The organism is Hymenobacter cyanobacteriorum, assembly GCF_022631375.1.
GTDB lineage: Bacteria > Bacteroidota > Bacteroidia > Cytophagales > Hymenobacteraceae > Hymenobacter > Hymenobacter cyanobacteriorum.
Genome location: NZ_JALBGC010000002.1, coordinates 56,529 through 112,436, shown reverse-complemented (window position 1 = coordinate 112,436; position 55,908 = coordinate 56,529). Strand labels below are relative to the sequence as shown.

The 55,908-nt window shown below is 65.5% G+C and carries 54 protein-coding genes (2 of these 54 running past the window's edge); 22 read left to right on the top strand and 32 right to left on the bottom strand.

All coding sequences use genetic code 11. From position 1 onward, the window contains the following. Positions 1-585, top strand: the 3' portion of a protein-coding gene (locus MON38_RS05760) for an endonuclease (protein WP_241935201.1). 1,755 nt of this gene lie to the left of the window's left edge; the window shows 585 of its 2,340 coding nt (coding positions 1,756-2,340); the start codon falls outside the window, past its left edge; it ends in the stop codon at positions 583-585. 72 nt (positions 586-657) lie between these two features. Here the strand turns inward: MON38_RS05760 and MON38_RS05755 are convergent, their stop codons facing one another. Then, positions 658-933, bottom strand: coding sequence for a GNAT family N-acetyltransferase (locus MON38_RS05755; RefSeq protein WP_241935200.1), 276 nt, complete (start codon positions 931-933; stop codon positions 658-660). Between the two features lie 151 nt (positions 934-1,084). On the opposite strand from MON38_RS05755, the gene MON38_RS05750 reads away from it, so the two are divergent. The 3 genes from MON38_RS05750 (at position 1,085) to MON38_RS05740 (ending at position 6,590) form a co-directional block, all read left to right on the top strand. Continuing rightward, complete coding sequence (locus tag MON38_RS05750; protein ID WP_241935199.1) at positions 1,085-1,471, top strand: hypothetical protein; 387 nt, start codon at positions 1,085-1,087, stop codon at positions 1,469-1,471. A gap of 118 nt (positions 1,472-1,589) precedes the next feature. Continuing rightward, positions 1,590-1,859 (top strand): hypothetical protein, encoded by a 270-nt coding sequence (locus MON38_RS05745; RefSeq protein WP_241935198.1) that lies wholly within the window; start codon positions 1,590-1,592, stop codon positions 1,857-1,859. 315 nt (positions 1,860-2,174) lie between these two features. Further along, entirely contained in the window at positions 2,175-6,590 is a 4,416-nt protein-coding gene (locus MON38_RS05740) for a beta strand repeat-containing protein (RefSeq protein ID WP_241935197.1), read from the top strand. A gap of 223 nt (positions 6,591-6,813) precedes the next feature. On the opposite strand, the gene MON38_RS05735 is transcribed toward MON38_RS05740, so the two are convergent. Next, positions 6,814-8,958, bottom strand: coding sequence for a TonB-dependent receptor family protein (locus MON38_RS05735; protein ID WP_241935196.1), 2,145 nt, complete (start codon positions 8,956-8,958; stop codon positions 6,814-6,816). 75 nt (positions 8,959-9,033) lie between these two features. Between MON38_RS05735 and MON38_RS05730 the strand changes: the two genes are divergently transcribed. Continuing rightward, positions 9,034-9,813, top strand: coding sequence for a DUF2490 domain-containing protein (locus MON38_RS05730; protein WP_241935195.1), 780 nt, complete (start codon positions 9,034-9,036; stop codon positions 9,811-9,813). Positions 9,814-9,923: 110 nt separating this feature from the next. Here MON38_RS05730 and MON38_RS05725 read toward each other — a convergent pair whose 3' ends face one another. Further along, on the bottom strand, positions 9,924-11,420 hold the full coding sequence (locus tag MON38_RS05725; protein WP_241935194.1) for a L,D-transpeptidase family protein: 1,497 nt from the start codon (positions 11,418-11,420) through the stop codon (positions 9,924-9,926). 160 nt (positions 11,421-11,580) lie between these two features. Here MON38_RS05725 and MON38_RS05720 point away from each other — a divergent pair, with 160 nt between their 5' ends. Both MON38_RS05720 and MON38_RS05715 read left to right on the top strand, forming a co-directional pair. Next, positions 11,581-12,132, top strand: a complete 552-nt coding sequence (locus tag MON38_RS05720; protein ID WP_241935193.1) for a hypothetical protein — start codon at positions 11,581-11,583, stop codon at positions 12,130-12,132. A gap of 145 nt (positions 12,133-12,277) precedes the next feature. Then, entirely contained in the window at positions 12,278-12,532 is a 255-nt protein-coding gene (locus tag MON38_RS05715) for a hypothetical protein (RefSeq protein ID WP_241935192.1), read from the top strand. A 112-nt stretch (positions 12,533-12,644) separates the two neighbouring features. On the opposite strand, the gene paaN is transcribed toward MON38_RS05715, so the two are convergent. Then, the gene (gene paaN, locus MON38_RS05710; protein WP_241935191.1) at positions 12,645-14,303 is read right to left on the bottom strand and encodes a phenylacetic acid degradation protein PaaN; all 1,659 of its coding nucleotides are present in this window, start codon (positions 14,301-14,303) and stop codon (positions 12,645-12,647) included. Positions 14,304-14,638: 335 nt separating this feature from the next. Here paaN and MON38_RS05705 point away from each other — a divergent pair, with 335 nt between their 5' ends. Continuing rightward, a complete protein-coding gene (locus MON38_RS05705; RefSeq protein ID WP_241935190.1) occupies positions 14,639-17,473 on the top strand; it encodes a S8 family peptidase in 2,835 nt (944 codons plus the stop codon). Positions 17,474-17,522: 49 nt separating this feature from the next. Here the strand turns inward: MON38_RS05705 and MON38_RS05700 are convergent, their stop codons facing one another. Next, positions 17,523-18,854: a Y-family DNA polymerase gene (locus MON38_RS05700; protein ID WP_241935189.1), complete on the bottom strand. Its 1,332-nt coding sequence runs from the start codon at positions 18,852-18,854 to the stop codon at positions 17,523-17,525. Between the two features lie 146 nt (positions 18,855-19,000). Next, the gene (locus tag MON38_RS05695; RefSeq protein ID WP_241935188.1) at positions 19,001-19,459 is read right to left on the bottom strand and encodes a LexA family protein; all 459 of its coding nucleotides are present in this window, start codon (positions 19,457-19,459) and stop codon (positions 19,001-19,003) included. Between the two features lie 231 nt (positions 19,460-19,690). Between MON38_RS05695 and MON38_RS05690 the strand changes: the two genes are divergently transcribed. Further along, a complete protein-coding gene (locus MON38_RS05690) occupies positions 19,691-19,939 on the top strand; it encodes a hypothetical protein (RefSeq protein WP_241935187.1) in 249 nt (82 codons plus the stop codon). Between the two features lie 130 nt (positions 19,940-20,069). Here MON38_RS05690 and MON38_RS05685 read toward each other — a convergent pair whose 3' ends face one another. From MON38_RS05685 to MON38_RS05675, 3 genes are all read right to left on the bottom strand, one after another. Beyond that, positions 20,070-20,837: a TatD family hydrolase gene (locus MON38_RS05685; protein ID WP_241935186.1), complete on the bottom strand. Its 768-nt coding sequence runs from the start codon at positions 20,835-20,837 to the stop codon at positions 20,070-20,072. An 83-nt stretch (positions 20,838-20,920) separates the two neighbouring features. Then, positions 20,921-21,313 (bottom strand): c-type cytochrome, encoded by a 393-nt coding sequence (locus MON38_RS05680; protein ID WP_241935185.1) that lies wholly within the window; start codon positions 21,311-21,313, stop codon positions 20,921-20,923. An 11-nt stretch (positions 21,314-21,324) separates the two neighbouring features. Then, a complete protein-coding gene (locus MON38_RS05675) occupies positions 21,325-24,189 on the bottom strand; it encodes a TonB-dependent receptor (RefSeq protein WP_241935184.1) in 2,865 nt (954 codons plus the stop codon). A 325-nt stretch (positions 24,190-24,514) separates the two neighbouring features. Between MON38_RS05675 and MON38_RS05670 the strand changes: the two genes are divergently transcribed. Then, positions 24,515-24,955 carry a CHRD domain-containing protein gene (locus tag MON38_RS05670; RefSeq protein WP_241935183.1) on the top strand — a complete coding sequence of 147 codons (441 nt, stop codon included), beginning with the start codon at positions 24,515-24,517 and terminating at the stop codon, positions 24,953-24,955. 141 nt (positions 24,956-25,096) lie between these two features. On the opposite strand, the gene MON38_RS05665 is transcribed toward MON38_RS05670, so the two are convergent. The 3 genes from MON38_RS05665 to MON38_RS05655 are packed head-to-tail and all read right to left on the bottom strand — an operon-like array spanning position 25,097 to position 27,443. Then, positions 25,097-26,212: a glycosyltransferase gene (locus tag MON38_RS05665; protein ID WP_241935182.1), complete on the bottom strand. Its 1,116-nt coding sequence runs from the start codon at positions 26,210-26,212 to the stop codon at positions 25,097-25,099. Beyond that, the gene (locus MON38_RS05660; protein ID WP_241935181.1) at positions 26,209-26,898 is read right to left on the bottom strand and encodes a polysaccharide deacetylase family protein; all 690 of its coding nucleotides are present in this window, start codon (positions 26,896-26,898) and stop codon (positions 26,209-26,211) included. The genes MON38_RS05665 and MON38_RS05660 overlap by 4 nt, the downstream gene beginning before the upstream one ends. Next, on the bottom strand, positions 26,898-27,443 hold the full coding sequence (locus MON38_RS05655) for a hypothetical protein (protein ID WP_241935180.1): 546 nt from the start codon (positions 27,441-27,443) through the stop codon (positions 26,898-26,900). Before MON38_RS05655 ends, MON38_RS05660 begins: the two co-directional genes overlap by 1 nt. 187 nt (positions 27,444-27,630) lie before the next feature. On the opposite strand from MON38_RS05655, the gene MON38_RS05650 reads away from it, so the two are divergent. Continuing rightward, positions 27,631-28,209 carry a hypothetical protein gene (locus MON38_RS05650; protein WP_241935179.1) on the top strand — a complete coding sequence of 193 codons (579 nt, stop codon included), beginning with the start codon at positions 27,631-27,633 and terminating at the stop codon, positions 28,207-28,209. A gap of 54 nt (positions 28,210-28,263) precedes the next feature. On the opposite strand, the gene MON38_RS05645 is transcribed toward MON38_RS05650, so the two are convergent. After that, entirely contained in the window at positions 28,264-29,421 is a 1,158-nt protein-coding gene (locus tag MON38_RS05645) for a glycosyltransferase family 4 protein (RefSeq protein ID WP_241935178.1), read from the bottom strand. A gap of 125 nt (positions 29,422-29,546) precedes the next feature. Further along, positions 29,547-30,953, bottom strand: a complete 1,407-nt coding sequence (locus MON38_RS05640) for an oligosaccharide flippase family protein (RefSeq protein WP_338423761.1) — start codon at positions 30,951-30,953, stop codon at positions 29,547-29,549. A 206-nt stretch (positions 30,954-31,159) separates the two neighbouring features. Between MON38_RS05640 and MON38_RS05635 the strand changes: the two genes are divergently transcribed. Then, entirely contained in the window at positions 31,160-32,242 is a 1,083-nt protein-coding gene (locus MON38_RS05635; protein WP_241935176.1) for a GumC domain-containing protein, read from the top strand. Beyond that, entirely contained in the window at positions 32,239-33,771 is a 1,533-nt protein-coding gene (locus MON38_RS22830) for an O-antigen ligase family protein (protein WP_241935175.1), read from the top strand. Before MON38_RS05635 ends, MON38_RS22830 begins: the two co-directional genes overlap by 4 nt. Here MON38_RS22830 and MON38_RS05625 read toward each other — a convergent pair. The 4 genes from MON38_RS05625 to MON38_RS05610 are packed head-to-tail and all read right to left on the bottom strand — an operon-like array spanning position 33,716 to position 37,067. After that, positions 33,716-34,285, bottom strand: a complete 570-nt coding sequence (locus MON38_RS05625; protein WP_241935174.1) for a hypothetical protein — start codon at positions 34,283-34,285, stop codon at positions 33,716-33,718. The two genes, MON38_RS22830 and MON38_RS05625, sit on opposite strands and share 56 nt — an antisense overlap. Beyond that, positions 34,282-35,583: a PP2C family protein-serine/threonine phosphatase gene (locus MON38_RS05620; RefSeq protein WP_241935173.1), complete on the bottom strand. Its 1,302-nt coding sequence runs from the start codon at positions 35,581-35,583 to the stop codon at positions 34,282-34,284. Before MON38_RS05620 ends, MON38_RS05625 begins: the two co-directional genes overlap by 4 nt. A 51-nt stretch (positions 35,584-35,634) precedes the next feature. Further along, positions 35,635-36,807 carry an ABC transporter permease gene (locus MON38_RS05615; RefSeq protein ID WP_241935172.1) on the bottom strand — a complete coding sequence of 391 codons (1,173 nt, stop codon included), beginning with the start codon at positions 36,805-36,807 and terminating at the stop codon, positions 35,635-35,637. Positions 36,808-36,809: 2 nt separating this feature from the next. Next, positions 36,810-37,067 (bottom strand): hypothetical protein, encoded by a 258-nt coding sequence (locus MON38_RS05610; protein ID WP_241935171.1) that lies wholly within the window; start codon positions 37,065-37,067, stop codon positions 36,810-36,812. 205 nt (positions 37,068-37,272) lie between these two features. Between MON38_RS05610 and MON38_RS05605 the strand changes: the two genes are divergently transcribed. The 3 genes from MON38_RS05605 (at position 37,273) to MON38_RS05595 (ending at position 38,575) form a co-directional block, all read left to right on the top strand. Further along, entirely contained in the window at positions 37,273-37,461 is a 189-nt protein-coding gene (locus tag MON38_RS05605) for a hypothetical protein (RefSeq protein ID WP_241935170.1), read from the top strand. Between the two features lie 6 nt (positions 37,462-37,467). After that, positions 37,468-37,770, top strand: a complete 303-nt coding sequence (locus MON38_RS05600) for a hypothetical protein (protein ID WP_241935169.1) — start codon at positions 37,468-37,470, stop codon at positions 37,768-37,770. 208 nt (positions 37,771-37,978) lie between these two features. Continuing rightward, positions 37,979-38,575 carry a phosphodiester glycosidase family protein gene (locus MON38_RS05595; RefSeq protein ID WP_241935168.1) on the top strand — a complete coding sequence of 199 codons (597 nt, stop codon included), beginning with the start codon at positions 37,979-37,981 and terminating at the stop codon, positions 38,573-38,575. Here MON38_RS05595 and MON38_RS05590 read toward each other — a convergent pair. The 3 genes from MON38_RS05590 to MON38_RS05580 form a co-directional block, all read right to left on the bottom strand. Beyond that, complete coding sequence (locus tag MON38_RS05590) at positions 38,556-39,086, bottom strand: c-type cytochrome (protein ID WP_241935167.1); 531 nt, start codon at positions 39,084-39,086, stop codon at positions 38,556-38,558. The genes MON38_RS05595 and MON38_RS05590 overlap by 20 nt on opposite strands. A 101-nt stretch (positions 39,087-39,187) precedes the next feature. Further along, positions 39,188-40,390 carry a glycosyltransferase gene (locus tag MON38_RS05585; protein WP_241935980.1) on the bottom strand — a complete coding sequence of 401 codons (1,203 nt, stop codon included), beginning with the start codon at positions 40,388-40,390 and terminating at the stop codon, positions 39,188-39,190. A gap of 26 nt (positions 40,391-40,416) precedes the next feature. Next, positions 40,417-41,376 (bottom strand): lysylphosphatidylglycerol synthase domain-containing protein, encoded by a 960-nt coding sequence (locus MON38_RS05580; protein WP_241935166.1) that lies wholly within the window; start codon positions 41,374-41,376, stop codon positions 40,417-40,419. A gap of 165 nt (positions 41,377-41,541) precedes the next feature. Between MON38_RS05580 and ruvC the strand changes: the two genes are divergently transcribed. Next, positions 41,542-42,186: a crossover junction endodeoxyribonuclease RuvC gene (gene ruvC, locus MON38_RS05575; protein ID WP_277881387.1), complete on the top strand. Its 645-nt coding sequence runs from the start codon at positions 41,542-41,544 to the stop codon at positions 42,184-42,186. A 55-nt stretch (positions 42,187-42,241) separates the two neighbouring features. On the opposite strand, the gene MON38_RS05570 is transcribed toward ruvC, so the two are convergent. The 5 genes from MON38_RS05570 to MON38_RS05550 all read right to left on the bottom strand — a co-directional run bounded on the left by MON38_RS05570 (position 42,242) and on the right by MON38_RS05550 (position 45,671). Continuing rightward, the gene (locus tag MON38_RS05570) at positions 42,242-42,745 is read right to left on the bottom strand and encodes a hypothetical protein (protein WP_241935165.1); all 504 of its coding nucleotides are present in this window, start codon (positions 42,743-42,745) and stop codon (positions 42,242-42,244) included. Beyond that, positions 42,735-42,908: a hypothetical protein gene (locus tag MON38_RS05565; RefSeq protein WP_241935164.1), complete on the bottom strand. Its 174-nt coding sequence runs from the start codon at positions 42,906-42,908 to the stop codon at positions 42,735-42,737. The genes MON38_RS05570 and MON38_RS05565 overlap by 11 nt, the downstream gene beginning before the upstream one ends. Before the next feature lie 126 nt (positions 42,909-43,034). Next, complete coding sequence (locus tag MON38_RS05560) at positions 43,035-44,120, bottom strand: tetratricopeptide repeat protein (RefSeq protein WP_241935163.1); 1,086 nt, start codon at positions 44,118-44,120, stop codon at positions 43,035-43,037. Positions 44,121-44,199: 79 nt separating this feature from the next. Continuing rightward, positions 44,200-44,787, bottom strand: a complete 588-nt coding sequence (locus tag MON38_RS05555) for a YdeI/OmpD-associated family protein (RefSeq protein WP_241935162.1) — start codon at positions 44,785-44,787, stop codon at positions 44,200-44,202. Positions 44,788-44,870: 83 nt separating this feature from the next. Next, positions 44,871-45,671: a PhzF family phenazine biosynthesis protein gene (locus tag MON38_RS05550; RefSeq protein WP_241935161.1), complete on the bottom strand. Its 801-nt coding sequence runs from the start codon at positions 45,669-45,671 to the stop codon at positions 44,871-44,873. Positions 45,672-45,874: 203 nt separating this feature from the next. Between MON38_RS05550 and MON38_RS05545 the strand changes: the two genes are divergently transcribed. Continuing rightward, on the top strand, positions 45,875-46,447 hold the full coding sequence (locus MON38_RS05545) for an RNA polymerase sigma factor (protein WP_241935160.1): 573 nt from the start codon (positions 45,875-45,877) through the stop codon (positions 46,445-46,447). 52 nt (positions 46,448-46,499) lie between these two features. Here the strand turns inward: MON38_RS05545 and MON38_RS22625 are convergent, their stop codons facing one another. Then, positions 46,500-46,631, bottom strand: a complete 132-nt coding sequence (locus MON38_RS22625; protein ID WP_277881385.1) for a hypothetical protein — start codon at positions 46,629-46,631, stop codon at positions 46,500-46,502. Positions 46,632-47,514: 883 nt separating this feature from the next. Between MON38_RS22625 and MON38_RS05540 the strand changes: the two genes are divergently transcribed. Next, positions 47,515-48,285, top strand: a complete 771-nt coding sequence (locus MON38_RS05540; RefSeq protein WP_241935159.1) for an outer membrane beta-barrel protein — start codon at positions 47,515-47,517, stop codon at positions 48,283-48,285. Positions 48,286-48,322: 37 nt separating this feature from the next. Here the strand turns inward: MON38_RS05540 and hutI are convergent, their stop codons facing one another. Continuing rightward, entirely contained in the window at positions 48,323-49,594 is a 1,272-nt protein-coding gene (gene hutI, locus MON38_RS05535; RefSeq protein ID WP_241935158.1) for an imidazolonepropionase, read from the bottom strand. 94 nt (positions 49,595-49,688) lie between these two features. Between hutI and MON38_RS05530 the strand changes: the two genes are divergently transcribed. After that, a complete protein-coding gene (locus tag MON38_RS05530; protein ID WP_241935157.1) occupies positions 49,689-50,204 on the top strand; it encodes a 2'-5' RNA ligase family protein in 516 nt (171 codons plus the stop codon). Here MON38_RS05530 and MON38_RS05525 read toward each other — a convergent pair. Beyond that, entirely contained in the window at positions 50,201-50,689 is a 489-nt protein-coding gene (locus MON38_RS05525; RefSeq protein WP_241935156.1) for a BLUF domain-containing protein, read from the bottom strand. The two genes, MON38_RS05530 and MON38_RS05525, sit on opposite strands and share 4 nt — an antisense overlap. A gap of 216 nt (positions 50,690-50,905) precedes the next feature. Next, positions 50,906-52,471, bottom strand: a complete 1,566-nt coding sequence (locus MON38_RS05520; protein WP_241935155.1) for a glycosyltransferase family 39 protein — start codon at positions 52,469-52,471, stop codon at positions 50,906-50,908. Between the two features lie 133 nt (positions 52,472-52,604). On the opposite strand from MON38_RS05520, the gene MON38_RS05515 reads away from it, so the two are divergent. Beyond that, a complete protein-coding gene (locus MON38_RS05515; protein ID WP_241935154.1) occupies positions 52,605-53,222 on the top strand; it encodes a hypothetical protein in 618 nt (205 codons plus the stop codon). Positions 53,223-53,231: 9 nt separating this feature from the next. Here MON38_RS05515 and MON38_RS05510 read toward each other — a convergent pair whose 3' ends face one another. After that, positions 53,232-54,242, bottom strand: coding sequence for an alpha/beta hydrolase family protein (locus MON38_RS05510; protein ID WP_241935153.1), 1,011 nt, complete (start codon positions 54,240-54,242; stop codon positions 53,232-53,234). Positions 54,243-54,290: 48 nt separating this feature from the next. Then, on the bottom strand, positions 54,291-54,536 hold the full coding sequence (locus MON38_RS05505; protein ID WP_241935152.1) for a hypothetical protein: 246 nt from the start codon (positions 54,534-54,536) through the stop codon (positions 54,291-54,293). Between the two features lie 164 nt (positions 54,537-54,700). Between MON38_RS05505 and MON38_RS05500 the strand changes: the two genes are divergently transcribed. Beyond that, on the top strand, positions 54,701-55,908 hold the 5' portion of the coding sequence (locus MON38_RS05500; RefSeq protein ID WP_241935151.1) for a YfcC family protein. 148 nt of this gene lie beyond the right edge of the window; the window shows 1,208 of its 1,356 coding nt (coding positions 1-1,208); its start codon is at positions 54,701-54,703; its stop codon lies off the right edge, out of view.

The following is a 55,908-nucleotide window of genomic DNA, read 5'->3' as shown; positions in this document are numbered from 1 at the left end:
ACCGATGCCGGCGTGAAAGCCCAGACCGACCTGGAAAGCGCCGTGGCCTTCTTCAATGGCGACGACGCCATTGCCCTATTTGATGGCACCGACACGCTCGACGTGATTGGCGTCATCGGCCAGCGCCCCACCGAATGGACGGTGGCCGGCAACGGCTCGACCCTGAACAACACCATGGTGCGCCTGCCCAACACCAGCCAGGGCGGCCGCTGGAACGGCCCCTACGGCGCCGCCACCTGGACCGGCAACGGCGTGGACAACTACGCCGGGGTGGGCAGCTACACCAGCACCGCTTGCGGCCTGGCTACCGCCACCCGCGCGGCCGCCGTGCTGCGCAACACCCTCGAAATTTTCCCCAACCCCGCCACCGAAACCGTGCAGGTGCGCCTGCCCGGCCTAGCCACCGCCCGCGCCACCACCGTGCAGGTGCTCGATATGCTGGGCCGCCCTGTGCGCCAGCGCACCGCCCAGCTCGGCGGCGCAGAAACCGTGGCCGTCGACCTGCGCGGCCTGCCCGCCGGCATCTACGCCGTGCGCGTGCAAACCGCCGAGGCCGACTACACCGGCCGCGTCGTGGTGCGGTAGTACTACCGCCGATGCACACAAAAAAGCCCCCGGCCGATTGGCCGGGGGCTTTTTTGTGTGCTGCTATTTCAGCTACGCCAGTATATCGGCGTATTCGGCGTGGTGGCGCTTCACAAAGCCGGCCATAAAGGTGCAGGTGGTCTTCACCTTGAGCTTTTCATCGCGGGCGTAGGCCAGGGCCGTGCGGGCCAGCTCGTCGGCCACGCCTTGGCCGCGCAGGGCTTCGTCCACAAAAGTGTGGGTGAAGTCGATAACGTCGTCGCTGGGGCGGGCGTAGGCCAGCTCGGCAGCGTAGCCATCGCGGGTGGTGGTGAATTCCTGGTTGGTGGTATCGTGCTGAATGGACATGCGCAGGGAATGAATGCGTTAAAGAAGTAATGGAGGAGAAAAACCGGTGCCCCGGGCTGCTAAGCCCAACGGCCGCCGCTGGTTTGCGTACAGACTGCATAAGACGGGCCCGGCCCGTTTGGTTTTTCACCCTTACCCGCCTCCCTCCCGCATGGATACGCAAAATCCCTCCCCGACGCCCAATTCTGAGAACGAAGCCGCCGCCGGCAGCCCCCACTACGGCGACTTTGGCCACGCTGCTCGCAAAGGCCCCACCAACGAAGCCCCCGGCCGCAGCGGCGCCAACGACAACCCCGACGAGTTCAGCGAATTCTCTGACCGCGAGGAAGAAGCCGAAAACGCCCCCTCTAACCCCGAAGACCAGCCCGGCCACGTGGAGCAGAACCAGAACCCGGCCGCCGTGCGCGAAGCCCAAGGCAAAGACGACGACACCCAGCGCGCCGCCTGGGCCGCCGACGACCCGCGCTACGCCGGCGGCGGCACTCACAACACCCGCGAAGAGCCCGCCGACGCCAACTACCCCACCAAAGACGAATAGCCGTTTGTCATTCCGACGCCGAAGGAACCTGAGTTAGTTGTCCGAACGACAATCATCCGGTTCGTCCTGCGCAGGAATAACGGTTGCCTGCTTTATCATCCCCTATTTCCCCCGCATCATGGCTAATACGCCCAACAATACCTTCGACCAAGAGCCTTCGGAAGACGGTGCTTCGACCCCCATGCTCGACGCCGCCACCCACGGCCAGGTGCTCGACGATAACAACGCTTCGGGCCAGGAAAAGGCCGATGAGATGGACGACTCGCTCCGCACCTTCGAGCAGGACATGGACGCCCGCGCCCAAGCCGGCGGCGACCCCGACGCCCTGCCCAAGGAGCTGACTGACCCCAGTGACCGCGCCTTCACCCTGCCCGAAGAGCAGAGCTAGCTTTCCTCGCTTGCCCTTCCCGAAGCTGCCCCCCGGCGGCCATCCTTGCGATGGCTGCCGGGGGGCAGCTTTTTTTCAGCCATCCGGTTCGGTGCCCGGCTCGCAACTGCTCCTGGTTTCAACCAACGCATAATTGTCAAAATATTTATTGAAAAAAGTAAATATTATGTTTGAACAGCCAAAAAATTTATTATTTTTGTTGATATAATCAATAAAAAACTTACTTAAGTCATTTTCTTGGACATCCACCGAAAGTGTCGCCGCAGGTTTTACTTGGTTAGACTGTTCTTTTTCTCACACACTCTTTTTCTGCAGATGAAAACATTTACTCTCCTCTCGGGCCGGCCCTGTTGGGCCGGTACCCAACGCTCTCTGCTCCGGCGCGGTACCTATGCCCTGCTGCTGAGCTTCGTGCTGTTAGTAGCAGCCATGGGCTCGGCAGCAGCGAAACCGGGCCAACCGGGCCGGGCCTGGGCCAGCGGCATGGAGCCCACCGGGCTGTTCACATACCTGACGGGTGCGCGCTGGTCGCCGGCGGCAGCAATGGTCGTGGTGCTCAGCCACACCGATGCGACCTGCGCCGGCAACGACGGGACTATCACGGCCTCCGTGACCGGCGGCGTGGCCCCCTACTCCTACCTCTGGTCGAACGGGGCTACGACGGCCACCATCACCGGCGTTTCGGCAGGCACTTACAGCGTGACGGTGACCGATGCCACGGGCGCCACTGCCACTTGCAACTGCGGTAGTATTCAGGTGTTCACGCCCATCACGGCCACTCCCACTATTGTGGGCGTGCAGTGCAGCGGCGACGCCACCGGCAGCATTGTTCTATCGGGGCTCACCGGGGGCGTCGCGCCTTACACTTACCTGTGGTCGAACGGCTCCACTGCCCCGGCGCTGAAAGGGCTGACGGCGGGCACCTACACCGTAACCATTACCGACCACAACGGCTGCACGAGCACGCTTTCGGCCACCGTGCCGGCGGCTATCAGCCTGCTGGCCACGGCCACTCGCATCAACGCCACCTGCGCCGGCAGCGCTACCGGCAGCATCATGCTGGCGGTGAGCGGCGGCACGGCGCCGTATAGCTACCGCTGGTCGAACGGTGCGACGACGCAAAACCTAAGCGGCCTGGCCGCCGGTACTTATTCCGTGGCCGTAACTGATGCGGGCGGCTGCACCGGCACGGCCACCGCTACCATTCTGGAGCCGGCCGCCCTGCGCCTGAGCCTGACCAATCCGCGCCCCAGCTGCTTCGGCGGCGCATCGGGCGGCGTGGGCGTGGCCGTGAGCGGCGGCACCGCACCGTATGGCTACCTCTGGTCGAACGGGGCCACCACGGCCACACTGAGCGGCGTGGGCGGCGGCACCTACACCGTGACCGTGACCGACGCCAACGGCTGCACGGCCAACGGCTCGGCCACCATCACCGAATCGACCCAGATTACGGCCCTGGCCAGCAAAACCGACGCCACCTGCTACGATGCCAGCAACGGCACCGTGACGCTGGCCGTGAGCGGCGGCACCGCCCCCCTCGCCTTCCGCTGGTCGAATGGCGCTACCACCCAGAACCTGAGCGGCCTGGCGCCCGGCACCTACAACGTAACCGTGACCGATGCCAATGGCTGCACCGCCACGTGTGGCGCAACCGTGGGCCGGCCCACCCAATTGCTGGCCAGCGCGCTGGCGACTGGCGCGCGCTGCGCCGGTGGCACGGGCAGCGTGGCCCTGACGGCCAGCGGCGGTACGGCCCCGCTGGCTTACCTGTGGTCGAACGGCGCCACCACGCAGAACCTAATGGGCGTCGCGGCCGGGACTTATTCGGTGACCGTGACGGACGCCAACGGCTGCACCGCCACCGCCAGCGCTAGCGTAGGCGAGCCCACTCAACTGCGCGCCACCTCGCGGGTAATGGACGCCACCTGCTACGATGCCAGCAACGGCTCCGTCGACCTGACGGTGAGCGGCGGTACGGCTCCGTATGCTTATCTGTGGTCGAACGGCGCCACTACCCAGGACCTGGTGGCCCTGCTGGCCGGCACCTACACCGTAACCATCACCGATGCCAACGGCTGCACCACCACCAGCGGTGGAACTGTGGGCCGCCCGGCCCAGGTGCTGGCCAGTGCCCTAGCCACCAGCGCACGCTGCGCCGGTGGCACAGGCAGCGTGGCCCTGACGGCCAGCGGCGGCACGGCCCCGTTGGCTTACCTGTGGTCGAACGGCGCCACCACGCAGAACCTGAGCGGCGTTGCGGCCGGCACTTATTCGGTAACGGTGACCGATGCCAACGGCTGCACGGCCACGGCTTCGGCCACGGTGGGCGCACCGGCCCAGCTGCGCGCCACGGCTTCGGCAACCAACGCAACCTGCTACGATGCGGCTAACGGCACCACTACCCTGGCGGTGAGTGGCGGCACGGTCCCGTATTCTTATCTGTGGTCGAATGGCGCTACTACTCAGAATTTGAGTGGCCTGGCATCCGGCACTTACTCGGTGACGGTAACGGATGCTTCGGGCTGCACCGCCAGTTGCTCGGCTACCGTAGGCCGGCCCGTGCAACTGCTGGCCAGCGCGCTGGCGACTGGCGCGCGCTGCGCCGGTGGCACGGGCAGCGTGGCCCTGACGGCCAGCGGCGGCACGGCCCCGTTGGCTTACCTGTGGTCGAACGGTGCCACCACGCAGAACCTGAGCGGGGTAGCCGCCGGGACTTATTCGGTAACGGTGACCGATGCTAACGGCTGCACCGCCACGGCTTCGGCTACGGTGGGCGCACCGGCCCAGCTGCGGGCTACGGCTACGGCCACGGCCGCATCGTGCGCGGGCGGCGCTACGGGCAGCGTGGCCCTGGCCGTGAGCGGCGGCACGGCTCCGTTCAGCTATCTGTGGTCGAACGGCGCGACGACGCAAAACCTAACGGGCGTGGCCCCGGGCACCTATTCAGTAGCCGTAACCGATGCCGGCGGCTGCACCGCCAGCTGCTCGGCCACGGTGGGCGGCAGCACCGCCATGCGGCCCAGCATCATCACGACAGCGGCTACGTGCTGCGCCACCAGCAGCGGCAGCGTCGACCTGACGGTGAGCGGCGGTACCGCGCCGTACTCCTACCTGTGGTCGAATGGCGCCACCACCCAGGATTTGAGCAACGTGGCAGCCGGTACCTATACCGTCACCATCACCGATGCTGCGGGCTGCACGGCCACGGCTTCGGGCACCGTGACGCAGCCGGCTGCGCTGGCCCTGCGCACCACGCTCACCAGCCCCTCGTGCTGCAACGCCAGCACCGGCGGCATCGATTTGGCGGTGAGCGGCGGCACGGCTCCGTATTCCTACCGGTGGTCGAACGGCGCTACGACGCAGGATTTGAGCGGCATTCCGGCCGGCACTTATTCGGTAACCGTGACCGATGCCCGTGGCTGCACGGCCAGCACTTCGGCCACCCTCACGCAGCCCACGGCCCTGCGGGCCAGCACCAGCAGCACCAACGCCTCGTGCGGCAGCTCCGATGGCACGGCTACGGCCACGGCCAGCGGCGGCACGGCTCCCTACTCCTACCGCTGGAGCCCCGGCGGCCAAACCACGGCCACGGCCACCGGCCTGGGTGCCGGCACCTACTCCGTGACGATTACCGATGCCCGCGGCTGCACCGCCACGAGCTCGACCAGCCTGATAGCGGCCAGCTGCCGCACGCAGCATTGCACCCTTACGCAGGGCGGCTACGGCAACAGCAACGGCGTTATTTGCAAAGAGCCTTCGAAGCGCCGACTGGAACTGATTGCGGATATGTTCACGACTTCCAGCCTCGTGCTGGGCGCGCCCGGCCGCAGCCTCACCTACAGCTACACCGGCGGCACCAGCACCGCCGCCGATTTGGCCCGGGAAGCCACGGCTCAGTGCATCATCGACAAGATGCCGGCCGGTGGCTCGGCGGCTGCTTTCCCCAGCACGCTGGGCAATGCCAGCGGCTGCGCCAGCTCGTTCCCCTCGGGCTTCCTGCGCAACGGCCGCTTCAACAACGTGCTGGTGGGCCAGACGCTGGCCCTGGCCCTGAACACGCGGCTGGATAACACCCTGGCCGGCGTGCCCCTGAGCGCCTCCATGACCTCCTACGCCACGGTCAACTGCTCTTCGCCCGACCCGCGCGACTACACCGGGATTTCCCGCTCCATTCCGGCCTCGGTGCTCGGCAACCTCGACTACGGCACGGGCACGCCCACCGTGGGCAGCCTGCTGGCCCTCGCCAATAAGGCCCTGGGCGGTGTGGCCTACGCCAACGGCGGCGGCAACCCCAGCTTCAGCGACATCAGCTGCGCCGTGGCCAGCATCAACGAGCTGTTCGACAACTGCCGCGTCTTCGATGCCACGCCGAATTCGGGCTGCTCGGCTCGCTCGGTTGCTACCGCGGGCCCGACGACGGCAGGGAGCTCGGCTACCGACCTGGGCCTGACCGCCGGCGATGCATCGGCCGAAATCAGCCAGCTGGCCGCCCTGCCCAACCCCTTCACGACCGCCACTACCCTCTCGTTTGCCCTGCCCGAAACGGCGAAGTACACGCTAACGGTGTACGACCTGAAGGGCAGCGAAGTAGCCCGCGTGAGCAACGGCGAGGCCCAGGCCGGCGTGCGCTACAGCTTTGCCGTGGGCGCGGGCCTGCAGGAAGGCGTGTACGTGGCCCGGCTGGTGACCGCCACCGGCACGCAAACCATCCGCCTGAACCTGCTGCACTAACCTGGCAGCGCCCATTTGGGGCAGTGCAAAAGAGCCGGCCGCGCAAGCAGCCGGCTCTTTTTTTTGGTAGACAGACCTGTTGCGCAATCGTCTGTCATCCCAAGCGCAGCGCAGGACCTTCCCATGCTTGAACGGCTCGTTCCGAAGCAAAAAGGTCCTTCGCTGCGCTCAGCATGACAAGGCGCTGTCGGTCTAGTCTATCCATCTGGTCGAATAGCTTAGCTTAGAACCGCCAGCCCAGCTGCGCGCCGCCGTACCAGGCGCGGCCCGGCGCGGGCTGGAAATAGCGCCCGCCAAACGCATTCAGGTCGTTGCCGAGGCTGTAGCGGCGGTCGAGGGCGTTGTCGAGGCCGGCGTAGATGTTGGTTTCGAGGTGGCCCGCCAGTGTGCGCCGCCAGCCGCCCCGCGCGCCAAACACCCAGTAGCTGGCCGCCGCTTCGGTGTTGGCATCGTTGAGGACGACGCGGGCCTGGTGGCCGAGGCTGGGGCTGAGATAAAACCCCAGTCGCTCGCTGAAATCGAGCCCCGCGCTGAGCGTGTGGGGCGTGGTGCCGGTGAGGCGGTTGCCGCTCAGGTCGCCCGCGCCGCTGGGGTAGCTGCCGAAGCGGAAGTCGTTGTAAGCGTAGCTGGCCCAGGCGCGCAGGCCCACTTGTTGCATGGGTAACGTGCCCGTGAACTGCGAGCAATAGCCCTCCCAGCGGCGGCCATTCGTTGGCACCCACCGCCGCCACAGCCAGCCGCTCAGCGCCGCTTCGAGGCCGCGCTGATGGGTGCGGCCGGTGTTGCGAAACACCACAACGCCCTGCGCCGTGGTGCTGCTGACGATGGTTTCGCGCAGCTCCAAATCGAACACGCTCACGTCGTAGCCCAGCCGGCTGCCTAGTAGCTGGCCGCGCGCGCCCACCTCGTAGCTGGTGCCGCGCTCGGCCTGCAGCTCGGCGTTCAGACTACCATCGGAAGGGCGAATTTCCTCGACCGTGGGCGGCGCAAAGCCGGTGCTCACGCTGGCGTAGGCGGCCAGGGCGGGCGCAAATTCCTTCAATAGCGCCACGCGGGGCGAGAGCACCGAGCGGAAATCGCGGGCAAATTGGTAGCCCGTGGGGTTGGTAGCGGCCGCGCTGCTGCGCACAATGCCGTAGCGCAGGCGGTTGTAGCTGGCGGCGGCCGTGAGCAGCAGGCCGGCCGGCAGCTCATAATCGGCCTGCGCGAACACGAAGCCGGTGGTGGTCGTGATGTCGTCGTCGTAGCGTAGCGCGCCGGGCTGTCCGCCCACGTTCAGGTAGCTGCGCCCGTTGGCCAGGCTGCCCTGAAACTCGCCGCCGCCCTGCAGCCGCAGCGTGCGGCCGGCCAGCGCCGTGCGCCAGCGCAGCGCCGTGCGCCCGCCCCCGCCCACGGCCGTACCCAGCTGGTAATCGACCAGATACGGCGTGCGCAGCACCGAGCCGCTGCCGTACAGCGTGGTCTGCAAATCAAGCTTTTCGCTGAAACGGTACTCGTGCGTGAGCCCCAGCAGGCCGGTGCGCGAGGCGTAGTACGCCTGCTGGGCCACGGTGCCGGGCGCGGCAGGCGTGCCCGGGCGCGCCTGCCGCGGGTCGGCTGCGAACTGTGCCCGCGTGAGGCCGCCGGGCAGCTGATAGCTGATGTCGGCATAGAGGAAATGCGCGGCCAGCGTGGTGTTGGGCGTGGCCGTGGTGTGCACGTCGAGCGCGAATACGTCGCGTTGCAGGGCGCTTTGCTGGCGGTAGCCGTCGAGGCTTTGGTGGGCATACTGGGCGCGCACGCTGGTGGTGGCGCTGCCCGTTTCGGCCGCGATGGTGCTGCGGCGCAGGCCGTAACTGCCCACCGTGGCCCCCACCGCCACCCGGCTGGTGCCGGCGGCTACGGCCGGCGTTTCGAACCGGGCCACGCCGCCGGTGCCCGCGCCGTACACGCTGCCGGCCGGCCCCTTCAGCACTTCGAGCCGGCCGATGAGGGCGGGGTCGAGCAGGTTGAGCGGCGTGCTGCCGCCGGCTTCGGTGAAGGGCAGGCCGTTGTAGTACACCTTCACGTTGCGCACCCCGAACGGCGAGCGCAGCGTGCTGCCCCGGATGCTGAGCCGGTAGCTGGCCGTGGCGCGCTCCTCCAGCCGCACACCGGGCAGCGTGTTCACGGCCTGGGTGAGGGCGGCGGGGCTGAACTGCTCCACCGTGCGGGCATCGAGCACGCCCACGGCGGCGGCGGTGCGGCGCAGCGGCAGCTGCTGGCCGTAGCCCGTGACGGTGGCGGCGGGCAGGGCCACGGCGCGGGTGGTGTCGGCGGCGGCAGGCGTTTGGGCGAAACCGGACAGCGGCAGCAACGACAGCAGCAGAAAGTAAAAAGAGGTATGCAAAAGGAAGTCAGGAAATAGAAGTGCGGCTGGTTATTCGGGCACGGCCGGTCGGGCGGCCCCACGGTATCTTGCCGCATGAATTACCGCCTACCCGTTTTCGGGGCCCTTGGTTTTCTGCTGGCCGCGCCGGCCGCCGCCCAGGTCAACCGCATCGATGACTTCAACCGCATTGGCTGGTACGTGTTCGAGGGCGACCACCAATTGGGGCCGCGCCTCACGGTGCGCACCGAATGCCAGGTCCGCCGCACCGATTTCCTTCCCGACTGGCAGCAACTGCTGCTGCGGGCCGGCCTGGGCTACCAGGTGCGCCCCCGCCTGAAAGTGGGGGGCGGCTACACCTACCTGCGCACCTACCCCTACGGCGCCCACCCCACCGCCGACGCCGGCACCTTCCCCGAGCAGCGCTTCTACGAAGACGTGACGCTGAGCGACTCGGTGGGCCGCGTCGGGCTGGAGCACCGGCTGCGCCTCGAGCAGCGCTGGATTGGCGTGCCCGGCGCCAGCGGGCCCCTTGGCAACACGGCCGTGTGGCAGCGCCAGAACCGCATTCGCTACCAGCTTTCAGTGGAAGTTCCCCTGCAGGGCCCCGCCCTCGACGACGGCGAGTGGTACCTGACGGCTTTCGACGAAATCTTCCTCAACTTCGGCCGCGAAATCACCACCAACGTTTTCAACCAGAACCGCATCGCCGGCGGCCTCGGCTACCGGTTTCAGGACAATTTTCGCGTCGAGCTGCAGTTTCTCAACCAGATTACCCAGCACTACGACCCCGACCCCGCCACCCGGTTTCCGGTGTTCGAGTTCAACAACGGCTTCCGCCTGGGCGTGACGTATAACCTGACGCTGCTAAAATAACTCCTTGGCTAGCAACGTTGAGCAGTAGCGCGAACTTTGTAGTTCGCGTCCTCGAACGGCAATCGTTGAAGAGGCAAGAGGCGCAGGTACACGAACTACAAAGTCCGCTATTACGGGCAGTACAGCGCCTCCCGTAGCGCCTGGTCCTGCCCGTAGATATCCTGGTAGAAGCGTAGGCGGCCATTTTCGGCCGTGCAGGTAGCGTAGCGGATAAAGATGGGCAGGGGCCGGCGCAGCAGCACGTCCTGCGGCGGGCACTGCCGGGCCTGGGCGGGCGTAAGCAGCGGCGTGGGGTTGCCCTCGCGGCGTAGCAGCCAGGCGGCCAGTTCGCGCGGGCGTTCCACCCGGATGCAGCCGTGGCTGAGGGCGCGGTCGGGGCGCGCAAAAAGCTGGCGCTCGGGCGTGTCGTGCAGGTACACGAGGTAGGGGTTTGGGAAGTGAAAGACGAAGTTGCCCAGCACGTTGCGCGGCCCGGCCTCCTGCTGAACGGTGTACTTGAAGTTCTGCTCCGTCACTTCGCCCCAATCAATGCGCCAGGGGTTGCGGCGGCGGCCCCGGCCGTCGTACACGGCCAGGTTGCTTTCGGCCAAGAAGCTGGGGTCGTCCTGCAGCCGGGGCAGCATTTCCTGGCTGGCAATGGAGTACGGCACGTTCCAGACCGGGGCCAGCGTGAAGTACCGGATGCGGCTGCGCAACGTGGGCGTGGGCGTGGCGGGCTTGCCCACAATCACGCGGGCGCGGCGCAGCACGGTATCGTGGCCCAGCACCAGCAGCTCGAAGGCGGGGATGTTCACCAGCAGGTACTCCGCCTCCTCAATGGGTTCGGCGCGCCAGCGCTCCAGGTTCAGGGCCACGCGCTCGAAGCGGCTGCGGTGCCGCGCCACCACCGAATCGGGTGGGCCGGGCGGCTGAGCCAGCCACTGCGCCAGCGCCTGTTGCAACTGGCGGTACTCGCGGCTGGCGGGCTGAACGGCCAGCAGCGCGGCTGGCCACTCGCCGGCCGCCAGCGCGGCGCGGAGCCAGGCGGCGGCTTCGGCCGGCTGCCGCGCCCGGTGCCGCCGCCCGTGCTGCAGGTCGTGCGCGAAGGCCAGCACGGCAGTGGTCAGGCATACGTCGAAACGGGCCAGCTGCGCCGGGCGCGGGCCAACCGGGCCGGCGGGCAAAGCAGGGGCGGCCAGCGAATCGCGCAGGGCCAGCAGGGCGGGCAGGCCGTAGTCGGCGGGTTGCAGGCCGTAGGCGTAGGCCCGGGCCAGCAGCGCCAGCGCGTCGTGCGCGGGGCGGCCGAGGGTGTCGGCGGGCGGGGCGGCCGTCCAGGCCGGGCCGCCGGGCTGCTGGTAGAAAGCGCGCACGACCGGGGCAGCGCGCTGGCTGCCCGGCGGCATCGGGCGTAGGGTGTCGAGCCAGGCCCGAATCAGCAGCGCCACGGTGGGTAGCGGCAGCCTCTTCGGCGGCAGAGTAACTTTTGGGGGCTGCACCACGGCGGGCAGCTCTGCCGCTCTTGGCTTCGGCTGAGCCGGGCCGCCCACGGTACGGCAGCCGGTGACCACGCCCAGGCTTAGCCCCAGGCAACTCGCGAGCAGGTTGCGACGAAGGCAGCGGGACAGCATGGCGGAGGCCTGAAAAGCGTGAGTGACTTGTCCTAAATATAAGAAAATAAACGCTCATATGTTTAGCTACCTCGCGCAGGCAAAACCGGGCCAGCCCCTACCTTCGAAGACAAACCGCGCGGACCGGTTCCAACCCCGCCACCCGCTCTGCTCCCCTGCCATGCCCGCTCTCCCGCCCGACCTGCGCCGCGCCCTGCTCGACCTGCCGCCGAAAGAAAAAGACCAGCTCCTCGCTCGCCTCGTGGCCCAGGATGCCGTTCTCACCGAACAGCTCGCCTTCCGCCTGCTCGAAGGCCCCGAGGCGCTCGAAACGCGCCGCGCCGCCCTGCGCACCCAGGTCGACGACCCGGTGCGGGGCTTCCACCCCACCCCCAACGACCTGCTCGTGATTCTGCGGCAGCTACAGGCCCGGCTGGCCTACCACGCCAAAATTACGGGCGACACGTTTGGCGAAATCGAGCTGAGCTGGCGGCTGCTGCACAACGTGTTTCAGCACCAGGCCGCTACCACGGCCCGGCTGCATGGCCCCACCCAGCCCCTGCTCCAGCACCTGGCCAAGCGCGCCCACGAAGCCCTGAAACAAACCGCCAAGCTACACGAAGACTACCACCTCGAACTGGCCGCTACCGCCAACGCCGTGCTGGCCGCCCTGTGGCAGTCGGGGGCCGCGCCGCTGGCCCGCGAGCTGGGCCTGCCCCGGACGTTGGCCTGAAACCAGCCTGTGGCAACAGTACCGCAGCAGGTTGGTTTTCCGGCCCGGGCCAGCATCCTTTCCGGCACAATTGCGGTATAAGGACCTAGCAGCCAGCCAATGGCAGCCCCCTTATTCTTTCTTCTCCCTACAGCCTCCATTTGTCATGAATAAGCTTTTCCTCCTGCTGCTCTTCGTTTTCAGCCTGAGCACCGCCGGCCTGGCCACTGCCCAGAACCGCCCCAAAGGCAGCCTCAAACGCGCCTTCAATCACAGTTCAGAAGCCGGAAAAGGCAAAAACAACAAAGCCCAGTTCCGGCGCGACAACATCCGCCCGGTCATCGACCTGAACCCCCACACACCAGAAAAATTCAAAACTGCCAAAGCCAACCACCACTACAAATTTGCCAAAGGCCGCTAAAAAAAAGTCCGCCGCTTCGAGAGAAGCGGCGGACTTTTTTTAGTTAAAAGTGAAGAGTTAAAAGTTGGTTTCAGGAAAACTCTTAACTCTTCACTTTTACCTTTTAACTCCCCTACGCTACCGGCTCGCGGAAGCCCACCCAGGTGAAACGCTTGATGACGAACTCGGGGTTGGTGAAGCTGGCGTTGCCGGCCGGGTTGCCGCCCGTGACGTGGAAGTCGGAGAAGCCGGCATTCTGGTTCACGTAGATGCCACCAGTGAGGTTGAAGCTGACGGGCGTGCCGGCCAGGCTCATCTCGTCCATAATCTGCTCCTTGATGGCGTTGTCCGTGGTGTAGGCACCGCACGAGATGGCGCCGTGCTCGCGGGCCAGCTGTGCCGCAAGGTGGATGCTCTCCTGCGTGTCCTTGGTTTTGATAACCAGCATGATGGGACCAAACAGCTCCTGACTGAACTGCTCCACGTTGTCGGAGCCAATTTCGTGAATGCTCGGCGAGCAGGTGCGCGCGTTCTGAAACACGGGGTTGTCGACGGTGCCGTGGGCCAGGATGCTGCGGCCGCCGTCGAAGGCCAGCTGCTTCACCCGGTCGTGCGTGATTTCGCTCTGGATGGCGCCGAACACGTGCGGGCCGGCCTTGGGGTTGGTGGCCAGGCCGGTTACGGCGGCCGAGAGCTTCTGCACCACGTCTTCGTAGGGCACCAGCTCGCCGCCCACTTTCACGCCAGCGGCCGGAATGAAGAAGTTTTGCGGGGCCGTGCACATCTGGCCCGAATACAGGCTCACGGAGAAGGCCAGGTTCTGGGCCACTTTGTCGAGGTCGTCGCAGCTGTCGAGGATGATGCTGTTGACGCCGGTTTTCTCGGTGAAGACCGTCTTGCCTTTCAGGCCCTCGATGTACTCGCCGAAGGCCGAGCCGCCGGTGTAGTCGATGAGCTTGATGGCGGAGTTTTCGGCCAGCTCCTTGGTGATGAGGTGGTCGTCGGCGTCCACGGCCAGCTGGCAGATGTTGGGGTTCAGCCCGTTTTCTTTCAGCACTTTCTGCACCTCGGCCACTACAATGGCAATGGGCAGCACGGCCTTGGGGTGCGGCTTGATGATGGTGGGGTTGCCGGTTACGAGGCTGGCGAACATGCCCGGCACCGTGTTCCAGGTCGGGAACGTGGAGCAGCCGATGACCAGGGCCAGGCCCTTGGGCACGGCGCGCCAGGTTTTGTTCAGGGTGATGCTGTACTTGCCCATGGGCTTCTCCCAGCGGGTTTCTTCGGGGAAGCGGGTTTGCTCCTCGTAGCCGGCCGCGATGGCCTCCAGGGCCCGGTCGGCGGCGTGCGGGCCGCTGGCCTGGAAGGACATCATGTAGGCCTGGCCCGTGGTATGCATGGTGGCGTAGGCAATTTCGAAGAAGCGGTTTTTCATGCCTTCCAGTGCCTCCGTCAGCAGCGCGGCGCGCAGGGCCGGCTTCAGCTTGCGCCACTCGCCAAAGGCGGCCTGTGCGTTGGCAATCAGCGTTTCGGGCTGATAAAAAGGGTATTTGATGCCGAGCGACTGCTGCTCGTAGGGCGACTCTTCCTGGCCGGCCCAACCCTGGGGCTCGCCCTGCTGCAGCTCGGTGAAGTGCTGGCCGCGCATGGCGGCGAATTTGGCGCGGCCCTGGGCATCGGCATCGGCCCCGTAGATGTCGGGCGAGGGGTTTTCGGGAAAGGCGGCGTAGAACGTGCGCCCGTGCAGGGCCTGCACAGCGGCGTCGAGGGTAGCCTGGTGCTTGTTAATCATCGGGGGTGGGTCGGGTTGATTTTAAGAAGACGTGGTGCGGCCGCCGGGCCGCCGCGCAAGTTACGGCGAGCGGCCAGATGCGGGCGCGGGGCGGGCGGTTATGGGCAGCTTGCTGAATGTGGAGTGAATGGTAAAAACGAAAGGTCATGCTGAGTTTGTCGAAGCATCTCTACCGTGCAACGCAATTCAGTTACCGCTGCGGTAGAGATGCTTCGACAAGCTCAGCATGACCGTTCTGCTATTTTTCTTTCCTCGCCATCATCCCAAAGTCCGAACCCTCCTGCCCTTCGTAGTGTAGTATCTTTACTCACCCCTCCCACCGGTTCTACTGCCTGATGAAAAACACGTTACGCGCATTCCTATACCTGTTTTTAATTGGACTAAGCGGCCCGCTGTGCGCCCAATCCACGCCGCCCACCATCGCCGGCCAGCTGGTGCTGAAGCTGCGGCCCGGCCAGTCGCCGGCGCGGCTCGAAGCGGCGCTGCAGGCGCTGGCGGCGGGTACGCTCACGCAGAAATTCCCACACGCGCTGCCGCCCAGCGCCGAGCGGCCCGGCAGCGTGGAACTGCGCGGCATCTACCAGTTTCGAACGGCCGCTGACTTACAGAAAGCCCGGGCCGTGCTGCTGGCCACCGGCGCGGTCGAGTACGTCGAGCCGCTCTACATCCGTCGGCCGCAGTACCAGCCCAACGACCCGTTCGCCGATTCTACGCTCACCAGCCTCACGGCCAGCCAGTACTACCTGAAGCAGATTAAGGCCTACCGCGCCTGGGACATTACGCGCGGAGACAGCAGCATCGTCATCGGCATCACCGACGGCGGCGTGCGCCTGACGCACACCGAGCTGGCCCCCCAAATCAAGCACAACTATGCCGACCCCATCAACGGCCTCGACGACGACCACGACGGCTACGTCGACAATTTCACGGGCTGGGACCTGGCCAACAACGACAACGACCCGGGCTACGACATCAACATCGTGCACGGCACGCTGGTGAGTGGTGTGGCATCGGCCCGCGCCGACAACGGCCAGGGCCTGGCCGGCGTGGGCAACAAGTGCCGGTTTCTGCCGCTGAACATTTACCCCAACACGCCCACCGGCACCTTCGCCGGCATCGAGGCCGTGGTGTACGCGGCCGACCACGGCTGCCAGGTCATCAACATGAGCTGGGGCGCGCCGGGCGGCTATTCGCAGTTCGAGCAGGACGCCATGACCTACGCCGCCGTGAACCGCAACGCCGTGCTGATTGGCGCCGCCGGCAACACCAACGCCGACCTCGACTTTTACCCTGCCAGCTACCAGCACGTGGTATCGGTGTCGGGCGTCGATAATACCGATACCAAGGTGGGCAGCGCCACTTTCAGCCACCGCGTCGACCTTACGGCCCCGGGCATCAGCATTCTCACCTGCTACGGCTACCACGCCGGCCCGCAGGTCGACAACGACTACACGGCCGTGGGCGGCACCTCGTTTGCCGCGCCCATGGTGGCGGCGGCCGCGGCGCTGGTGCGCTGGCAGTTTCCCACCTACACCGCCGACCAGGTGGCGGCCCGCCTGCGCCAAACCACCGACAACATCGCCGCGCTGCCCGGCAATGCTGCCTGGGTGGGCCGCCTGGGCACCGGCCGCCTCAACATGGTGGCCGCCCTCACCCGCCCGAACCTCACCGAGGCGCGGGTGGTGAACAGCACGTTTGCGCCGGCCCGCGCCGCCTACGTGCCGGGCGAAACCATCCGCCTCACGGCCAGCGTGCAGAATTTGCTGGCTCCGGTGGCGGGTCTCACCGTCACGCTTACTTCGCTCTCGCCCTACCTCACGGTGGCGGCGGGCAGCTTCGCGGCGGGCAGCCTGGGCACGCTTGGTCGGACCGATAACGCGGCCGCCCCCTTCCAGCTAACCGTGGCCGCCAGCGGCATTCCGCTCAATACCCGGGCCACGCTGCGCTACCACCTCACGGCGGCGGGCGGCTTCCAGCTCGACCAGTACGTGGACCTGCTGCTGAACCCGGACTACGTGGTGCTTGACGCCAACGACCTGCGCCTGACCCTGACCAGCCGCGGCAATCTGAGCTACGACAACCCCTCGGGTACCGTGGGCGCGGGCCTGACGTACCGCGGCAGCGGCAACCTGCTCAGCGAAGGCGGTCTGATGCTTGCCACCTCGCCCAGCCGCGTGTCGGACCGCCTGCGCAGCGGCCGGGGGCAGCAGCGGCAGTCGTTTTTCAGCCAGCGCCAGGCCACCCGCCAGCAGCCCGGCCCCCGCGCCGACCAGGAGGCCCGCCTAGCCTTTCAGGACTCGATTCCGGCCCCCGGGGCCGCCGCGCGCAGCGTGGGCGTGGCCGTGCGCCAGCGCGCCTACGCCTGGGCCACGCCCAGCCGCCGCGATTTCGTGGTGCTGGAGTATTCACTAAAAAACATCACCACCGATACCCTCAAGCCGCTTTATGCCGGCCTGTTTGCCGACTGGGACCTGCCCACGCCCGACGGCGCCGCCCACAACGCGGCGACCTACGACAGCGTCCGCACGCTGGCCTACTCCTACGCACTGGGCCAACTGCCGCCCCCGGCCACGCCCGCGCCGGGCGCCTATGCGGGCCTGCGGCTGCTGCGCGGCGGCGCCCCGGCCGTGTACTCGATTGATGGGGCCGCGCCCGCCGGCAGCCCCGTGCGCCTGGCCGACGGCTTCTCGCCCGCCGAAAAATTCCTCACCCTGAGCAGCGGCACCGCCCGCGCCCAGCGCACCGCCGGCCTGCTCAACGGCGCCGACGTGATGCAGGTGCTCGGCACCCGCCTGGCCCGCCTCGCCCCCGGCGACTCGGCCACGGTGGCTTTCGCCATATTAGCCGCCCCCAATCTGGCCCAGCTACAAGCCTCGGCCGATGCGGCAGCGCAGCTCTATGCCACGGCGCTGCCCACGCGGGCGGCGGCGGTAGCGGCCGGGTTCAGCGTTTATCCCAACCCCACTACCGGCCGGCTGCGGGTAGAAGTGTCGGCCGATTTTGGCCTGCGGGAAATTGAGGTGCGCAACGCGCTGGGGCAGCTGGTGCGGCGGCAGGCGGCCAGCGGCGCGGCGGCTTCGCTCAATCTGACGGGCTTGGCGCCAGGGCTGTACGTGGTGCGGGCGCAGGGTGCGAGTTTAGTAGTGAGCAAAGCGGTGGAAGTGCGCTAACAGCAGCGTCGTACAGGGTGCTGCGTGGTGATACCGACGCTACTGGCAATTAGCTTAATTGCCACAAACCGTCCCAACTGGTGGTATAAAGCGGCGAGCGGTGCGACGCGCGGCCAGCCCAGGCGGGCGCACTCCTACCAGCGGGCCGGGCCACTCCAGCCGCCGCCAGTTGCACCACTGCCCGGCCAAAGCGGCCGTTCAGTCGGTCGAGCGTGGCCATAAGCTGTGCCCGTTGGGGCGGGGCCGGCGCGGCGGCCGGCTCGAACAGGTTGAGCTGCGCCGCGCCGGGCCGCTCCAGCCCGCTTAGCAGCACGCCGACGCGGTGGTAGGCGGTGCCCGGCTGTCGCAGCCGCTCCAGCCCTTGCAGTGCGGCCCGCGTGAGGTGGCTGGTGTCGGCCGTGGCGGTGGGCAGGCTCACGCAGGCGGTGTGGGTGCTGGGGCCGCCGGTGGGCGCGTACTTATCGGTGCCGAGAATGACGGTGACCAAGTGCGCGCCCAGGCCGTGGCAGCGCAGCTTCTCGGCGGCCTTGGCGGCGAAGGTGGCCACGGCTTCGGCCAGCGCGGCGGGCGCGTGCTGCGGCCGGCCGAACGAGCGGGTGCACGTCACGCTGTGGCGGGCGGCTCCGCTGGTGGGCCGGGGCTCGCCGTCGTCGTCGCACTCGGCGGGGTTCCAGTCGAGGCAGGGCTGGCCGTGCAGCTCGCGCCACAGGCGCTGGCCCACCACGCCGCCCAGGTGGCGGCGCAGCCAGGCCTCGGGCAGGGCGGCCAGCTCCGCCCCGGTTGTAATGTTCATATCCAGCAGCTTGCGGGCGTAGCGCCGGCCCACGCCCCAGATGCTGTCAACCGGAGCTTCGGCCAAAGCGGCCTGCCAGCGGGCGGGGGTATCGAGTAGCAGCACGCCGCTGGTGCGGTGCTTGCGGGCCAGGCGGTTGGCCAGCTTGGCCAGGGTTTTGGTGGGCGCGATGCCCACGCAGGTTGGGATGCCGGTGTGCTGCCGCACCCGCCCCTTTACCTCGGCCCCGTAGGCCAGCAGGTCGGGCGCGAGCAGGTGCATGCCGCCGAAATCCAGAAAAGCCTCGTCGATGGAATACACCTCCACGCCGGCCGCAAAGCTGCCCAGCACTTGCACCACGCGCCGGCTCATGTCGCCATATAAGCCGTAGTTGGAAGAAAACACCTGCACGTCGTGCTCGGCCAGCCGGGGCCGGGCCAGGTGGTAGGGCTCGCCCATGGCAAAGCCCAGCGCCTTGGCTTCGTCGGAGCGCGAAATCAGGCAGCCGTCGTTGTTGCTGAGCACCACCACGGGCCGGCCTTCGAGGCGCGGGGCGAAAACCCGCTCGCAGGAAACGTAAAAATTATTGCAGTCGACGAGGGCGTACATCGGAACAAGGGAGCAGAAAGTTCGGGCTGGTCGAGGCCCGGCGGAAGTTCATCGATTGTGGCGGCAACCGCCGGCGGCCAACCAGCATCTTTAGGCGCGCATGTAGGTTAGCGAAATCGGGCTGAATGGCCGGTTCAGCAAATAGCTCACTTCATGCCAAATACCGGCGTACCACCCAGCGAATGAATCACATGCGTAACGACGCCCCACACCAGCAGCCCGGCTTCGGCACTCACCGGCAACGGCGGGTAGCGGCTATTTTCGGCCACCAGCCAGGGCTGGCCGGCCCGCAGCTGCAGGCGCTTGATGGTGTGCTCGCCCTCCACCACGGCCACCACGATGCTGCCATGCCCGGGTTGCAGCGCCCGGTCCACGGCCACCAAATCGCCGGGGTGGATGCCCGCCCCAGTCATCGAATCGCCGCTGACGCGGGCCAGAAACGTGGAGGCCGGGTTGCGAAACAGAAAGCGCGTGAGGTCGAATGCCGGGTCGAGGTGGTCGTCGGCCGGCGAAGGGAAGCCCGCCGGGATGAGGCAACCAAACAGCGGCACCTCGCGAGTGGGCAGGCAGGACGCCGAAATAAAATCATGAAGGGATGCAAGCATTGGACAGGCCGCGCGTCTATCAGCAGAAAGCGGGCTGCTATTTACTAACTAATTTAGTTAATTGTTTCTCTGCGGCTTGCTCAATCCGCCGGCACTGCCTTTGCGTACGTCAGCTATATTCACGGAATATTCCCGCGCTTCGGGTCGTATTACGCCACTATTCTTTGTAAATGCCTAAAAAATATTTCTACCAAAATTTTTAGTTTTACCACTCACAAAGTATCTTTGGGTATGTCAAACGTCAAGCTCCCTACGCCGCTGCCGTTGCAGCAATTTGCCCGTTGCGTGAACGACGCGCAACGTCCGGCCGACTACATTGGCGACTGGCCCGAAGCAGGCCGCGTGTACCCGGTGCGCGTGCTGCCGCACGTGCGCACCGGCCAGCCGCAGGTGCACGTGCTGGGCTTTTATGCCGAGCGGCCCTACGGCGCTTTCGCCGTCCATCGTTTCGAGTCCGTGGCCGACGTGTGGTTGAATTAACTCCTTATCTTTCAAATTAAAGCGGGCACTACCGCGTTGCTGCGCCCCACGATGCGGCAAAGAACAGCCCGGCCGGGTCGCCTTCGATAAACGGAGGCGGCCCGGCCGGGCTGTTTATTGTTTCGCCGACTTATAAATTGAACAGCGCCGCCGCGTTGCGGGTGGTGGCTTCAGCCACTTCGGCTTCGGGCCGGCCCAGCAGCGCGGCCACGCGGCGCAGCACCAGCGGCAGGTAGGCGGGCTCGTTGCGCTTGCCGCGGTGCGGCACGGGCGCGAGGTAGGGGCAGTCGGTTTCGAGCAGCAAGTGCTCCAGCCCGATGTCGGGCAGCACCTGGTCGGCTCCGCCATTTTTGAACGTAGCCACGCCGCCAATGCCCAGCATAAAGCCCAGCTTGATGACCTGTGCGGCCTCTTCGGGCGTGCCCGAAAAGCAGTGAAACACGCCGCGCAGCGTACCATCCTGGGCAGCTTCGACCAGGGCCAGGGTTTCGGCGAAGGCCTCGCGGGTGTGCAGCACAATGGGCAGGTTGTGCTTCTTGGCCAGGTTAAGCTGGATTGTGAGGGCCTCTTGCTGCTCGGCTAGCAGGGTTTTATCCCAGTGCAAATCGAGGCCGGCCTCGCCCACGGCGGCAAAGGGCCGGCGGTCGAGCCAGGTTTCGACTTCGTACAGCTGCTGCTCGAAGCCGCGCGTGACCGAACACGGGTGCAGGCCCATCATGGCGAAGCAGGTTTCGGGGGCTTCGGCTTCGAGTTCCAGCATGGCGTCGATGCTGCTGTGGTCGATGTTGGGCATCACGATGGTGCGCACGCCGGCTTCCTGGGCGCGGCGCAGGGCTTCGAGGCGGTCGGGCCGGAACTGTTCGGAATAAAGGTGGGCGTGCGAGTCGGTAATATGCATGGCGGGGTCGGGCGCAAAAGAAAGCGCCGCCAAAGGTCGGACGTATCCGGCATTTGGCGGCGCTTTCGGTGGGGGCGCGGGGGTTAGTTGTTGGGCCGGCCGGCATCTACCCAGGCCTGCAGGCGGGCAATGTCGCAGTCCGAGAGCTTGGCGCGGCCCTTGGGCATGGCATCGGCGCCGGGGTCGTGGCGCACGCTGCTCATCAGGTAAGCGGCCGATAAGCGCGTGAAGCTTTGGTAGGTGCTGTAATCGTTGCCGCCGCCCAGGGTTTGGTACACGCTGCTGCCGTGGCAGTCGAGGCAGTTTTTGGCCACGATGGGCGCAACCACGGCCGCGTAGGTGCTGGGCGTGGGGTCGTTGCAGGGGTTGGCCGGGGCGGGGGCCGCTTTTTTGCTGCATCCCAGGCCGGCCAGCCCGGCCGCCAGAAGCCCCACTCCTGCCGCACAGCGGGCGTTTTTTCGGAAGATTTTACCCATGAGCTGGCCGGCTACACGCCAAAATTGTACACGGCCTTCAGGTACAGAAACGCCCCATTGTAGCCCATTTGCACCGGCGCGTACGGGTACACGTCGCGGTTCGAGGGAAAGGGCGAGGCGTAGCCGAAGCGGTTCTGGAAGTATTGCTCAAACAGCGCCCGGCTGGCAAAGCCGCCCGGGGCCTGGCCGTTGGTGGCGGCTTCGTCGAGGGTGTTGGGCTTCACGTTGAGCAGGTTCTGGGCACCCAGCGTCAGGCCCAGGGCCTTGGTGGCTTGGAAGCTGACGAGCAAATCCGTCACCACGCGCGGCTTGAACACCAGCAGGTAGCCGCCGAAATCGTACACCGTGGGGTCGGGGGCCGCGTCGTAGTAGCTCACCTCGCCAAAGTAGGTGTTGCGCAGCCCCACGCCCAGCTTGCCCTGCGTGTAGTTCAGATTGAGCAGGATTTTGCTGGCCGGAATGCCGGTTTCGATGAGCGACAGCTGGCGCGGGTCGATGTAGTTGGTGGTGGGGTTGTCGTCTTCCTGCAGGTTGCGGAAGATGGTGGGCACGTTCTGGCGCCGCGTAATGGTGCGGGTGAGGTTGGCAGCAGCGCTGGCCGTGAACTGGCCGCGGCCCAGCGCGTGGCGGTAGCTGGCCACCACGTCGAGGCCGGTGGTGCGGGTGTCGAGGTCATTGGTGAAGAAGCGGGCCTGGCTCACGCGGTTGTTGGCCAGCGTTTGGGCAAACGCCGGGCTGATGCCCGAACCCGGCCGCAGCAGGCCCGAGAGCGTGATGCGGTTATCGATGTCAATCAAATAGCCGTCGACGGTGAGCGAGAAAGCCGGCGCGGGCGTCAGCACGAGGCCGGCGCTGTAGCTGCGCGAGGTTTCGGGCGTGAGGGCGGGCACCTGGGCCGCCTTGGTCAGCTCGTCCTGGTTGTTGAAAATGCCGGAGTATACCACCCCGCTCGCGCCCGGCGTCTGGGTAATCTGGCGATAGAGCACCTGCTGCAGCGACGGCGCCCGGAAGCCCGTGTTGAAAGCCCCGCGCAGGGCCAGAAACTTGGTGGCCTGCACGCGGGTCGTGGCCTTGTATATAAAGGCCGAGCCGAAGGTGGAGTAGTTCTCATAGCGCAGCGCACCGCTCACGCTCCAGCGCTTGGTCACGTCGGCTTCCACGTCGAGAAAAGCGCCCACGTTGGTGCGGCTGCCCACCACGGCCGAGGCGGCCCCGAAGCCGCTGAAGCCCTGCGCGCCCTGCTGCGCGCCCGGCTTGCCCTCGTCATACTCGCCCTCGGCCCGCTCGTCGCCGCGCATAATCTGGTAGCGGTCGGCCCGGAACTCGCCGCCGAAGGCCACGTTGGTACCCGCCAGCACTTTATCGAAGAAGCGGTTGACGGTGGCGTTGCTCACATTCTGCAAAAACGAGAACCCGCCCGCATTATCAAACACCGTGGGCGACGACGCCCCCAGCGAGGAATTCACGGTGTTGTTCAGGTCGTAGGTCATCCGGTTGTAGCCGGTGGTGTTGCTCAAGTCCAGCGTCCAGTGGTTGGGGCCGCTGCGGCCCAGCACCGCGCCCACCGTGGCCGCGCCGTCGTTGATGCGCGTGTTGACCTCGGGCTGGTAGCCGTACGGAAACAGGTTGTCGACGATGTCGGCCGCCTGCCGGGCGGGCAGCACCCACGCGGTCGAGGCCTGGCCCCGCCGGAAAGCGTAGCTGCCGAAAGCGTAGAACGCCAGCGCGTCCGTCGCCTCCACGCGGGCATTCAGCAGGCCGCGCACGTTGCGCACGCGGGCGTCGCCGTTGTGCTGCTCGTAGTCGGCGTAGGTGCGGCCGGCGGCCGTCAGGGCGGCCTGCTCGCGGGCGGGGTCGTTGGCCACGAATACCGGCGTCACGAGCGGGTTGCGGGCGTAGCCGCGGGTGGTGCGGCCGCGGTAGTCGGCGTCGGCCGTCAGGTTCAGGAAGCCCTTCTGGCCCAGCCGGAAGCCTTTGTTCACGCCCAGCAGGGTGGCCAGGCCGTCGCCCTCGCTGGTCAGGCCCGTGTTCAGCAGCACGCTGCCGGCGCGGTTGTCGCTTTTCAGGCGAATGTTCATCACGCCCGCAATAGCATCGGAGCCGTACTGGGCCGCCGCGCCGTCGCGCAGCACTTCCACCCGCTCCACGCCCAGGCTCGAGAGCGTGTTCAAATCGGTGCCCACGCTGCCCAGACCGATGTTGCTCAGCAGGTTCACCAGAGCCGTGGTGTGGCGGCGCTTGCCGTTCACAAGCACCAGCAGCTGGTCGGTGCCCAGGCCGCGCAAGCTGGCCGGGTCCACATGGTCGGAGCCGCCTGCGCCGCTCTGCCGCGTCGAGTTGAAGGCCGGCACCGTGTATTGCAGCAGCTGCGTAAGGTCGGTTTGGGGCGCGCGCGGCAGTAGCGTGGCCACGTCCACTACGTCTACCGGTACCGCCGATTCGAGGGCCGTGCGGTCGTCGCGGCGCGTACCTACTTCTACCGTGGCCTGGTTTAGCACCAGCGCCAGGTCGGTAGGCTCGTCGGCCTTCAGGTATACGTTGGTGATGTTCTGGGGCCGGAAACCCGGCTGCTGCACCTGCACAATGTAGGGGCCGCCCGCCACCAGCCCGGTAAACACGAACCGGCCGTTGGCATCCGTGGTGGCGGTGCGGCGCGTGCCCGTGGGCAGGTAGTAAACCGTGGCGATGGCACCAACCTGCGCCACGCCTGGCCCGCCGCTATTGGCCGAGGTTATCTGGCCGGTCAGCGTCACGGGGGCCGCGGTCCCGGCGGGTGCCGCAGTGGTTTCGGTGGTTTGGGCACTGGCCCTCCCTGGCAGCAGAGCACCGCCCAGAGCAGTCACAAAAAAGGGGAAATACCAAGTAAAATACCGCATAGAAGAAACAAGGGTGGAATGATTTGAGACAGGCTTAAGTAAAAGCTGTAAAAAAGGTTTCGCTAAAAAAACCAGATTTCTGACTACAGGTATAATACAAGTTCTGAATGTGTTAATTTTATTAGCATTGATATAATTTTTTCCTTTTATTGGAAATTTTTGCCCCAACGCTATTTAAATAATCGTGCTGATTATTAACGATTATAGAAAAATACCCTAAATATTTATCCCAATTTTGGAATAAAAAATTTAAATTCTCCTGTCAACTTTTTTCTCTACAATCAGTTTACAGCCCCACAATCAATCTTTTTTTATTCCATTTTTCATGAACAAGTCCTACGCATTCCTGGCCCTGCTTTCGTTCACTACCGTTCTGGGTTCGTGCAGCAAAGACGACAGTACCCCCACTGCTACCGCCACCGTTACCAACCTTACGGCCACCGTGAACGGCGCGCAGCAGGTACCAGCCAACAATTCGGCAGCTACGGGCACCTTCACCGGCACCTACGACAGCAACAACAAGCAACTCGCCTACACCGTCACCTTTCAGGGCATGACGGCTACCAGCGCCCACATTCACACCGGCGCGCCCGGGGTTTCCGGGGCGGTAGCCATTCCGTTTGCCAGTGTCACCTCGCCCATCACGGGCACGGTTACGCTCACCGCCGACCAGGCTACCCAACTGCTTAATAACGGGATGTATGTTAACATCCACTCGAATACTTATGCCAACGGCGAAATCCGCGGCGACATTAAAAAGAAGTAGCCCGGATTAGGCCGGCAGTTTTGCTGGTTCTCAACCCCACCCCTTTCGGAAAAGCCCCGCCTCGCTTGTAGTAGTGCCGGCAGCTTTTGCGGAAGGGGTTTTTCGGCTACTTACATAGCCGAGTAGCCGCACCAACGCCGGTTATTCGTAGCGCCGCCCCTTCCACACCACCGCCCCGCCGAATAGCTGAAAAAAGCCGATAGCTGCCGTGAGCGCCAGCGTGTAGCCCTCGAACAGCGGCAGCAGGGCCCAGCGCAGCCGCAGCCCGGCCCGGCGGTGCGCGAAATGGGCCAGCAGGCCCTGCACCAGCATTTTTGCGGCCCACACACCCAGCGCCAGCCCCGCGCCGCCCGCCCAGGCCACGCCCGCCAGCGCCGGCCAGAAACCACTAAAAAACAGCAGCTCCAGCCGCAGGCGTAGCGGTAGCCCGGCCACCCCGCGCAGCCAGCGCTGCCGCTGCCGCAGCAGCGCTGCCCAGCTGGGCATGGGCAGCGAGTCGGCCCGAATTTCAGCCTGAAATACTTGCCGGAAGCCAAACCCCGCCGCCAGCACGGCCTGAAACAGGGCAAAATCCTCGGTCACGGAAAAGGTCAGCGCTTCGTATCCTCCCGTGGCTTTGTAGGCGGCGCGGGTTACGAGCATGTTGTTGCCCATGGCCGTCACGGGTCGGCCCAGGTCGCTCACCACCTGCACCAGGCTGAGCGATAAAAGCCAGTCGAGGCCCTGCAACTGATGAAACAGCCGCGGCCCGCGCACCGCCGTAATGCCCGTGACCGTGCCCACGCCCGGCCCGGCGTGCGCCAACAAACCTGTTATCCAGGAAGTTGGCAGGCTGATGTCGGCATCGGTGATAAAGAAATAATCGGTGGTTGCGCACCGCGTGAGGTGGGCCAGTACGTTGGCCTTGCCCCGCGCCTGCCCCAACGTATCGAGAATGGGAATAACCCGAAAATAGCCCGCAAAACCCTGCATCGCGGCTTCAGCAGCAGCAGCAGTGCCATCGGTGCTGCCGTCGTCGCCCACCAGAATTTCCAGCAATTCGGCGGGATAATCGAGGGCGCGCAGGCTGGCCAGGCAGCGCGGCAGCGCAGCAGCTTCGTCGCGGGCCGCGATAAGGATGCTTACGCAGGGAAGCGGTGCGGGCAACGAGCCGGGCGCGGCAGCCCCGCGCCTAGCCGCGAAGCGCCAGGCCGTGAATGCCATGCCCAGCAGCCACAGCGCCAGATACCCCAACAAAATATTCAGCAGCCAGCTCATAGCGTGGCGAAGGCAAAGCCCTGCGCCGCCAGGTGCGCCAGCAGGCGCGGCAGCACGTAGCGCAGCCGCGGGCCGGCCTTGCGGCTGTCGTGAAACACCACCACGTCGCCGGCCCGCACGGCTTCCAGCGCAAAGCGCAGGCAGTCTTCGGGACGCAGGGCGGGGTCGTAGTCGCGCGTGAGCACCGACCACATCACCACCCGGAAATCCGTTTGCAGTGCTGGTAGCAGCGGCCACGTAAGGCGGCCGTAGGGCGGGCGGAACAGGGGAAGCAAAGCGCGGGAAGCAGGCTCCGGCGTGGTCTTCAACAGTTCCTGAACATGCGTCTGGCATTCGGCCGCATCTTCCAGATAAGTGGCGCGGGGCGTGGCCCAGGCACTGCGGTGCCGGTGCGTATGGTTGCCGAGGCGGTGGCCGGCGGCCAGGGCGGCGCGGGCAATTTCGGGGTAGCGGGCCAGGTTTTCGCCCACGCAGAAGAAGGTGGCCTTGGCCTGAAATTCGGCTAGCTGCGCCAGCACCCAGGGCGTTTCGTCGGGCACGGGACCGTCATCGAAGGTGAGGTACACCACGGGCTGGCCGGCGGGCGTGGCGGCGGGGCCGGTCCACTCGCAGCCGGGCAGCAGGGCGTGCAGCAGGCGGGGCGGGCGGGTGAGCAGGGCCGCATCGAGCCGGGCACGCATGGGCATCAGGAGCGCACTATGCGCATAACGGGCACCTGGGTATTGGGGCGCGGACCCAGCACGGCGGCCAGCGCTTCGAGAAAAGCCTCGGCGGTGCCGGGGCGGCCGCCGGCGGGGCCGCGTCCAAGCTGGCGGTGCGTGTCGCCGGACCATTCGGCTACCACGGTGGGCGTACCGGCGGGGCCGCTTAGGCCCAGCGCGGCTTCCAGCGTGAAGTAGCGGGGGCGCGTTTCTTCGGCTTCGTTTTCGGCCGGCTCCTCGTCTTCTTCATACACCAGGGCCGAAAAATGGACTTCCATCGTGGCCTGCGGGGCCGGTAATTGCAGCAGGGCGGTGGTGCGGCCGGCTACTTCGTGCCAGGTCAGGCGCAGGCCCTTGGAAGGCACGCGGTCGACGGGGGCCACGTTTTCGGCGGCTTTGTCCCACACGTACAGCAGCAGCTCGCGGGCCAGGTAGGGGTCGGCCAGCTCGCGGCGCACCGCCACCGGGCGGCGCCAGGCCAGCTGCGGCAGCAGCACATGGGCAAAGTTGTAGGGGTGCTGACGGGCCATGCCGCAAAAGTACGGCCGGAGCGGGGGAATCGAGGGCTAAAAAGAGAAACGAAATTGATGAAATCAACAGCGTATGCTTCGCCACCGGCACCGTAAATTGTCTTGGTCAGAACCGACGAGCAACCGCAGACCGGCGCTTAACTTGCTGTCGGCAGCGTCTCAACTTCCTCGCTCCAGTAGTTTATTCATGCCTAAAATCCTTGTCGTTGCAGTGCTTTTGTTTGGTAGCTCGTCGGCAATGGCACAATCTGTGGCGCGGCCGGGCAGCGAGACGCTACGAGCCGAAAACCGGTATTACACTCAGTCAATTCTCCCGCAGATGCGGGCCACTCGCCGCCAGTTGGAGCCGTACTTATCGGCCGCTGATAAGCAGCAGCTGACCAATTATTGGGCGCAAATGCGCCGCATTGCCACGATTTCCCGGCCGCAGTATCGTCCCCTCGTCCCTACTCCTGGGTCGGGCCTGATTCAGGAACGGGAACAGCGGCTGCGCGAGGGGGCATTGCTAACCAAGCAACTAGAACCACTATTGGTCCGATACGACCAGCCCATTCAGCAGCTTCTTCGGGAGTTGCAGCCGCAGCGGCGACGCTGGGAAGTCGCGCTGCGCGCGCTGCATCAGCCAGCCACGCAGGCCCCGACCCGCAGCCCCGTCCTGAATGCTGACGGCACGCTGCTACTCGAACAGCTGCTGTCGCCTTTTGGCTTGCTGACGCTGAATCCGGACGAACCGGCCAGCGGCGCAAGCGGCTCCAAGCACAACTAGTGTAGCGGCTGCTCACTAGGGCAAGCACTTTTTTGTGTTTTCCAACGGCAGGAATCAGCGTTGGTTCATTGCCTTTTCCAGCGCCTCCCACAACACCTCGGCACTGCGCGCCCACGAAAAGCGGCTCAGGTTCTCGTAGCCCTGGGCCACCAGCTGTTGCCGGAGCGCAGGCTCGTGCCAGAGGCGGGTGAGGCCGGCCGCGATGCTGCCCACGTCAAGCGGGTCGGCCAGGAGCGCGCCGCCGGGGCCGGCCACTTCGGGCATCGAGCTGACGTTGCTGGTGAGCACCGGGCAGCCGCTGGCTTGCGCTTCCACGATGGGAATGCCAAAGCCTTCGAAATAAGGCACGTATACCGTAGCCAGCGCAGCCGTATAGAGGCCAGCCAGCTCGTCGTCGGCTACGCGGCCAGTGAAGTGCACAGCGCTTTGGTGGCGCATCTGCTGGTAGGCGTCGAGGATGGGGCCGGCTTTCCAGGCCTTGCGGCCCACGATGAGCAGCTGGGCCTCGGCCGCGCCGGCGGTGGCTTTGAACTGGTCGAAGGCCCGCAGCAGATGCGCCAGATTCTTGCGCGGCTGCAGGGCCCCTACGAACAGAAAATACGGCTGGCCTTGGCTGAACCGCTGGTGGATTTCGGCCTGCGCCGCCTCGGGCAGGGGCCGGAACCAGTCGGCCGGCGCGTTGTAAGCCACGCTGATTTTGGTGGGTGCGATGCCGTAAGTCTGCACGATATCGGCCCTGGTGGCTTCCGACACGGCCACGAGCTGCGCCGAAGCGCGGGCAAAGCGCGGTGTGAAAAACTGGTAGTACCGGCGGGTCAGCAGGTCCACATCGAGCGGAAAATGCTCGAAGGCTAGGTCGTGCAGCACCGTCACGCGGGGCACGCGGGTGTTCAGGGTCGTAAAGCCGTCGGGGCTGAGGAAGGCGGCCGGCCGGTGCCGGGCCAGCCACAGCGCCACCGCCCCCTCAAACCAGGCCACGTACAGCAGCGGGTGCCGCGCCGGGGGGCTCAGCACGTGCGGCACCACATTGGGGCCCAGCAGGTAGCGCGCATCATACGCCCGGTCGAACAGAAAATGGAACGTCACCGCCGGGTGCTGGGCTACCAAATGGCGCAGCGTTTCGAAGGTGAAGCGGCCAATGCCTTCGAGGTGCCCGCCTGGCAGCAGGAAACGGGTGTTGACGGCGACGTGTAGGGGGAGTGACTGGGGCATCATTGAACGTCATGCTGAGCGCAGCGAAGCATCTCGCGTGCTTCCACTAACTTTAATCGATTGAGTTACTACTGCACGCGAGATGCTTCGGCTGCGCTCAGCATGACGCTCTTTCCTGCTTTTGTTTACCCCCTCCCCGGCCGTAGCTGCGCAATTTCGCTGCGCCGCACCAGGCCCGTGCCCAGCACAATCAGCCCAAACACCACGGCCATCAGGCCGCCTTCCAACCACCAGCTCAGGCGCAGGCCGTACTGCAGCATGAACCACGCCCCGCACAGCAGCCCAAACGCCAGCAGCAGCCGGGCTAGCAGGCGGCCCGGCACGCCCACGCCGGTGCGCCGCGCCACCAGCACCAGGTAGCCCACCGACACGGCCGCCGCGCACACCAGCGTATCGACCGAAGCCGCCACCGCTCCGAATTTCGGGAGAAAAATCAGGTTCAGGCCAATGTTGAGGGCAATGCTGAGGGCCACCAGCCAGCTTACGGCGCGCTCGTGGGTGGTGCTGGTGAGCAGCGTGCTGTAGATGGCGAAAAAGGCGTGCACCAGCACGTTCACGAACAATATCTTCAAACACAGCGTCATGCGGGCCACCTCGGCCGGGCTGCTGTGCTTGAACTGCCAGAACACGACCTCGCCCCGAAACAGAACGAAGGCCACCACGAACAGCAGCGGCAGCGTGACGATGCGCTGCCCAAACCGCAGCAGCTCGCGCTGGGCCCCGGCATCCTTCGGCACGCTGGCAAACTTGGCGAAGAACAGCGGCAGCACCGTCCAGGCGTACATCATCACGGCATCGACCCAGCGGTAGGCCCCGGCGTAATAGCCGGCCTCGGTGGGCGAGGCCAGGCGTTCCAGCATCACCATGTCGATGCGTTCGTTCACGCCATAGAGCAGTGTCATCAGCGCAAACGGCAGGCTGGCGCGCAGGGCGGTGCGGGCCACCGGCCCGCGCCAGCGGTAGCGAATGCGGCCAAAAAACCGCGTCATCAGCCCGTAGGTGAGCACCGTGGTAAAGGCCGCCGCGCCCAGCCGCGCGCCCACGTAGTTGGGCAGCGTGAGGCCCAGCGGCAGCAGCACCAGCACGGCCCCAAGCAGCACAAATTTCTCGACCACCGAGAGCACGGCGTCGGTGTTGAATTTCTGGTGGGCCTGCAAGGTGCCGCGCAGAAACTGCCCGTACTGGGCAAGCAGCAGGGCCGCACCCACCGCGCCCAGCAGCAACAGCTCGGGGCCGCGGTAGCCCAGCCCCCACCCCACCAGCAGCATGGCGGCCAGGGCCACAAAGTTGAGGGCCCCGCGCAGGGGCAGCAGCGTGGGAAAGGTTTCGGCCAGAAAGCTGGGCTCGGCGGCCACGCGCTGCACAGCGTAGGGCGTGAGGCCGAGGTCGGACAACGCGGCCACCACCAGCGTGAGCGCCGACAGGGCCGTGACCAGCCCAAACGTGGCGTGCCCGAGCCGGTCCTGCACCAGGTTTTCGACCACCACCCAGCCGGGTTTCACCAGCAGGTTGAGCAGGACGACGAAGCTGATATTGCCGAAAAAGCGTTTGATGGGAGCGGAAAAGCTAAATCTGAACAGAAAGGACCGCGCCGGAGGCGGGCCGCAAAGCTACGCACGGTACCGAAGCTGCCGTGTGGCGCATCGAACCGGGCGTTTTGCCGACTATCTTTGCTTGCCGCTGCCCCGCGCCGGGCCCACCCAATTTGGCCGGCGGGGCGGCGGCTTCCTTCTTCAATATGTCTGCACCTTCTTTCTCGCTGGTGGGCCTCGGGCCCATTATCAACCGCTGGAAATATTTCGTGGCCGGGGCCGTGGCGCTGGCCGCCATCGTGAGCGTAGTGGTTTCGCTGCTGCTGCCCAACGTCTACCGCTCCACGGCCATCTTCATCCCGACCAACCCGCAAACGGCCGACCCCGACCGCTTGCTGGAGGAAAACACCCAAATGCGCGGGCAGCTCGAGCTCAGCAGCCGGGCCGAAGACCTGGACCGGGCCATCACCATCGGCGAGTCGTTGCCGGTGGCTGAGCTTATCATTAAAAAATTTAAGCTCTACGAACACTACAAGGCCGGTACGCCCGGCGACGATAATGCCGATAACTACGTGTTGAGCGAGTTCGGCAGCAACCTGAGCCTGGTGCACAACGAGCACGACGCCATCGAGCTCAGCTTTGCCGACCGCGACAAAAAGCTGGCCGCCGATGTGGCCAACGCCATGGTGCACGTTATCGACTCGGTGAACCAGCAGCTCACGTTCGAGAACCGCCGCACCGTGCTCGACCTCTACCGCCGCCGCTACGAATACCTGAGCATCAGCTTCGAGCGCAGCAGGCGCGAGCTGGTGGGGGCGCGCCGCCGCTACGGCATTTTCGGGCTCGAAATGCAGGGCCGCTACTTGGCCAAGGCGCTTATCGAAACCGAAACGGCCTTGCGCAAGGCGGAGGCCAGCGGCGGCGACGTGACCGGCTTGCGCAGGGCCGTCCGCGGCCTCACCAAAGCCGATGGTGGCAACCAGATTAACCTCGAATCCTACGTGAGCGGCACCGACTCGCTCACTATGTTTGTAGCCCGCGTAGCCGACCTGCAAAACCGGCTCGTGGCGGCCCGCTCGGCCTACGAGTCGGCCGACCTCAGCCTGAAAGGCCGCATTTCGAGCCTCTACCAGGTGCAGAAGGCCTACCCGGCCACCCGCAAATTCAAGCCGGTGCGCTCGCTCATCGTGCTGGGCTCGGTGCTGGCCATGTTTGCCTTGTCGGTCGTTTTCATCGCCCTGCTGGAACTCTACCGCTACCACCGGCCCACAGCCACCCCTTCGGCGTGAACCCGTCGTTGAGCACCTGGTTGCTGCGCCTGCGCCATCGCCTCGAGGGGCCGCAGTGGCTGTTTGTGGCTTTTGTGGGGCTGCTGCTGCTGGGCGGCGCAGCGGCGGCCTTGGCGCGGCAGCCGGCGCTGTTGCTGCCGGCCTTGCTGGCCGTGGGGCTGCTGCTGGCGCTGGTGGAGTGGCGCTGGGTGTATTATGGCCTGTTTGCGGTGCTGCCATTCTCGCAGGAAATTGGCCTGTTTGGCGGCCTGAGCATGGACGTGCCCTCCGAACCGCTGATGCTGGTGCTCACGGCCTGCGTGGGGCTGGCGTTGTTGCTGCGGCAGGGCACGCTGCCGCGCCGCGAGTGGGCGCACCCGCTGCTACTCATCATGGCCCTGATGCTGGCCTGGACGGCCGTGGACGCGGCTTTTTCGGTCGACCACACGAAATCCATTAAATACCTGCTGGCTAAAGTGTGGTACCTGGTGCCCTTCGTGCTGGGCACGCTGCTGGTGGTGCGCCGCCCGGCCGAGGCCTGGCGCTTTGCGGCCGTGTACGCGGCCAGCGCCAGCCTGAGTGTGCTGTACGTGGCCAGCCGGCACGCCACGCGCGGCTTCAGCTTCGGCGACATTAACTGGGCGTTGCACCCGTTTTTCCGCAACCACGTTATTTATGCCACCATGCTGGCGCTGCTGCTGCCGTTTGGCTGGTTTGCACTACGGGCGGCGCGCAACGGCGGGGCGCGGCTGGCGTGGCGGGTGGTGCTGGGCGTGCTGCTGTTTGGGTTGCTCACGTCTTACACGCGGGCGTCCATCGTGTCGGTGCCGCTGGCGGCGCTGTATTTTCTGGTGTTGCGGCTGCGCCTCACGCGGCTGCTGTTGCTGGTTGTGGCCGTGGGCACTTCGCTCACCGTGAGCTACTTCGTGATTGGCGACCGGTACATGGAGTACGCCCCCGACTACGAGCACACGGTGTTCAACGGTCGCAACTTCGAGCGGCACCTCGAAGCCACTTATAAGTTTCAGGATGTTTCGGGCATGGAGCGGGTGTACCGCTGGGTAGCGGCAGCACGCATGATTGGCGAAAAGCCCCTGACGGGCAGCGGCGCAGCCACTTTCTACCCCGAATACAAGCGCTACACGGTGAAGAGCTTCCGCACCTACGTAAGCGCCAACCCCGAAAAATCGACTACCCACAACTACTTCCTGCTCCAGCTGGCCGAACAGGGCATTCCCGGCTTCTTACTGTTTATCAGCCTGATTGCGACGGCGCTTTTGTATGCCGAAAGCCTCTACCACCGCGCCCAGGCCCGGCCCGAGGTACGCCGCGTGGTACTGGCAGCCACGCTCTCGTTTGTCATCATCGTGTTCCACCTCACGCTGAATGAGCTGGTGGAAGTGGACAAGATTGGGCCGGTGTTCTTCATTTGCCTGGCGCTGCTGGTGCGCTGCGGCACTTGGCTGGAGGAACCAGAAACAGAAAATCAGGCCGTTAGCGCGGAAACTGCGGGGGCAGTCCCAACGAATCCGGTTGCCAGCCCAGCGTAGCCCGTGCCTGTTGGCGCACAGCCGTTTCGGTTACCTGCTCGTTAAGCATGGCTAGGCTGGCAATGTGCAGTACCCAACCTTTGGAAGCCGGATAAACAGGCTCGAATAGCACGTAGGTACGCGCGCCAAGCCAGTACGCACTGCCGGCCACGGCCGGGTCTGGTTGCGGCGGGCCGTACTGCTGATGCAAATAATTCTGGACGCGGCCGCCTTCCGCCTTCGGCAGGTCGATGTTAACCCCAACAAACCGGTGATTACGGAACCAATACATGGGATGTACCGACTGGCCGGCCAGCGTTAACGTATCGGCCGGCCGCCGAAACAGCTTGGTGGTGCGCCAGCGCTTACCGATGCCACTGGCCTCACGCACAAGGCCGGGCACCTGCGTGTCGAGGCGGCCAAAAGGAATGCCTCCAAAACCATTGGCTTGGTCGAGTGCTCCCAACCCTGGTGCCGGCGCTGTTTGGGTCGCCAGCAGTCCCGGCATCAGAAGCAACACGGCCCGCTTTTTCATTTAAACCGGCAGCTGAGCATGGTCACGTCGTCGGCGAAGTGCGAGCCGCGCGAGCTGTAGGCGTCGATGGTGCGCAGCATTTCCTGGTGCAGCTTGGGCAGCGGCAGGTAGCGGTTGCGGTGCAGCACGGCCAGCACGCCCTCTTCGCCAAACTCGTTGCCGTCGGCATCGAACACCTCGGTGAGACCGTCGGTGTAAAGCAGCAGCAGCGAATGGCGCGGAATGGCCACCTGCCCCACCCGCAGCATGGGCAACTCTTCCATGATACCGAGCATCACGGTACCGGTTTTAAGGGTGGTGACGTGGCCGTTGTCGGCCAGCAGCAGCGGGTCGTTGTGGCCGGCGTTCACGTATTCGAGCTGGCGGGTGCGGCGGTCGTAAATGCCAAGGAAGGCCGTAATGAACTTCTCACCGCCCGAGTTGCGAAACAGCAAATGGTTGAGCTCGGGCACCACCGTAGCCAGCGGCACGCCCTGGCGCAGCAGCGTGCGCAGCCCGGCCTGGAAATTCGACATCAACAGCGAGGCGGGTACGCCCTTGCCGCTCACGTCGGCCACGCACAGCAGCAGGCGGTCGGCGTCGATTTCGACCACGTCGTAGTAGTCGCCGCCGATTTCGGTGTGCGGCACGTAGCTGCGTTCGATAGCTAAGTCATTATCATTTGGCAGCTTGCGCGGAAAAAGAAGGGCCTGCACCTCCTGAGCAATTTCGATTTCCTTGCGCACGGCCGCATCGGCCACGCGCTGGGCCTGCAGGCGACGGTTTTCCACGGCCCCCATCAGCGTGTTGGCCAGCGAGGTGAGGAAGGGCATGAGCTGGGCGCGGTCGTAATCGGACCGGAAACCGCCCACGAACACGTAGGCCACTACCTGTCGCTGCCGCAGAATGGGCAGAATCAGCTCGTACCGCTCCCAGGCCGGGCCCAGGTTGAGGTCTTCCACCGCCTGAGGGTCGCGGATTTCGCCATGAAGCAGCTCGCTGGAAAGGTGTAGCTTTTCGGCGGTGGCCAGGTCGCAGCCCAGCACGAGGCGGGGCCGGAACTGGTCGTCTTCGCGGGCAAAAAGTACCAGCTGCACCACGTTGCGCTGGCCCTGCAGCGTGAGGCGCAGCATGTGGTACAGCTCATCGACGGAGTGGTCGCGGGCCGTCATGTCGTGGGCCACGCCCAGCACCGTATCGAGCTCGAACTGCTTGATTTGCAGCTGGCGGCGCAGCTGCTTCAGCTGTTCGTCGCGCTGGGCGAGCAAGTCGGTATCAATAGGATTTTGGGCTGGAGAATTAGGAGCAGCGGCGGCCATACGCGGCAAGGTACACTATTGCGCCGGGAAAGCCGGCGCGAGGCCACAAATTTACACCGCCACGGGCGTTTTGGGGTCGTAGGCATCGCGCAGGCCGTTGCCGAGCAGGTTGAAGCTGAGCACCAGCAGCGAAATGGCCGTGCCCGGCAGCAGCGTGAGCCACAGCCCGGCCTGGGTGCCCAGCAAGTCGTAGCCTTCTTTCACCATCAAACCCCAACTCGGCGCCGGCGGCTGCACGCCCAATCCGAGAAAGCTCAGGCCCGCTTCGAGCAGAATTGCCGACGCAAAATTACTGGTGGCCAGCACGATGAGCGGCCCGCGCATATTGGGCAGCAGGTGCCGCGCAATGAGGCGCGCCGTGGGCAGCCCCAGCACCCGGCCGGCCTCCACGAAGGTGGCCGAGCGCAAACTCAGCATCTGGCCGCGCACCACGCGGGCCACGTCCACCCACATGGTCAGGCCCACGGCTACGAAGCTCACCCACACGCCTTTGCTGTCGAGCGCCAGCGAAATGGCAATGACCAGCATGATGCCGGGAATACTCCATACCACGGTCATCACTCCTAATAGCAGCGAATCGACCCAGCCGCCGAAGTAGCCGGCCACCGCGCCCACGGCCATGCCCAGCACCAGCGAAATCAGCACCGCCACCAGCCCGATGCCCAGCGAGATGCGCGTGCCCAGCAGCAGCCGGCTCAGCTCGTCGCGGCCGGCTTTGTCGGTACCCAGCGCGTAGGTGCGGTAATGCGTCTGGGTATCGAACAGCTGCTTTATAGGTGTGTGCATTGCCACCTGCTGCCACGGCGCAGGGGCAGCACCTTCAGGTGTCCAGGGACGAACAGCTACCGTAGCACCATCCACCCGGCGATAAGCAGCAATGGGCATTTCTTCGGCTTGCACCTCACGGCCATGCAGCCAAATATGAAAGATATTATTGTCAGCGGCGGGCTCGGCAAGAACGGAATTGGGTAGTGGCAACCGCAAAAACCTAACTCGCAGGCCGGGGCCTTCCTTCTGAATCTGGACGAAGCCGTGGTTGGCGTTGGGCGAGTTGTCGGGTAGCACCCAATAGCCCAGCAGCGCCACCAGCGTGCACAGAGCGATAAAGGCCAGGCCGGCTACAGCGGGCCGGTTTTGCCACAGGCGCTGGCGCACGTAGTAGCCCGGCGGCCGGGCGGCGGCCGTGGTTGTGGCGGTGGGCGCTGCGGAAACTGCCGAGGCCACGCTTAGCGGGTGTTGTGTTGCAGCAGGCCTTCCTTCGAAGCCAGGTAGGCGGCATCGCGGGCAATGGCGCCGAACGACGTGGTTTCGTAGGCCAGTTCGGTGTCGGGGTCGGGCCAGTAGCTGCGGATAAGGCCCTGCTCCAACAGGCTGCGGAGCTGGTTTTCGAGCTCCTGGGGCGGCAAGCCGGTTTTCTGGAGCAGCGTGCGAAAGGGGGTGACGAAGTACAGCTCGTCGAGCAGGTCGAATTCGGGGTCAGTCACGGGAGGAAATCAGGCGGGCTGGGATTGGGGCAAATGTAAGCCAGGCACCGGCTCTGGCCCCAACCCGGGCAAAATGTGCCGGGGCCGGAGCCACATTCTGCAACCAATCCGCGAATCGAAACGACCGGGCTACATTTGGCCCACTCATTACCCCGAAGCCCGGTACCGGGTAACCACCTGTCATTCCCCTCCTACGCGGCCTTCTATGCAGCATTATCAGGTAAAATCGGTCGATACGAAACACTTCCGGCTGACGCAGGCCGACACCGAAATCGGCGAACTGGAATACGACAGCTGGTTTTCCTTCACGGCCGAAATCATGCTGGCCGACCGCACCCGCTACGCGATTCAGCCCAAGGGATTCTGGGGCACTACCATCGAAATCAAGGACTAGGAGCAGGTGCTGCTTGACTTTAAGATGAACTGGAAGGGGCAAATTCTGATTCGTACCCTTTTCGGCGGCCCGGAGGCTTACTACATCTTCAAGCAGCCAAGCCTGCTGAAAAACACGTTCGTCCTCGTGCATGAGGACGAAACGGAACTGCTCAGCATTGAGCCCGACTTTAAATGGACCAAGCTGAATAGTGATTACCGGCTAGCGGCTTCGGATGCGTTTGAGCAGTTGGTCCGCAAAGAGCTGCTGCTGCTGACGGCCATTCATTGCGCCAATTACTACCTTACGATGATGGCTGCCGCCGCTTAGCCCCCGCAGCGCTTCCCCCTTATGCTCAAGCGCCTACTTCTGCTGGTACTGGTACTGGTACTGGTACTGGTACTGGTACTGGTACTGGCGACTGGTACTGGCGACTGGCTGGTTTGGCGCCATCTGGCTTCGAAAACCTCCCCGGCCCGTTGCCGCGTCGTCTCCGTTCGTAAGCTATTGCCTCGACCCGCGCCGCACGCCGCTACGGATGTACTGGCGCGACGAGCAGCAACGCCGCTTCGGGAGCCTGGGCCGCCTGCGCGGCTGGCTGGCGGCGCGGCACGAGCGCCTGCTCTTCGCCATGAACGGGGGCATGTTCACCCCTTTATTTGAACCGCAGGGGCTTTATATCGAGAACGGACAGCCGGTAATGCCACTGGACACTGCTGCCGGCACAGGCAACTTCTACCTGCGGCCCAACGGCGTGTTTTACCTCGACACCGACCGCAGCGCGCACCTTGTGCCCACAGCCGCTTTCCACAACAACGGCCGCGTGGCCTACGCCACCCAATCGGGGCCCATGCTGGTGCTTGATGGTCGCATTCACCCCGCCTTCCGCCCGGGCTCGGCCAACGTGCAGGTGCGCAACGGCGTGGGCCTGCTGCCCGATGGCCGCGTGCTGCTAGCTATGTCGAAAAGCAAAGTCAACTTCTACGATTTCGCCGAATACTTTCAAAAAGCAGGCTGCCGACAGGCGCTCTACCTCGATGGCTTCGTGTCGCGCACCTACGCGCCGGCCGCCGGCTGGACGCAACTGGACGGAGACTTCGGCGTCATCATTGGTGCTACCGAACCGCAACCGTAGCAGCCGTGGCAACGGGTGCTCCTTCTTCCAAGTTGATGTAGGCCACAATCGAAGCAATTTCTTTGTCCGAAAGCGCGAAGGAAGGCATCTGTTGCTTGTTGAATTTATTGAACAGCGCCACGGCGTAGTCATCGCCACTGGCCACTACTTTGCTCGAATTCTTCACCCAGGGCAATATCCAGCTAATGGGCCGACGCTTCGTAATTCCTGCGAGGGCTGGGCCCACCACCTGCTCGTTCACAGCGTGACATTGAGCGCAGTTGCCTTTGAAAAGAGCATTCCCGGCGGCGACTTCCGCAGCTTGGGCGGCAGTAAGCTGCGGCATTGGCGCAGCCACAGGCCGCGCGGAAAGCTGCGGGCCCTCTGGCTCGCCAGGGTCGCGCCGTTCGGCCAGCGCATCGTCGGCCGCGAAGCCTGCCAGGCCGGCAGCGCTTAGGAGGGTAAAACCAAAGAGCACGACTATCAACGCCATGCCCACCGTCAGGGCGAAACTCACCGGATTGCGACGCATAACACGTTGGGCTTAGGTGGAATATATATGCGGCAAATTTACCATCCAAGCCCCGCGAGGTGTTTTTTTGCCGACCTATTTTAGCCAATTATGGCCCCACTCTACCGCACCGCTCGCCCCTTCCACTCGTAGCCGCCGCGCAACCCCGCCAGCCCCACGGCCAGCGCGTACGGCGCGTACAGCAACTGTAGCGGCAGCAGGCCAGCCAGCCAGCGCCGCCGCCCCAGCAGCCCCAGCACCGGCCCCAGAAACCAGGCATCGCCGCCCAGCTTGAGGGCCGCCGCGCCCGCCACCCACGGCCAGAGCCCGGGCCACACCAGCGCGCCCCCCACGCCGGCGGCCAGCGCCACGTTGGCCCCCAGCACCAGCAGCGCCAGCCGCTGCGGCGCGGCGCTGCGATAGTGCGCCCACTTGCTGGCCCAGCGCACCCGCTGCCGCAGCAGCGCCCGCAGCGTGGGCGGCGCGGCCGTGCGCACAATGGCATCGGCCGCAAACAGAAAACGCGCCGTGCCCGGAAACCGCGCGTGGATGGCGTGGAGAAGGAATTCATCGTCGCCGCTGGCTAAATGAGAATGCTCGGCGAAGCCCCCCACCGCCTCGAACGCCGTGCGGCGGTAAGCCAGGTTGGCCCCGTTGCACATGGTGGGTGCTTGCCGGGCCAGGCAGGCGGCCCCCACTCCTACCAGCCCTGCAAATTCCAGCCCCATGAGCGTGGTGAACAGATTCTCCGGCCCCGTCAGCAGCACCGGGCCGCTGATGAAATTGGTGTCGGGCTGCCGGGCCAGCAGCGCCGTGTAGGCTGCCAGCCAGCCGGGGGCAAGGCGGCAGTCGGCATCGGTGCACACCAGCCAGGGCGCGCGGGCCGCCTGCTGGGCGGCGAGCAGGGCAGCCTTTTTGCCGGTGGCCGCAGCGGGCAATTCGATGAGGCGAAGGGTGAAACTGGTTTCTTTCGCGGCTGCTGCTATGATGGCAGCCGTGGCATCGGTCGAGTGGTCGTCGGCGATGAGAACTTCGAATTGGCCCGCCGGGAAAGATTGGGCGGCGAGGTCGCGCAGGATTTGCGGTAAGTTCTCGGCCTCGTTGCGGGCGGCAATGAGGATGGAGAAATCCGGCGGCGTTGAAGTTAAAAGTTGAGAGTTAAAAGTTAAAAACGCAATGTCTATTCCCGTTGCTTCGACGTCTCCGCTTAGGCTTTTATGGTTTCCAACGCCAATATTTTTAACTTTTAACTTTTCACTTTTAACTCCCGCCTGCCAGCCGCCGCGCAGCCAGCCCATCAGCCCCGCGTACAGTGCCGGCAACACGAGCAAGCCTACACCCGCCGCAATCATTATTTCGTGGCGCGTTTTTCGCGCAGCACGCGCAAGCCGGGCACCAGCAGCAGGCCGGCCGCGCTGGGCAGCGCAATATTGATAACCCACAGGCTGAGGCTGGCCGAGAGCACCGGCAGCGCCGGCTGCCCCAGCAGCCCAAACAGGTGCGTGGCCGACAACTCGCGCACGCCCACATCTGCCAGTGCATTGAGCGAAGGCACCAACGATTTCAGAAAAAACGTGCCCGCTACGGCGGCCAAACCCGGCCCCAGCGGCCCGCCCACGCCATACGCCGCCAGCAGCAGCATAAACTGCGCGCAGAATACCGCGTAACGCAGCCCCGAAATGGCCAGCACCGTGTGCAGCGCCCGCGCCGGATACGTGGGCATAATGGCCAGCGCCGGCCGAAACTGCCGCAGCGGCCGCCACAGCCCCAGCGCCGCCAGCAGCAGCTGCGAGCGGTACAGCGGCACCAGCACCAGCCCGCTCAGCAGCGCCGCCGAGGCTACCACGCCCAGCCCGGCCGCCGGGTAGCCGTTCAAATAAAACTTCAGCACGAAGTAGAGCAGGCCCGCCACGCCGGCCAGCACCGTGGCCACCAGCTGGCAGTAGCGCCCCAGAAAAACCGCACCCAGCGCACTCACGCGGCGGCTTTTCAGCTCGATGATGCGGCCGGCGTAGTCGCCCACGCGGTTGGGGGTGGCGAAGCCCAGCGTGAGGCCCACCAGCACCGCCCGGAAGCTGCGCCCGAACGTGACCGGCTCGAGGTGCCGGGCCAGGCGGTACCATTTCCAGGCCTCCAGGCCCCAGTTGGCGGGCACCAGGGCCAGGGCCAGCAGGACAGGACCGCGCCCGGCCCCGCCAAGCGTGGTGGCCAGCAACTGCCGCCAAGCCGCCGCCGTATCGGGCGTGGCGAAAATGGAATTGTAGAGCAGCCCGAGCGTGAGCAGCGTGATGCCGATTTTGCTCCAGAACACGACGCGCTTCCACTGCCGGGCGCGGCGGGCGTCGGGCTCGGTGGGGCCGTTGCCGCGGTTGACTGGCGTGCCCGAAGGTGCAGCGGCTCCTGCTGCGCCGGTTGTTTCGGAAGAAACCGGGTTGGCCGACTGCCCGGCCTTACCTGGGGCGTAACTTTGTAGGAGATGCCCGCCCCTACCCGTCCCCGCCCCGCGCCCGCCGCCGATTTGCTGCCCAAAATCATCATGGGTGTCGACCCCGGCACCCAGATTATGGGCTACGCCCTGATTGAGGTGCGCGGCCAGCGCGTGGACGTGCTGTGCTACGACGTTATCAATATGAAGGCCCTGGGCTCGAATCACGCCGTAAAGCTAAAGCGGATTTTCGACCGCATGCTGGAACTCATCGACGAGTACCTGCCCGACGAGCTGGCCATCGAAGCCCCGTTTTTCGGCGTCAACGTGCAAAGCATGCTCAAGCTGGGCCGGGCGCAGGGCGTGGCCATCGCGGCCGCCCTCTCCCGCCAGATTCCCTACGTGGAGTACGCCCCCACCAAGGTGAAGCAGTCCGTGACGGGCTCGGGCAATTCCACCAAGGAGCAGGTGGCCCACATGCTGCGCCAGACGCTGAAGCTGCCGCCCATTGCCGAGGCCAGCACCTTTCTGGATGCGACCGACGCGCTGGCCGTGGCCCTCTGCCACCATTATATGAAAGGCAACAACGTCACGGCCAGCGGCGGCAAAAGCTGGGGCAAGTTCTTGGCCGAAAACCCCGAGCGACTGGGGGCGAGTACGGGCGCGGTGAAAAAGAAAGCGCCTACAAAATCGTAGGCGCGGGACAGGAAACTCATTAATTCAGGGCGAACAGAACAGGTCATAGCTGGCATTATTGCTCAGCTTGTCGACGGTTTTTCAGTTGTTCGATGTCTGTTATATCCTTTGCTCGGGCATTGGTTGCTTTGTCATGCAATAAATCGTCGTAGCCGATAAATGGAATAGTCACCTCTGCAAAAACAACATGCTCTTTTTTCGCAAAAGCGGCATTGAATGGCATCGCTGATTTTAATGCGGGCAGCAAGTCAAGGGTAAACGACTCAAATTCATACTTAAAGAAGGACGTTTTGGGAATTGGAGCTTGTTCATTTTTAAATTTCGTCACATTTTGGCCGAGCTCAGCCAGCGCGTCAAGCAATTTGAAGTAATTGCCATACGTGGGGTTATACCACACGTCCACATCCGGTTTATCAGCGGCGACACCGGCCGAATTAACGGAGTACCTGAAATAGCCGTGCAAGGCTACTGCCGTGCCTCCTACCAACAGGTAATCGACGGAGTGCTTGTTGAGGACACTGCACACCCGAAGGATGCTTTCAGTCAGGTCATTTTCCATGCGCGCCTGTTGCTTTCTTCTGGTGCGTAAAATCCTTTCGCAGCCGGGCCAGCAACTCTTCAAATTGCGACTGGTGCGTACGCTGGGCCGTTGGAGCTATTTCGCCCGGTACGTTTTCCGCTTTCAATTCTTCAAAACTGGCATATCGGGTTAGCTTAGCCATAGTATGAGCGTTATCGCCGTTTTGCATGAGATTAATGGCACTATCAGCGAGAGTAGTAGGTGACTTGTGGCTTTAACGCAAGATAAGTCCGCTACAATTCACTCGCTTGTTCAAAGGTGCTCTCCGCTACTTCAGCGGCTTGGGCCACACGTAGTTTTTCGACCACTCCTGGAACACGGCCACCTCGTTGGGGTGCGCCGCCAGCCACTGCTGCACCTCGGGCACCTGGGTTTGGGAGGCGTGGGCGAGGTAGGCGAAGGCCGGCACAAAGCCCTTCTTCTGCATTTCGACGAAGTAGGGCACGTAATAATTCCAGGTGAAGCCTTTTTGGTTTTCGCCCAGCTCGCCCAGGCCCTCGCAGAGCGAATCGAACTGCCGGACGAACCGCTCGATGGGCGTGGCCGGCGGCGGCACGTCTTTGTTCAGCGATTTATCCAGCATAGTTGCGCTCGAAATAGAGAGCAGCATTTCGGCGGGGCCGAAATTATCGGGGCCGCTTTCTTTGCCGTTGCTACCGGCCAGCGCCGCACTGGAAACATTGATGGTAATGGCGTTTTCGCCGGTGCGGGCCACGCCCAACTCCATGGCCTTGTCGAGCATGGGCAGGCGCTGCACCGACCGCGCGCTCCGCGGCTCCAGAATCAGAAAGCGGCTCAGCGAGAGCAGGCCGGGAATGCGGTGCTGGCTGGCGGTCTGCATCACGCCCAGGCTCATGTGCGAGCTGGCGTGGTTGGGGTTCAGGGTGATGGCCTGCTGGAAGCTGCCGATGCTGGCTGGCAGCTGCCCGTTGCGGGCCTGCGCCACGCCGGCGTTGAAATAGAGCGAGTACGAGTCGGGGAAGTACTTGAGGCCCTGCTCGTAGATGCGCACGGCCTCCTTGGGCTTTTTCAGGCCGTCGAGGCTATTGCCGTAGGTTACGTACACGCTCGGGTCCACGCGCGGGTTGGCCTTGATGAGTTTTTCGCAAATGGCGGCGGCTTCGGCGTTGCGGTCGAGAGCGTTGTAAGTAAGAGCCAGTTCGCTGAGGGCGGTAGTATTGGCAGGCTCGGCGGCCAATACCTGCTGGTAGCGGGCCAGGGCCTCATCGTACTTACCGGCATCGTAGAGGCGAATGCCTTCGTCGATAAGCTCACGGGCGGGGCGCGGGGCGGTTTGGGCGAAGGCGGCGGACGTCAGGCTCAGGCCCAGCAATAAGAGTAAAGCGTTTTTCATGGGAAAGGGGAAAGGATTGAACCGGTACAACGATGCTGCAGCCGCAAAACGTATGGGCCACCCGGCAGCGGGTGGGTGGCTAGTCCTGCAGGCCTTTGCCCTGCAAAATGGCCGACCGGTACTTAGCAATGCGGGCCTCGCGGGTTTTGGCTTGCTTGGGGGCGGCAAAATAGAGCAGGTAGCCCCGTTGCCGGCCGGGTGTTAGGGCGCGGAAGGCGGCCTGCAGGGCGGGGTCGGCGGCCAGCTGCTGCTGGAGCTCGGCGGGCACGGCAAATTCGGCCGTGGCTTTACGGCGCACCTGGGTGCCTGCTTTTTCCAACTCGATGGCTGCCTGCACGTAGGCCCGTAGTGCAGGTGCCCGTTGGGCCACGTCGGCCGCGCTGGCAAAGCGCAATTGCCGGGCGGCCTGCGTGTTGGCCGTTTGGGCCACGAGCAGGCGCCTGGGGTCGGGCAGCAGCGCCCCCTTCATAAACAGCACCGCGCAGTAGTCGCGGAAGGCGTGCAACAGCAGCACGTTGCGGCCCAGGGCCGTGTAGCAGGGCACTCCCCACTTCAGTTCTTCGGAGAGGCCGCTGCCGAGCACCACCGCGCGCAGGGCGGCCAGCTCATCGCGCCATTTTTCGGCCCGCTGAAAATAAAAATCGACCCGGGGATTGTCGTTGGACATAATAGCAGCAAGGTCACGTGACGGGCCTCAACCGGCAACTTCGGCACTGGCCGCGACATTTCCCAACCGGCCGGTTACGCCGGCTACGGTGCCACATGCAGCTCGCCCGCCGCGTACGTCACGGCGTAGCCGCCAATGTCGACCCGGTCGCCGCGCAGGCGGCACCAGAGGTCGCCGCCGCGGGGCGAAATCTGGCGGGCGCGCAGCTCGGTTTTGCCCAGCTTGTCGGCCCAGAACGGGATGAGCGAGTTGTGGGCCGAACCCGTGACGGGGTCCTCCGGCACGCCCACGCGGGGGGCAAAAAAGCGCGACACGAAATCAATGCCCCCGGAGCCGGGCGCGGTGGCGATGATGCCCACGTAGTCGAACGCGGCAATGGCGGCCATATCGGGTTGCAGCGCGGCCACTTCGGCTTCGGAGGCGAATACGGCCACGAGGTCGCGGGCGGCCAGCGCGGCTTGGGGCTTGCCGCCGAGAGCCGCGGCCAGGCCGGCGGGCAGCTCGGCCAGCGGCTGGGGCGGGCGCGAAGGAAAATCGAGCACGAGGCGGCCGCTGGCTTCGCGGGCTACCCGCAGCGGGCCACTCTGGCTGTGAAACACCACCTGCGCGCCGGCAAAGCCGAGGTGCGTGAACAGCACGTGCGCCGCCGCCAGCGTGGCGTGCCCACAGAGGTCGATTTCGACGGCCGGCGTGAACCAGCGCAGGTCGAATTCATTGGTAGTACCGGCGCGGGGCACGAAAAAGGCGGTTTCGGCCAGGCTGTTTTCGGCGGCAATCTGCTGCATGAGGGCGGCGGGCAGCGGGGCATCGAGGGGGCACACGCCGGCAGGGTTGCCGGCGAAGGGCATTTGGGCGAAGGCGTCGACGTGGAAGTAGCGGAGCATAGTGGCGGCAGTAGCGGGCGGGTGAGATGAATTGCCTGGGCAAGAATACGGCGGCGCAAATAGATGCGCGGCCAAGAGCCGGGCTGGCCGTGGCGCGGCTTATTTTCGAAATACTTTTAGCCCCACGCAACCCGGGCGGCGCCACGCCGGTCAGGGGTGCGAGGCGGGCTGGTACCGTTCGCCTTTTTTTCCTTTCCTGCTGCATGCCGCCTTCCGTGACCACGGTGGACGACGCCCTGTTGGCCGCGTGCCGGCGGGGCGAGTCGGCCGCGCAACACCAGCTTTACCGCCTGCTGGCCTACCGGCTGATGGGGGTGTGCCTCCGCTATTGCCCCAACCGTACCGAAGCCGAAGACGCCCTGCAGAACACATTCGTTAAAATTTTCACCCGCCTCGACCAGTACCGCGGCCAGGGACCGTTCGAAGCCTGGGCCCGCCGCATTGCCGTCACGACCTCGCTGCATGCCCTAGAGCAGCACCGCCTGCGCCACCCCGGTCCGGCCGGCGACACCCTCGACGAGCTGGCCGCCGACCTGCCCACCGCCGAGCCCTCGGCCCTCGACCACCTGGCCACTGCCGACCTGCTGGCCCTGCTCGATACGCTGCCGCCGGGTTACCGCGCGGTGCTCAATCTGTATGCCGTGGAGGGCTACTCGCACCAGGAAATCGGCGAGCTGCTGGGCATTGCCGAGGGCACCTCGAAATCGCAGCTGGCCCGGGCCCGCCGGCTGCTCGAAACCCGCCTGGTGGCCCACCACTCACCCCAATTGCCATGACCGACCGCCAACCCGACGACCTATATGATGCCCTGCGCGAGCGCCTGGCCGACTACGGCCAGGAGCCGCCCGCGCCGCTGTGGGCCAGCATCCGGGCGCAGCTGCCGCCACCGGTGGCGGCTCCGCAGCGGCGGCGGCGTGTTGCCTGGGTGGGCACGCTGCTGGTGCTACTTAGCACCGGCATGCTGGGCTGGTGGTGGCAGGCCGGGCGTGGCCCGCTGCGGCCCGGCAAAAGGCTGGCCAGTCAGGCCGCACCAGTCCCGCCCCTGAGCCAGTCACCAAATGCTGACTCAGGGGCAGGAAACCGGGCCAAACAGGTTACTCCGCTTCGCTCAGGTGCCGCGGGCACCGGAATTGCTTCGGTAGAGGGAGTTGATGCGGGCGCCGGCACCTTACCAACCAAACCAGTTGCAGCAGAAGCTATTAGCCGTTTAGCAAACAACACATCGGCTGCTGCTTCGAGCTCTCCCGCCCTGGTGCCGTTGGCGGGCGCTGGCACCCGACGGGCCAGGCCGGCGGGCGCAGAACGGCTGCTGGCGGCCCGGGCAGGAAGCCGCCGGACAATTTCCTTGGCCAACACCCGGGTGGCGAGCGAGTCGGCCTCAGGCCGGGGCCGAAGTGGGGTTGCGCCATCGCATGCGCTTGCCGCTGTTAGCGAAATCGCAGCCCTTGTTCCCGGGGCGGCTGCTCCGGCCCAACCTATTCGGCCTGAGCCTGGTACCGCGACGAGGCAGACCGCCACAGCTGCTGGCGCCGCCAAAGCAACTGCTCAGGCGTTGGTAATTCCATTCGGAGTTGGTGCACGCGCCGCCGCTGCTCGCACTACATCTCCGCAGGAAACCTCGCAGCCTGCCGGTGCCAGCACCGTAGCCGCAAGTGCGGAGCCTATTACCGGAGTAGCCTCAACTGCGTCGGCATTGGCTACGAGCGAACCGCAGCTGGTCGAAACAACGGCCACAGCGACCAGAGCAAAAACAGCCGCTGCCCTCACCAGCCGGGCAGCCGGGCAGCCAATTGGGCTGCGCCCGACAGCACTGGCACTGGCACCTTTCCCCATTCCTGCGCCATTGGCCCGGGCCGATACCCTGCCACCATTGCCAACGGCACCGGTTCGGCGGTGGGCAGTGCAGGCACTGGCAGGCCCGGCGCTGACTTCGCGCACGCTGGCTTCCAGGCAGCTGGCCAGTGCTGCTCCTTCGGCTGCTTCGTCGGCTTCCCCGACCAGTAATCTGAATACCCGGGATATCAAGAGCACCGGGGTGCCCGAAAACGAGCAGGCAGCTGCCGGCTTCGGGGCCGAAGTGCAGCTGCGCCGGCAGCTGAACGGGCGCTGGAGCCTGGGCACCGGCCTGGGCTACCACGCTTTCGCTACCAACCAGACCGTGAACGTGCGCGTGGTGTATCGCGGCACAAGCTCGGCTAACGCCTCTTTCAAGCCCGATTCGGTGAGCATGCTGGCCGCCCGCAACACATACCACTTCCTAACCCTGCCGCTGCGCTTGAGCTACCAGTTGGGAGCCGGGCACCGGCGCCTGCGCTACGGCCTGCAAGCGGGGGCCGACGTAGCGCTTTACCTAGGTGGCCGCAGCACCGAGGGCAGCAGTACCGGAGCCACCAGCCGCGGCTGGGGGGCCAGCGGCAGCCCCTACCGCCCGCTCAGCCTGGCCCTGAGCCTGGGGGCGGAGGTGCGCTACCGGCTGGCCCCGGGTTGGGAGCTGCTGGCCCAGCCCACGCTCACGCATTTTGCCACGTCGGTGGCGCGGCCCTCATCGGGCTTCGTGCCGCGCTACCCGCTGGCTGCTACCGCGCTGGTGGGCGTGGCGTGGTGGCTACGGTAGCCGGGCCGGTTAGCCGTTGCGCGTCCTACCGCCCTGGCTACTGCACCGCGCCGCCAATTACCACGGCGCGCACGGGGTTTTCGCCCAGCCAGTACGGGATTTCGGCCACGCTGGCTAGGTCCAGCACCAGCACGTCGGCGCGCTTGCCGGGTTCGAGGCTGCCGCAGTCGGCGGCCAGACCAATGGCCCAGGCAGCGTTGAGGGTGGCGGCGGCCACGGCCTCCTTGGGCGTGAGGCCCATGTTGAGGCAGGCCACCGACAACGCTAGCCACAGGTTTTTGCTGGGGCACGAGCCGGGGTTGAAATCGGTGCTCACGGCCACGGGCAGGCCGTTGTCGATGAAAGCCCGGCCCGGCGCGTACTTGGCCTGCCGCAGAAACAGCGGCACCAGCGGCAGCAGCACGGCCACGGTTTGCCCCTGGGTTTGCTGCGCGATGCGGGCGGCGGCTTCGGGCGTGAGGTAGTCGCAGTGGTCGACGCTGGTGGCCCCGAGGGCGGCGGCCATTTCGCAGCCGCCGAGGTCGTGCAGCTGCTCGGCGTGGATTTTCAGGCCGAAGCCCATTTTGTGGGCCTGCTCCAGGTAGTAGCGCGAAACATCGAGCGGGAAAGCGCCTTCCTCGCAGAAAATATCGACGAACGCCGCCTCCCCTTTCAGCTCCGACAACACCTCGCGCAGAATAAAATCAACGTAAGCCTGCGGGCCGGCCGGCTTGAACTCGGGCGGCACCACGTGCGCGCCCAGAAAGGTGGGCACCACGCGCACGGGCTGCTGCCGGCCGGCCTGGCGCGCCACCCGCACGAGGCGCAGCTCGGTGTCGCGGTCGAGGCCGTAGCCGCTTTTGGCCTCCACGGTCGTCACGCCGTAGCGCCGGAAGCCGTCGAGATGATGCAGCGCGTTTTCCAACAGCTCGTCTTCCGAGGCGGCGCGGGTGGCGCGCACGGTGCTCAGAATGCCGCCGCCGCTGGCCAGAATGTCGAGGTAGCTTTCGCCGCGCAGCTTGCGCTCGAACTCGTGGGCGCGGTTGCCGCCGAACACGAGGTGGGTGTGGCACTCCACCAGCCCGGGCATGAGCACGCGGCCGGTGGCATCGAGGAGCTGGGTTTCGGCAGTGATGCGGTCCGCGTCGAGCTCGCTCATCGGGCCCACGGCCGCAATGGTGCCGGCCACGCAGGCCACGTAGCCGTTTTCGATGATGCGCCAGCCGCCGAGGTCGGCCCCGGCCAGCGGGCGGGTGGTGGGGCCGCCGGCCAGGGTGAGCACCTGCGCGGCGTGCTGAATAAGGAGCGTGAACGGGGTCAAATCGGGCATGAGCGGGTGGGCAGCGGTGAATGAAACGGGCGGGCAAAGTACGGCCGCCGCCGCCGGCTTTGCGTACCTGCTGGCACCACTGCCCTCTTGCCCGATGTCCGGAACCGCCCCTCCCCTCATTCTTACGCTTGCGCTCGATGCCGCGTCGCAGGCTTATTTCAACGCCCTGCGGCAGCAGCATTTCCCGCCCGCCATCAACTACCTGGCCGCGCACCTCACGCTGTTTCATCACCTGCCGGGCAGCGAATTGGCCAGCGTGCAGGCGCATGTGCAAGCCGTGGCCCAGGCCCGCCCGGCCCTGCCGCTGCGCGTAACGGCCCTGCGCTCGCTGGGCCGGGGCGTAGCGTTTACCCTCGAAAACGACGACCTGCGCGCCCTGCACCGCCAGTTGCAGGCCGATTTCGCGCCCTACCTCACCCCGCAGGACCGCCAGAAGCTGCAGCCCCACATCACCATCCAGAACAAAGTCGACCCCGCCGCCGCCCGCCAGCTGCTGGCCACCATGCAGGCCGGCTTCGAGCCGTTTGCGGCGCTGGGCACGGGGCTGCACCTGTGGGCGTACCGGGGTGGCCCCTGGGAGAGCCTGGCCGAATTACCGTTCGGCGGCTAAACGTACTGCGAGCGTTGGGGGTAGGTGGCGGCCCCATCGCCCGGCTGGCCGAGCACGTGCGGGCAATGCAGCTCCACGAATTCGAGCAGCAGGTCGGCGATGATTTCCTGCTCGTCGTAGCCCTGCGGCAGCAGCGCCCGGCGGTGGGCCGGGTCGAGGTAGGCCGTGAGGCGGCCCAGGGCGGCCGGCTCCACTTCGGCAAAGCCCAGGCTGGCGGCCCGAAACAGCGGCCCGCGCACGGCGGCCGCTTCGAGGGTATGCACGGCAACGTGGCGCGGGTCGGCGGCAATGCGGGCGTAGAGCGCGGCCACGGCCGGCTCAGGGCCCTCCAGCACTTCCAGAAACTGCCCCCCTGCCCGGAGCAGCAGCCCCCCAATGCCCTCGCTGAAATTGTAGATGCGGGCTTGCATGAGCAGTCGTTCGAACTCGGCGGGCCCCAATGGGCGGGCGGCCGTGCTGGCGTAGATGAGGCGGTAGGTTTTCATAGGCAGCGAGGCAGCAGAACGGTTTCGGAGTCGGGGGCGGCGGCTTGGCACGGCCCCTGGCCAGCAGAGCACGCCAGGGAGCCACCCCGGTTGGCCTACGTAAAAACACGTAGGCCAGCCACCGGCCAATTACTTCCGGACCAGGGCCAGGGAAGCTAACGCACTTGTCTTATATATAATTCATATTATATATTTTATTGATAAAAACTTATTCATTCAATGTGCGGGCGTTTCCCATTGGGCCAGCTCATCGCGCCACTCGTTATTCACCCTGACCACAAGAGCGGGCGCAGGGCGCAGGCCGAGCATGATGCGGGTGCCGCGCTCGCGGGCGTAGGCATCGGTCACGGCTTCCACCTCGCGGTAGCTGGCAAACTGTGCGGCCAGTTCGGGGTGCGGCTCGTCATCGATGATAAGCGCGGCCTGCCAGTCCTGCCGCACCGGAAACCAGTACAAAAAGCTGCCGTTGAAGCTCTGGGCCGGCGGCAGGGCCCGGTGGCGGTTGTAGTAGTTGATGGCGCTGGCCTGCCCGTAGTTGGCGCACTTGATGAGGGTGTGGGCGCGCACCGAATCGGGCAATTGCCGGTAGGCGGCCCAGGTTTTATCGGCCAGCTCGCGCCAGCCGCGCATGTCGGCATAGTCCTGGGGCAGGGCGTGCTCGCGGCCATCTTCCCAGGTATAGAAGCCCAGGCCGGCGTAGCGGGCGCGCAGGCCCAGCATGGCCGCCGGCGGCCGCACCGGGAAGATGAACGGCACCAACGGCGCCAGCAGCAGCAACGGCAGCGCCACCAGCACCGGCCGCAGTGCCGCCGCCACGCGGAGCCGGCGCAGGCCTGCCAGCCGCGCCGCCCACCACCACGCCCCGAAGCTGAACAGCACCGGGTAGTAGCCCAGCGTGTAGTAGGCCTTGCCGTGCAGCACGGCCTGAATAGCCACGCCCAGCACCGCCACCCAACCCACTGCCCGGTAGGGCCGCAGCCGCGGGCTGAAGAACAGCGCCAGCAGGCCCGGCACCCACACCCACACGGCCGCCACGCACATCAGCAGCTGCAGTTTCCAGAACTCGGCGGCGTCGACGTGCACCAGCTGGGTGTCGTGCAGCAGCTGCATGTGGTGGCGGAACGGGATGCCGTGGCCGATTTGCCAGGCCAGGTTGGGCGCCCACAGCAGCAGCGCCAGCCCCGCCGCGCCCCAGAAATGCCGGTTCAGCAGCAGGCGGCGGGCGGGCGTGAGCAGCAGCGCGCCGCCCAGCGCCGCGATGAAAAACAGCGTGGTGTACTTATTGAGCAGGCCCAGCCCGAGGCCCAGGCCCAGCAGGTAGAGGAAGCGCGGCCGCTCATTCTGAACATAGCGCACCAGCCAATACAGGCAGAACACGAAGCTGAACACCTCGAACGAGTTGGGCTGAAACAGCAGGTTGAGCCGGGCGAAGGCCGTGCCCAGGTAGCAGGTGCCGGCCAGCGCCGCCGCAAACCAGCCGCCACCCAGCCGCTGGGCCAGCCGCATCACGAGGTACAGCGTGGCCGCGCCCCAGAGAAATGGCCAGAACCGCACCCAGCCCGCGCCGCCGCCCAGCGCCAGGCTCAGCCAGCCCTGGGCGGCGCTCAGGGGCGGCACTTCGAGGTAGCCCCAGGCCAGGTGCCGGCCATGGTTGAGGTAGAGGTATTCGTCGCGGTGCAGGTCGTACTGCGGGCTGGTGAGAAAGTAGCCCGACACGAACTTGAGCAGGGCGAAGGCGAGCGACAGGCGGCGGTTCATGCCCGGCAAGGTAGCAGAACGCATGGCAATAGCGGCCTATTGCTATGTTGCCGGAAACAGCCGGTATGCTACCCGACGGTATTTTCATTTGACTATCATTGGCTTAATTTGCGGCTTCACCTTTTCCACGCGCTATCGCCCCAATCGTTTACTCTGCATGATTCTCTACGGCTCCAAAGGCGCACACCTGCGCACGGCTCCCCTGCCCGGCACCACCTGCCCGGCCTGCGCCACTCCCGACGGCATGAAGGCCAGCGTGTATAGCCGCTACGCCCACGTCTACTTCATTCCGTCTTTCCCGGTCAGCAAAACGGCCGTGGCGCAGTGCGACCATTGCCAACAGGCCTGGGAAGAAAAAAACCTGCCCGCCCAGCTGCAGCCCGCCGTGCGCGAGCTCCGGAAAAGCACCCGCTTTCCGCTTTGGCACTGGGCCGGCGTGGGCGTGCTGGTGCTGGGCCTGGCGGGTGCTGCCATTGCCGGCCGCTACCACGAGCACGACCGCAAAGCCTGGCTGGCCGCCCCGCACGCCGGCGACATCTACACCGTGCACTCGCCCGGCGACAGCACCAAATACTCGCTGCTGAAGGTGGTGAGCGCCAAGGGCAACACCGTGGAAGTAGTGGGCAACGACTACGAAACCGACGACAGCTCGCCGGTTTCCGAGCTCAACTCGCCCGAGAAGTACGGCAAGGAGTCGCAGTCGCTCACCGTGCTCGACCTGCAAATCATGCACAACAAAGGCCAGCTGACGGACGTGGACCGGCTGGAAAAGTAGTGCCCGGCGCTACTGCGGCCACAGCCCGGCCCAGCGCAGGAAATCCTCCCCCACCTGGTCCCAGTAAAAGTCGTCGTAGTTAATCTGGCCGTCTTTCATGCCGAAGAAGTTGTGCTCGCGCCCGGGGTATTCGCGGAATGTGAAGTTGGTGCGGTGCTGCCGGATGGTTTCCAGCCGCAGGTAGTCGTCGCCGGCCACACCCCGGTCCAGCGTGCCAAAGCCCACGAACACGGGCACTTGCGTGCGCAGCAGCGCGGGCATTTCGGAGGCGCCGAAACCGTAGGTGTTGCGCAGGTCGTCGCCCCGGCAGTCGGCGAGGGTGGGGTTGGCCACGGCCAACTGCCAGCGGCGGAAAATCCAGCCCGTGGCGGCCGTGTCGGCCGCCTGCCGGGCCTCGGCCAGCATCGACATGTTGCGGCCCAGCGGGTTGCCGTTCAGGTACACGGCCCGGCTCACCAGGCCCGGCACGGCGGCCAGGTGCGCCACCACCGAAGTGCCCTGCGAGTGCCCGCCGATGACGACGTGCGCTGCATCGACCCAGGGCTGCTTTTTGAGGTAGCGCAGCACGGCCTCGTCGCGCCGCACATAATAGTCGAGGTAGTTGCGGGCGCAGTAGTAGGCCGGCGGCTGGCGCTCCCGGAAAATGCGGTTGGGGTCCTGGCCCGTCACGTCGAACGTGAGCGGGATGCCGGGCTTGCTGATGATGGCCATGTGGCAGCTCTCCAGCACCTTTTTGGGGTGAAAGCCGAACGGCGTATAGGGCCCGTGCGCATCGTACAGCACCAGCGGCGTGGGTATCGAGCCCTCCACCCAGAGCAGCAGCGGCTTCTTCCTCTGCTCCTCGCCGGGCTTCGAGAGCAGCAGCACCTGCACGCTGTCGCGCCCGAACATGACCACCAGGCGGCGGTAGCCGAAGGCTTCGGGCGGGCGCGGGGCGGCGGCGGTTGGGGCGGGTGCCGTTTGGGCGAAGCCAGGGCGGCTAAGGAGCGCCAGTAGCAGAAGGAATAGCAGTTGCCGCATGTGCTTGCATTGGCCCAACGGCGACGATGCCGGGGCGGCGCAAGGACTTTAGAGGTTGCCGGGCAGTTGCACGCGGGCCAGGTACTCGCCCAGCCCGGCCGGCTTCTGGAACACGTGGATGAAGAGTACGGCTTCCTCGCCGCGGCTGCGCCAGGTTTCGGCGTAAAACCCTTCCACGGCATACAGCACGAGGTCGAAACTGTCCTCGGGACGCTCGGCCAGGCGCGTGCCGTGCCGGGCCAGGTAGTCGAGCTGGCGGCGCTGGTGCAGGGCTTTGAAGGCGGTGATGGTCATTTATGGGGACTTAGGGACTTGGGGTCTTCGGGTCTTGGTTTTTGACATGAGCGGGCGCGCTACTGGTTGCCTTCATGCGCTTGCGCGGACGGGTGCCTTCTCCCAACACCGCAAGTTAGACCCCGTCCCGAAGACCCTAAGTTCCCAAGTCCCAACTTTGCGGCATGAACAAATTCCGTTTTCCACACCCGCTGGTGCTCATCGTGGGCTTTATCATTCTGGCGGCGCTGCTGAGCTACGTGCTGCCGGCCGGTGAATTCACGCGCCACCTCGATGCCGTGACGGGCCGCCAGGTGGTGGTGGCCGGCTCCTACCACGCCGTGCCCGCCACGCCCGTGGGCCCGCTCGACGTGCTGGTGGACGTGCCCAAAGGCCTGGCCGATGCGGCGGCCGTGGTGTTCCTGATTTTTCTGGCCGGCGGGGCCTTCACCGTCGTCGACCAGACCGGGGCGCTGCGCTTCGGGGTCGACTGGCTGCTGCGCCGCGCCCACGGCCGCGAGGTGCTCGTCATTCCGCTGGTGGGCACGCTCTTCGCCACGATGGGCGCTTTGGAAAACATGGGCGAGGAAATAATTCCGCTGGTGCCGGTGCTGCTGGTGCTGATGCGGCGGCTGGGCTACCCCGTGCTCACGGCCGTGGCGGCCAGTGTGGGGGCGGCCTTCGTAGGGGCCTCGTTCAGCCCGATAAACCCGTTCCAAGTAGGCATTGCCCAGAAGCTGGCGCAGCTGCCGCTGCTTTCGGGCGGGGCCTACCGGGTGGGCTTTCTGCTGGTGGCCGTAGGGTTCTGGCTGTGGGCCACCACCCGCCACGCCGTGCGCCACCGCCAAGCCCCCGACCTGGGCCTCGACGCCAACGAAGCCGCCGCCGGCCCCGCTCCCACCAGTGCCCGCGCCGGCTTAGTGCTGCTGCTAATGCTCACGGCGTTTGCCGTATTTGCCTACGGCGTGGTGCAGCTGCACTGGGAGTTTGAGCAGATGTCGGCGCTGTTTCTGGGGCTGGGCATTGTGGCCGGGCTGGTGGGCGGGCGCGGCCTCACGGGCACGGCCGAGGGCTTCATTGCGGGCTTCCGCGACATTGCCTTTTCGGCCCTGCTGGTTGGCTTCGCGCGGGCCATTTTTGTGGTGCTGGAGCAAGGTCACGTCGTCGATACCATCGTGCACGGCCTGGCCGCTCCACTCAACCACTTGCCCGTGGCGCTGGCCGCCCTGGGCATGATGGGCGTGCAAACCCTGTTGCACGTGCCGGTGCCCAGCGGCAGCGGCCAGGCCACCCTCACCATGCCGCTGTTGGTGCCGCTATCCGACATTCTGGGCCTGTCGCGGCAGGTGACGGTGCTGGCGTTTCAGTACGGGGCCGGGCTGTGCGAGCTCAT

Bases quoted from the DNA above. Each gene is read 5' to 3' on its own strand.
- MON38_RS05755 (WP_241935200.1), bottom strand. From the start codon at position 933: ATGTCCATTCAGCACGATACCACCAACCAGGAATTCACCACCACCCGC.
- MON38_RS05750 (WP_241935199.1), top strand. From the start codon at position 1,085: ATGGATACGCAAAATCCCTCCCCGACGCCCAATTCTGAGAACGAAGCC.
- MON38_RS05745 (WP_241935198.1), top strand. From the start codon at position 1,590: ATGGCTAATACGCCCAACAATACCTTCGACCAAGAGCCTTCGGAAGAC.
- MON38_RS05740 (WP_241935197.1), top strand. From the start codon at position 2,175: ATGAAAACATTTACTCTCCTCTCGGGCCGGCCCTGTTGGGCCGGTACC.
- MON38_RS05730 (WP_241935195.1), top strand. From the start codon at position 9,034: ATGAATTACCGCCTACCCGTTTTCGGGGCCCTTGGTTTTCTGCTGGCC.
- MON38_RS05725 (WP_241935194.1), bottom strand. From the start codon at position 11,420: ATGCTGTCCCGCTGCCTTCGTCGCAACCTGCTCGCGAGTTGCCTGGGG.
- MON38_RS05720 (WP_241935193.1), top strand. From the start codon at position 11,581: ATGCCCGCTCTCCCGCCCGACCTGCGCCGCGCCCTGCTCGACCTGCCG.
- MON38_RS05715 (WP_241935192.1), top strand. From the start codon at position 12,278: ATGAATAAGCTTTTCCTCCTGCTGCTCTTCGTTTTCAGCCTGAGCACC.
- paaN (WP_241935191.1), bottom strand. From the start codon at position 14,303: ATGATTAACAAGCACCAGGCTACCCTCGACGCCGCTGTGCAGGCCCTG.
- MON38_RS05705 (WP_241935190.1), top strand. From the start codon at position 14,639: ATGAAAAACACGTTACGCGCATTCCTATACCTGTTTTTAATTGGACTA.
- MON38_RS05700 (WP_241935189.1), bottom strand. From the start codon at position 18,854: ATGTACGCCCTCGTCGACTGCAATAATTTTTACGTTTCCTGCGAGCGG.
- MON38_RS05695 (WP_241935188.1), bottom strand. From the start codon at position 19,459: ATGCTTGCATCCCTTCATGATTTTATTTCGGCGTCCTGCCTGCCCACT.
- MON38_RS05690 (WP_241935187.1), top strand. From the start codon at position 19,691: ATGTCAAACGTCAAGCTCCCTACGCCGCTGCCGTTGCAGCAATTTGCC.
- MON38_RS05685 (WP_241935186.1), bottom strand. From the start codon at position 20,837: ATGCATATTACCGACTCGCACGCCCACCTTTATTCCGAACAGTTCCGG.
- MON38_RS05680 (WP_241935185.1), bottom strand. From the start codon at position 21,313: ATGGGTAAAATCTTCCGAAAAAACGCCCGCTGTGCGGCAGGAGTGGGG.
- MON38_RS05675 (WP_241935184.1), bottom strand. From the start codon at position 24,189: ATGCGGTATTTTACTTGGTATTTCCCCTTTTTTGTGACTGCTCTGGGC.
- MON38_RS05670 (WP_241935183.1), top strand. From the start codon at position 24,515: ATGAACAAGTCCTACGCATTCCTGGCCCTGCTTTCGTTCACTACCGTT.
- MON38_RS05665 (WP_241935182.1), bottom strand. From the start codon at position 26,212: ATGAGCTGGCTGCTGAATATTTTGTTGGGGTATCTGGCGCTGTGGCTG.
- MON38_RS05660 (WP_241935181.1), bottom strand. From the start codon at position 26,898: ATGCCCATGCGTGCCCGGCTCGATGCGGCCCTGCTCACCCGCCCGCCC.
- MON38_RS05655 (WP_241935180.1), bottom strand. From the start codon at position 27,443: ATGGCCCGTCAGCACCCCTACAACTTTGCCCATGTGCTGCTGCCGCAG.
- MON38_RS05650 (WP_241935179.1), top strand. From the start codon at position 27,631: ATGCCTAAAATCCTTGTCGTTGCAGTGCTTTTGTTTGGTAGCTCGTCG.
- MON38_RS05645 (WP_241935178.1), bottom strand. From the start codon at position 29,421: ATGCCCCAGTCACTCCCCCTACACGTCGCCGTCAACACCCGTTTCCTG.
- MON38_RS05635 (WP_241935176.1), top strand. From the start codon at position 31,160: ATGTCTGCACCTTCTTTCTCGCTGGTGGGCCTCGGGCCCATTATCAAC.
- MON38_RS05625 (WP_241935174.1), bottom strand. From the start codon at position 34,285: ATGAAAAAGCGGGCCGTGTTGCTTCTGATGCCGGGACTGCTGGCGACC.
- MON38_RS05620 (WP_241935173.1), bottom strand. From the start codon at position 35,583: ATGGCCGCCGCTGCTCCTAATTCTCCAGCCCAAAATCCTATTGATACC.
- MON38_RS05605 (WP_241935170.1), top strand. From the start codon at position 37,273: ATGCAGCATTATCAGGTAAAATCGGTCGATACGAAACACTTCCGGCTG.
- MON38_RS05595 (WP_241935168.1), top strand. From the start codon at position 37,979: ATGTACTGGCGCGACGAGCAGCAACGCCGCTTCGGGAGCCTGGGCCGC.
- MON38_RS05590 (WP_241935167.1), bottom strand. From the start codon at position 39,086: ATGCGTCGCAATCCGGTGAGTTTCGCCCTGACGGTGGGCATGGCGTTG.
- ruvC (WP_277881387.1), top strand. From the start codon at position 41,542: ATGCCCGCCCCTACCCGTCCCCGCCCCGCGCCCGCCGCCGATTTGCTG.
- MON38_RS05570 (WP_241935165.1), bottom strand. From the start codon at position 42,745: ATGGAAAATGACCTGACTGAAAGCATCCTTCGGGTGTGCAGTGTCCTC.
- MON38_RS05565 (WP_241935164.1), bottom strand. From the start codon at position 42,908: ATGGCTAAGCTAACCCGATATGCCAGTTTTGAAGAATTGAAAGCGGAA.
- MON38_RS05560 (WP_241935163.1), bottom strand. From the start codon at position 44,120: ATGAAAAACGCTTTACTCTTATTGCTGGGCCTGAGCCTGACGTCCGCC.
- MON38_RS05555 (WP_241935162.1), bottom strand. From the start codon at position 44,787: ATGTCCAACGACAATCCCCGGGTCGATTTTTATTTTCAGCGGGCCGAA.
- MON38_RS05550 (WP_241935161.1), bottom strand. From the start codon at position 45,671: ATGCTCCGCTACTTCCACGTCGACGCCTTCGCCCAAATGCCCTTCGCC.
- MON38_RS05545 (WP_241935160.1), top strand. From the start codon at position 45,875: ATGCCGCCTTCCGTGACCACGGTGGACGACGCCCTGTTGGCCGCGTGC.
- MON38_RS22625 (WP_277881385.1), bottom strand. From the start codon at position 46,631: ATGCCGGTGCTAAGTAGCACCAGCAGCGTGCCCACCCAGGCAACACGC.
- hutI (WP_241935158.1), bottom strand. From the start codon at position 49,594: ATGCCCGATTTGACCCCGTTCACGCTCCTTATTCAGCACGCCGCGCAG.
- MON38_RS05530 (WP_241935157.1), top strand. From the start codon at position 49,689: ATGTCCGGAACCGCCCCTCCCCTCATTCTTACGCTTGCGCTCGATGCC.
- MON38_RS05525 (WP_241935156.1), bottom strand. From the start codon at position 50,689: ATGAAAACCTACCGCCTCATCTACGCCAGCACGGCCGCCCGCCCATTG.
- MON38_RS05520 (WP_241935155.1), bottom strand. From the start codon at position 52,471: ATGCGTTCTGCTACCTTGCCGGGCATGAACCGCCGCCTGTCGCTCGCC.
- MON38_RS05515 (WP_241935154.1), top strand. From the start codon at position 52,605: ATGATTCTCTACGGCTCCAAAGGCGCACACCTGCGCACGGCTCCCCTG.
- MON38_RS05510 (WP_241935153.1), bottom strand. From the start codon at position 54,242: ATGCGGCAACTGCTATTCCTTCTGCTACTGGCGCTCCTTAGCCGCCCT.
- MON38_RS05505 (WP_241935152.1), bottom strand. From the start codon at position 54,536: ATGACCATCACCGCCTTCAAAGCCCTGCACCAGCGCCGCCAGCTCGAC.